This is a genomic window from Streptomyces sp. NPDC007983 (genome assembly GCF_042958345.1).
Classification (GTDB): Bacteria; Actinomycetota; Actinomycetes; order Streptomycetales; family Streptomycetaceae; genus Streptomyces.
This window is the reverse complement of the sequence record NZ_JBIBJI010000003.1, coordinates 110823-168493: the sequence shown is the minus strand read 5'-3', so window position 1 is coordinate 168493 and position 57671 is coordinate 110823. Positions and strand designations below refer to the sequence as shown.

Annotated in this window: 47 protein-coding genes, 2 tRNA genes and 1 pseudogene (3 of these 50 running past the window's edge); 32 read left to right on the top strand and 18 right to left on the bottom strand. The window is 72.9% G+C overall.

Annotated elements, in window-relative coordinates:
• Positions 1-1720: part of a DEAD/DEAH box helicase coding region (locus ACFZCY_RS09700; protein WP_391170726.1), annotated on the bottom strand (this coding region is incomplete at its 3' end). The annotated region extends 8 nt beyond the left edge of the window; the window shows 1720 of its 1728 annotated nt.
• Between the two features lie 458 nt (positions 1721-2178).
• On the opposite strand from ACFZCY_RS09700, the gene ACFZCY_RS09695 reads away from it, so the two are divergent.
• Positions 2179-2913, top strand: coding sequence for a ferritin-like fold-containing protein (locus ACFZCY_RS09695; RefSeq protein WP_391170724.1), 735 nt, complete (start codon positions 2179-2181; stop codon positions 2911-2913).
• Between the two features lie 90 nt (positions 2914-3003).
• Here the strand turns inward: ACFZCY_RS09695 and ACFZCY_RS09690 are convergent, their stop codons facing one another.
• The 4 genes from ACFZCY_RS09690 to ACFZCY_RS09675 form a co-directional block, all read right to left on the bottom strand.
• A complete protein-coding gene (locus ACFZCY_RS09690) occupies positions 3004-3273 on the bottom strand; it encodes a hypothetical protein (RefSeq protein ID WP_361477582.1) in 270 nt (89 codons plus the stop codon).
• Positions 3274-3470: 197 nt separating this feature from the next.
• Entirely contained in the window at positions 3471-3698 is a 228-nt protein-coding gene (locus tag ACFZCY_RS09685) for a DUF3107 domain-containing protein (protein ID WP_361477579.1), read from the bottom strand.
• Positions 3699-3812: 114 nt separating this feature from the next.
• Entirely contained in the window at positions 3813-4454 is a 642-nt protein-coding gene (locus tag ACFZCY_RS09680) for a TetR/AcrR family transcriptional regulator (protein WP_361477576.1), read from the bottom strand.
• A gap of 135 nt (positions 4455-4589) precedes the next feature.
• Positions 4590-4820, bottom strand: a complete 231-nt coding sequence (locus ACFZCY_RS09675; protein WP_391170721.1) for a hypothetical protein — start codon at positions 4818-4820, stop codon at positions 4590-4592.
• A 132-nt stretch (positions 4821-4952) separates the two neighbouring features.
• Here ACFZCY_RS09675 and ACFZCY_RS09670 point away from each other — a divergent pair, with 132 nt between their 5' ends.
• The 7 genes from ACFZCY_RS09670 to moeZ all read left to right on the top strand — a co-directional run bounded on the left by ACFZCY_RS09670 (position 4953) and on the right by moeZ (position 13830).
• A complete protein-coding gene (locus tag ACFZCY_RS09670; RefSeq protein ID WP_391170719.1) occupies positions 4953-6032 on the top strand; it encodes an alpha/beta fold hydrolase in 1080 nt (359 codons plus the stop codon).
• A complete protein-coding gene (locus ACFZCY_RS09665) occupies positions 6025-7485 on the top strand; it encodes a DUF3152 domain-containing protein (protein WP_391170717.1) in 1461 nt (486 codons plus the stop codon). Before ACFZCY_RS09670 ends, ACFZCY_RS09665 begins: the two co-directional genes overlap by 8 nt.
• Before the next feature lie 204 nt (positions 7486-7689).
• Positions 7690-9495: a DUF3492 domain-containing protein gene (locus ACFZCY_RS09660; RefSeq protein WP_391170715.1), complete on the top strand. Its 1806-nt coding sequence runs from the start codon at positions 7690-7692 to the stop codon at positions 9493-9495.
• Entirely contained in the window at positions 9492-10784 is a 1293-nt protein-coding gene (locus ACFZCY_RS09655) for a hypothetical protein (protein WP_391170713.1), read from the top strand. The genes ACFZCY_RS09660 and ACFZCY_RS09655 overlap by 4 nt, the downstream gene beginning before the upstream one ends.
• Positions 10781-11806: an NAD-dependent epimerase/dehydratase family protein gene (locus ACFZCY_RS09650; protein ID WP_391170711.1), complete on the top strand. Its 1026-nt coding sequence runs from the start codon at positions 10781-10783 to the stop codon at positions 11804-11806. Before ACFZCY_RS09655 ends, ACFZCY_RS09650 begins: the two co-directional genes overlap by 4 nt.
• A complete protein-coding gene (locus tag ACFZCY_RS09645) occupies positions 11803-12564 on the top strand; it encodes a spherulation-specific family 4 protein (protein WP_391172091.1) in 762 nt (253 codons plus the stop codon). The genes ACFZCY_RS09650 and ACFZCY_RS09645 overlap by 4 nt, the downstream gene beginning before the upstream one ends.
• Before the next feature lie 87 nt (positions 12565-12651).
• A complete protein-coding gene (gene moeZ, locus ACFZCY_RS09640; protein ID WP_391170709.1) occupies positions 12652-13830 on the top strand; it encodes an adenylyltransferase/sulfurtransferase MoeZ in 1179 nt (392 codons plus the stop codon).
• Between the two features lie 62 nt (positions 13831-13892).
• Here moeZ and ACFZCY_RS09635 read toward each other — a convergent pair whose 3' ends face one another.
• The 3 genes from ACFZCY_RS09635 to ACFZCY_RS09625 form a co-directional block, all read right to left on the bottom strand.
• Complete coding sequence (locus ACFZCY_RS09635; RefSeq protein WP_391170707.1) at positions 13893-15518, bottom strand: alpha/beta fold hydrolase; 1626 nt, start codon at positions 15516-15518, stop codon at positions 13893-13895.
• Between the two features lie 79 nt (positions 15519-15597).
• Positions 15598-17139 (bottom strand): alpha/beta fold hydrolase, encoded by a 1542-nt coding sequence (locus ACFZCY_RS09630; RefSeq protein ID WP_391170705.1) that lies wholly within the window; start codon positions 17137-17139, stop codon positions 15598-15600.
• A 72-nt stretch (positions 17140-17211) separates the two neighbouring features.
• Positions 17212-20025, bottom strand: a complete 2814-nt coding sequence (locus ACFZCY_RS09625) for a flippase-like domain-containing protein (RefSeq protein WP_391170703.1) — start codon at positions 20023-20025, stop codon at positions 17212-17214.
• A 197-nt stretch (positions 20026-20222) separates the two neighbouring features.
• Here ACFZCY_RS09625 and ACFZCY_RS09620 point away from each other — a divergent pair, with 197 nt between their 5' ends.
• From ACFZCY_RS09620 to nudC, 5 genes are all read left to right on the top strand, one after another.
• On the top strand, positions 20223-20618 hold the full coding sequence (locus tag ACFZCY_RS09620; RefSeq protein ID WP_391170701.1) for an MGMT family protein: 396 nt from the start codon (positions 20223-20225) through the stop codon (positions 20616-20618).
• Positions 20619-20705: 87 nt separating this feature from the next.
• Positions 20706-24008 carry a UvrD-helicase domain-containing protein gene (locus ACFZCY_RS09615; protein WP_391170699.1) on the top strand — a complete coding sequence of 1101 codons (3303 nt, stop codon included), beginning with the start codon at positions 20706-20708 and terminating at the stop codon, positions 24006-24008.
• A 145-nt stretch (positions 24009-24153) separates the two neighbouring features.
• The gene (locus ACFZCY_RS09610) at positions 24154-27699 is read left to right on the top strand and encodes a UvrD-helicase domain-containing protein (RefSeq protein ID WP_391170697.1); all 3546 of its coding nucleotides are present in this window, start codon (positions 24154-24156) and stop codon (positions 27697-27699) included.
• A gap of 74 nt (positions 27700-27773) precedes the next feature.
• Positions 27774-29177: a M20/M25/M40 family metallo-hydrolase gene (locus ACFZCY_RS09605; protein WP_391170695.1), complete on the top strand. Its 1404-nt coding sequence runs from the start codon at positions 27774-27776 to the stop codon at positions 29175-29177.
• 51 nt (positions 29178-29228) lie between these two features.
• Positions 29229-30164 (top strand): NAD(+) diphosphatase, encoded by a 936-nt coding sequence (gene nudC / locus ACFZCY_RS09600; RefSeq protein ID WP_391170693.1) that lies wholly within the window; start codon positions 29229-29231, stop codon positions 30162-30164.
• A gap of 41 nt (positions 30165-30205) precedes the next feature.
• On the opposite strand, the gene ACFZCY_RS09595 is transcribed toward nudC, so the two are convergent.
• Positions 30206-30448, bottom strand: a complete 243-nt coding sequence (locus tag ACFZCY_RS09595; protein WP_037952302.1) for a mycoredoxin — start codon at positions 30446-30448, stop codon at positions 30206-30208.
• 148 nt (positions 30449-30596) lie between these two features.
• On the opposite strand from ACFZCY_RS09595, the gene ACFZCY_RS09590 reads away from it, so the two are divergent.
• The 4 genes from ACFZCY_RS09590 (at position 30597) to ACFZCY_RS09575 (ending at position 34030) form a co-directional block, all read left to right on the top strand.
• Positions 30597-32882, top strand: coding sequence for a UvrD-helicase domain-containing protein (locus ACFZCY_RS09590; RefSeq protein ID WP_391170690.1), 2286 nt, complete (start codon positions 30597-30599; stop codon positions 32880-32882).
• A 142-nt stretch (positions 32883-33024) separates the two neighbouring features.
• Positions 33025-33300 (top strand): hypothetical protein, encoded by a 276-nt coding sequence (locus tag ACFZCY_RS09585; protein WP_391170688.1) that lies wholly within the window; start codon positions 33025-33027, stop codon positions 33298-33300.
• A gap of 116 nt (positions 33301-33416) precedes the next feature.
• On the top strand, positions 33417-33782 hold the full coding sequence (locus tag ACFZCY_RS09580; RefSeq protein ID WP_391170686.1) for a WhiB family transcriptional regulator: 366 nt from the start codon (positions 33417-33419) through the stop codon (positions 33780-33782).
• The gene (locus tag ACFZCY_RS09575) at positions 33779-34030 is read left to right on the top strand and encodes a hypothetical protein (RefSeq protein ID WP_391170684.1); all 252 of its coding nucleotides are present in this window, start codon (positions 33779-33781) and stop codon (positions 34028-34030) included. The genes ACFZCY_RS09580 and ACFZCY_RS09575 overlap by 4 nt, the downstream gene beginning before the upstream one ends.
• Positions 34031-34112: 82 nt before the next feature.
• On the opposite strand, the gene ACFZCY_RS09570 is transcribed toward ACFZCY_RS09575, so the two are convergent.
• Together ACFZCY_RS09570 and ACFZCY_RS09565 are read right to left on the bottom strand one after the other, a co-directional pair.
• Positions 34113-35567 (bottom strand): AarF/UbiB family protein, encoded by a 1455-nt coding sequence (locus ACFZCY_RS09570; protein WP_391170682.1) that lies wholly within the window; start codon positions 35565-35567, stop codon positions 34113-34115.
• Between the two features lie 75 nt (positions 35568-35642).
• A complete protein-coding gene (locus tag ACFZCY_RS09565; protein WP_391170680.1) occupies positions 35643-36788 on the bottom strand; it encodes a ThiF family adenylyltransferase in 1146 nt (381 codons plus the stop codon).
• A gap of 247 nt (positions 36789-37035) precedes the next feature.
• On the opposite strand from ACFZCY_RS09565, the pseudogene ACFZCY_RS09560 reads away from it, so the two are divergent.
• The 5 genes and pseudogenes from ACFZCY_RS09560 to ACFZCY_RS09540 form a co-directional block, all read left to right on the top strand.
• Positions 37036-37854: pseudogene (locus ACFZCY_RS09560) on the top strand (IS200/IS605 family accessory protein TnpB-related protein); the annotation flags it as partial.
• Positions 37855-37925: 71 nt separating this feature from the next.
• Positions 37926-38537: a YgjP-like metallopeptidase domain-containing protein gene (locus tag ACFZCY_RS09555; RefSeq protein ID WP_391170678.1), complete on the top strand. Its 612-nt coding sequence runs from the start codon at positions 37926-37928 to the stop codon at positions 38535-38537.
• A 102-nt stretch (positions 38538-38639) separates the two neighbouring features.
• Positions 38640-40379, top strand: a complete 1740-nt coding sequence (locus ACFZCY_RS09550) for a TerD family protein (RefSeq protein WP_391170676.1) — start codon at positions 38640-38642, stop codon at positions 40377-40379.
• An 11-nt stretch (positions 40380-40390) separates the two neighbouring features.
• Positions 40391-41074, top strand: coding sequence for an AIM24 family protein (locus ACFZCY_RS09545; RefSeq protein WP_358626116.1), 684 nt, complete (start codon positions 40391-40393; stop codon positions 41072-41074).
• Positions 41075-41089: 15 nt separating this feature from the next.
• Positions 41090-41848: an AIM24 family protein gene (locus tag ACFZCY_RS09540; protein ID WP_055547993.1), complete on the top strand. Its 759-nt coding sequence runs from the start codon at positions 41090-41092 to the stop codon at positions 41846-41848.
• Between the two features lie 48 nt (positions 41849-41896).
• Here the strand turns inward: ACFZCY_RS09540 and ACFZCY_RS09535 are convergent, their stop codons facing one another.
• Both ACFZCY_RS09535 and ACFZCY_RS09530 read right to left on the bottom strand, forming a co-directional pair.
• Positions 41897-42424, bottom strand: coding sequence for an NUDIX domain-containing protein (locus tag ACFZCY_RS09535; protein ID WP_391170673.1), 528 nt, complete (start codon positions 42422-42424; stop codon positions 41897-41899).
• Positions 42421-43899, bottom strand: a complete 1479-nt coding sequence (locus ACFZCY_RS09530) for a zinc-dependent metalloprotease (protein WP_391170671.1) — start codon at positions 43897-43899, stop codon at positions 42421-42423. The genes ACFZCY_RS09535 and ACFZCY_RS09530 overlap by 4 nt, the downstream gene beginning before the upstream one ends.
• A 191-nt stretch (positions 43900-44090) precedes the next feature.
• On the opposite strand from ACFZCY_RS09530, the gene ACFZCY_RS09525 reads away from it, so the two are divergent.
• The 4 genes from ACFZCY_RS09525 to ACFZCY_RS09510 all read left to right on the top strand — a co-directional run bounded on the left by ACFZCY_RS09525 (position 44091) and on the right by ACFZCY_RS09510 (position 47295).
• The gene (locus ACFZCY_RS09525; RefSeq protein WP_391170669.1) at positions 44091-45200 is read left to right on the top strand and encodes an NAD-dependent epimerase/dehydratase family protein; all 1110 of its coding nucleotides are present in this window, start codon (positions 44091-44093) and stop codon (positions 45198-45200) included.
• 93 nt (positions 45201-45293) lie between these two features.
• On the top strand, positions 45294-45752 hold the full coding sequence (locus ACFZCY_RS09520) for a molybdenum cofactor biosynthesis protein MoaE (RefSeq protein ID WP_055548751.1): 459 nt from the start codon (positions 45294-45296) through the stop codon (positions 45750-45752).
• 209 nt (positions 45753-45961) lie between these two features.
• Positions 45962-46141 carry a hypothetical protein gene (locus tag ACFZCY_RS09515; protein WP_391170667.1) on the top strand — a complete coding sequence of 60 codons (180 nt, stop codon included), beginning with the start codon at positions 45962-45964 and terminating at the stop codon, positions 46139-46141.
• 65 nt (positions 46142-46206) lie between these two features.
• Positions 46207-47295 (top strand): PDZ domain-containing protein, encoded by a 1089-nt coding sequence (locus tag ACFZCY_RS09510; RefSeq protein ID WP_391170665.1) that lies wholly within the window; start codon positions 46207-46209, stop codon positions 47293-47295.
• 132 nt (positions 47296-47427) lie between these two features.
• Here the strand turns inward: ACFZCY_RS09510 and ACFZCY_RS09505 are convergent, their stop codons facing one another.
• Entirely contained in the window at positions 47428-47994 is a 567-nt protein-coding gene (locus ACFZCY_RS09505; protein WP_391170663.1) for a PPA1309 family protein, read from the bottom strand.
• A 134-nt stretch (positions 47995-48128) separates the two neighbouring features.
• Here ACFZCY_RS09505 and ACFZCY_RS09500 point away from each other — a divergent pair, with 134 nt between their 5' ends.
• The 4 genes from ACFZCY_RS09500 (at position 48129) to ACFZCY_RS09485 (ending at position 53340) form a co-directional block, all read left to right on the top strand.
• Entirely contained in the window at positions 48129-51059 is a 2931-nt protein-coding gene (locus ACFZCY_RS09500) for a UPF0182 family protein (protein ID WP_391172089.1), read from the top strand.
• Positions 51060-51127: 68 nt separating this feature from the next.
• A tRNA-Met gene (locus ACFZCY_RS09495) sits at positions 51128-51201 on the top strand.
• Between the two features lie 170 nt (positions 51202-51371).
• Positions 51372-53195, top strand: a complete 1824-nt coding sequence (locus ACFZCY_RS09490; RefSeq protein WP_391170661.1) for a tetratricopeptide repeat protein — start codon at positions 51372-51374, stop codon at positions 53193-53195.
• A 71-nt stretch (positions 53196-53266) separates the two neighbouring features.
• Positions 53267-53340: transfer RNA gene (locus ACFZCY_RS09485), tRNA-Met, on the top strand.
• A gap of 133 nt (positions 53341-53473) precedes the next feature.
• Here ACFZCY_RS09485 and ACFZCY_RS09480 read toward each other — a convergent pair.
• The gene (locus ACFZCY_RS09480) at positions 53474-53887 is read right to left on the bottom strand and encodes a transcriptional repressor (protein WP_391170659.1); all 414 of its coding nucleotides are present in this window, start codon (positions 53885-53887) and stop codon (positions 53474-53476) included.
• A gap of 142 nt (positions 53888-54029) precedes the next feature.
• On the opposite strand from ACFZCY_RS09480, the gene ACFZCY_RS09475 reads away from it, so the two are divergent.
• Entirely contained in the window at positions 54030-55496 is a 1467-nt protein-coding gene (locus ACFZCY_RS09475) for a catalase (protein WP_391170657.1), read from the top strand.
• Between the two features lie 73 nt (positions 55497-55569).
• Here the strand turns inward: ACFZCY_RS09475 and ACFZCY_RS09470 are convergent, their stop codons facing one another.
• On the bottom strand, positions 55570-55962 hold the full coding sequence (locus ACFZCY_RS09470) for a CBS domain-containing protein (protein WP_391172087.1): 393 nt from the start codon (positions 55960-55962) through the stop codon (positions 55570-55572).
• Positions 55963-56149: 187 nt separating this feature from the next.
• Positions 56150-56941 carry a histidinol-phosphatase gene (gene hisN / locus ACFZCY_RS09465; RefSeq protein ID WP_055547973.1) on the bottom strand — a complete coding sequence of 264 codons (792 nt, stop codon included), beginning with the start codon at positions 56939-56941 and terminating at the stop codon, positions 56150-56152.
• A gap of 103 nt (positions 56942-57044) precedes the next feature.
• Here hisN and ACFZCY_RS09460 point away from each other — a divergent pair, with 103 nt between their 5' ends.
• On the top strand, positions 57045-57671 hold the 5' portion of the coding sequence (locus ACFZCY_RS09460; protein ID WP_391170654.1) for a TetR family transcriptional regulator. The gene runs 42 nt beyond the window's last position; only the first 627 of its 669 coding nucleotides appear in the window; its start codon is at positions 57045-57047; the stop codon falls past the right edge of the window.
• Positions 57670-57671, bottom strand: a 2-nt sliver of a protein-coding gene (locus tag ACFZCY_RS09455) for a multidrug efflux SMR transporter (RefSeq protein WP_361477476.1). Its footprint extends 322 nt past the window's final position; only 2 of the gene's 324 nt are visible here; its start codon lies beyond the right edge, outside the window; its stop codon straddles the right edge of the window (only 2 of its three bases are visible, at positions 57670-57671). The genes ACFZCY_RS09460 and ACFZCY_RS09455 overlap by 44 nt on opposite strands.

The window sequence follows — 57671 nt, the reverse complement described above, 5'->3', positions numbered from 1 at the left end:
GGGTGCGTCGGCGGGGCTTGGCCGGGGCTTCGTCCTCGGCTGTCTCCGTCGTGCCTTCGGCCGTGGCGACGGCGGTCTCGGCGGTGTCGGCCTTCGCCCGGGTGCGTCGGCGGGGCTTGGCCGGGGCTTCGTCCTCGGCTGTCTCCGTCGTGCCTTCGGCCGTGGCGACCGCGGTCTCGGCGGTGTCCGCCTTGGCGCGGGTACGGCGGCGCCGGGGCTTGGCGGGGGTCTCCTCCGGCGCGGCATCCGCCGGGGCCTCCGCTGCCGGAGCCTCCGCCGCCGGGGCCTCCGCCGTGTCGACGGCGGTGACGGCCGCCGCGTCCGCGTCGACCGCCGCACCGGACCGGGTGCGGCGACGGCGGCGCGGGCGGCGCGGCTCCGTCGCGGACTCGGCGCCCTCGGCCTCGGGGGTGGCCGGGGCCGAGACGTCCACCGACTGGCCACCGCGGGTACGGCGGCGGACCCGCGGGGTACGGGTGCGGCGCGCGGGGCGCTCCTCCGTGGCGGGGGAGCGGCGGCCGCGGCCGCCGGTCTCGCCGAGGTCCTCGACCTCCTCGGCGCCCAGCCCGGCCCGCGTGCGCTCGGCGCGCGGCAGGACACCGGTGGTGCCCTGCGGGATGCTCAGCAGCTCGTACAGGTGGGCGGAGGTCGAGTAGGTCTCCTCCGGGTCGTTGAACGGCAGGTCCAGCGCCTTGTTGATCATCTGCCAGCGCGGGATGTCGTCCCAGTCGACGAGCGTGATGGCAATACCCGAGGCGCCCGCGCGGCCGGTGCGGCCGATGCGGTGCAGATAGGTCTTCTCGTCCTCGGGGGACTGGTAGTTGATCACATGGGTGACGCCCTCGACGTCGATGCCGCGCGCGGCGACATCGGTGCAGACCAGGACGTCGACCTTGCCGTTGCGGAAGGCGCGCAGCGCCTGCTCGCGGGCGCCCTGGCCGAGGTCGCCGTGGACCGCGCCGGAGGCGAACCCGCGGCGGGCGAGCTGATCGGCGATGTCGGCGGCGGTCCGCTTCGTACGGCAGAAGATCATCGCGAGGCCGCGGCCCTCCGCCTGCAGCACGCGCGCCACGACCTCCGGCTTGTCCATGGAGTGGGCGCGGAAGACGTGCTGGGTCGTGTTGGCGACCGTCTGGCCCTCGTCGTCCGGCGCGGTGGCGCGGATGTGCGTGGGCTGAGACATGTAGCGGCGGGCGAGACCGATGACGGCGCCCGGCATGGTCGCCGAGAACAGCATGGTCTGGCGCTTGGCCGGGAGCATGTTGATGATCTTCTCGACGTCGGGCAGGAAGCCCAGGTCGAGCATCTCGTCGGCCTCGTCGAGGACGAGCGCCTTGACGGACGAGAGCCGCAGCTTCTTCTGGCCCGCGAGGTCGAGCAGCCGGCCGGGGGTGCCGACGACCACGTCGACGCCCTTCTTCAGGGCCTCGACCTGCGGTTCGTACGCGCGGCCGCCGTAGATCGACAGCACCTGGACGGCGCGGACCTTGCCGGCGGTCAGCAGGTCGTTGGTGACCTGCTGGCACAGCTCGCGGGTGGGGACGACCACGAGCGCCTGCGGGGCGTCGGTCAGCTGGTCGGGCTTGGCCCGGCCCGCCTCGACGTCCGCGGGGACGACGACGCGCTCCAGCAGCGGGAGGCCGAAGCCCAGCGTCTTGCCGGTGCCGGTCTTGGCCTGGCCGATGACGTCGGAGCCGGAAAGGGCGACCGGGAGCGTCATCTCCTGGATGGGGAACGGGGACGTGATGCCGACGGCCTCGAGGGCCTCGGCTGTCTCGGGGAGGATCCCGAGGTCTCGGAAAGTGGTCAGGATGCTTGCCTCTTCTGTGAGACGCGGCGGGAGGCGGCGAAGGGGGTCGCACTGCGCCCGGGTACACCGGCCTTGGCCGGTTCGGCGCGGGACCACTGCCCTCGCTCGAGCGCTCACGCCGCGAGCGGGTCCCTCCTGCCGTGCACATGGAAGATGCGCGCCGCGCGGAGAGCGGTCGGGTGTTGGAGCCGATCGGGCCACCGACCGGGCATCCGCATTCGTGGAACGACCCGCCGATACTCGACGGGTGCAAATACCACTGTACCCCGGAAGTGCGCATCTGTGACCGGGCAACCCGAACCGGGGCGTGGGGGGACTTGGCTGACCAGGGCCTTCCTCGCCCCATCCGGCGGACTATTGTGCGCTCCATGGAGACGTCTGATACGCCTGAGACCGAGAAGACTCCGACCGGGATCGCCGCCCAGGACTGGGACACGGCCGCCGCGGAGCCGCAGTACCGGGCCGCGGTGGTGGATCTGCTCGGGGCGCTCGCCTATGGCGAGCTGGCCGCCTTCGAGCGGCTCGCGGAGGACGCCAAGCTGGCGCCCTCGCTGGAGGACAAGGCGGAGCTGGCGAAGATGGCGTCGGCCGAGTTCCACCACTTCGAGCGGCTGCGGGACCGGCTGGCGGCGGTCGGCGAGGAGCCGACCGCGGCGATGGAGCCGTTCGCGGCGGCGCTGGACGGGTTCCACCGCCAGACCGCGCCGTCCGACTGGCTGGAGGGCCTGGTCAAGGCGTACGTGGGCGACTCGATCGCCAGTGACTTCTACCGCGAGGTGGCGGCCCGGCTCGACTCGGACACCCGCGACCTGGTGCTCCAGGTGCTGGACGACACCGGCCACGCGAGCTTCGCGGTGGAGAAGGTGCGGGCCGCGATCGAGGCCGACCCGCGGGTCGGCGGTCGGCTGGCGCTCTGGGCCCGGCGGCTGATGGGCGAGGCGCTGTCACAGGCGCAGCGGGTGGTCGCGGACCGCGACGCGCTGTCCACGATGCTGGTGGGCGGGCTGGCCGACGGCTTCGACCTGGCCGAGGTCGGCCGGATGTTCTCGCGGATCACCGAGGCGCACACCAAGCGGATGTCGGCGCTGGGCCTGGCCGCGTAGTCCTTCCTGAACGGGGCGTGAGAAAGGGCTCCGGGTCCCGGAGCCCTCGCGCACCGCGCCTCGGCGAGCCGTGGCTCAGCCGGCCGTGGCTCAGGCCGGGACCGACCGGCGGCGTCCGGCCCGGGGCCGGACGAGCAGCGACAGCAGGGCGGCGGCGAAGCCGAGCGCGACCATCAGCACGACTGCCGAGTGGCCCGAGCCCAGCACGGTATGGGCGATCATCGCGCCGAAGAACGCGGCGGCGGGGCCGGTGGACAGGACGAGGGGCGTGGCGGGCAGTCGACGGGGCAGCCGGTGACTCGCCCCATACGCGATGGCGAGACCGATCAGTACCGAGCCGAGCGCTTCCCAGAAGATCATGGCGCGTCCTTCCCGTGAGCGGATCGGGACCGAAGCGTGATCACGCGTCGGTCCTGCCGGTCCTACCCGGGGCCAGGCGGGGGCAACCCTGATCGAGGGGGATCGGGAGAGCGGGGCGCGGCGCAACGGCGCACAACGGCGGCGGGGCCCGGTGAGACAAATCCCACCGGGCCCCGCCGCCGTTGCGCGTGATCCGCTCAGAGAGCGCTGAAGCCGACCTTACGGGCGCTCGGCTCACCGATCTCGACGTAGGCGAGACGGTCGGCCGGAACCAGGACCTTGCGGCCGTGTTCGTCCGACAGGCTCAGCACCTGCGCCTTGCCAGCGAGCGCGTCGGCCACCGCACGCTCGACATCCTCGGCAGACTGCCCGCTCTCCAAGGTGATCTCGCGGGGCGCGTGCTGCACGCCGATCTTGACCTCCACGGCCTTGTCCCTCCGACGGTCAGTTGGTGCGCGGCGTCCGCGCTGTACGCAGCACACATTAGCCCGGGAAAAGGGCCCGCTGGGCGGCGCGGGCCAAGCCCGCAGCGAACAGACTCAAGTCCCGCTCTCCGCTCCGTGCAGCGGGAAGCCCGCGATGCCCCGCCAGGCGAGCGAGGTGAGCAACTGCACAGCGGTGTCCCGGGGGACGGTGCTGCCGCTGGAGAGCCAGTAGCGGGCGACGACCTGGGAGACGCCGCCGAGGCCGACGGCAAGCAGCATGGACTCGTCCTTGGACAGCCCGGTGTCCTCCGCGATGACCTCGCTGATCGCCTCGGCGCACTGGAGCGAGACCCGGTCCACGCGCTCGCGCACCGCGGGCTCGTTGGTGAGGTCGGACTCGAAGACGAGCCGGAAGGCGCCGCCCTCCTCCTCGACGTACGCGAAGTAGGCGTCCATGGTGGCGGCCACCCGCTGCTTGTTCTCGGTGGTCGAGGCGAGCGCGGTGCGGACCGCCTGCAGGAGGGCGTCGCAGTGCTGGTCGAGCAGGGCGAGGTACAGCTCCAGCTTGCCCGGGAAGTGCTGGTAGAGCACGGGCTTGCTGACTCCCGCGCGCTCGGCGATGTCGTCCATCGCGGCCGCGTGGTAGCCCTGTGCGACAAAGACCTCCTGGGCGGCCCCCAGGAGCTGATTGCGTCGGGCTCGGCGCGGCAGGCGCGTACCCCGCGGGCGCGCCTCGGTCTGCTCGATGGCTGTCACGCCGCCTCCCATTGAATGTTCCGAGCACGGTGTCCACCGCGCCCGCCATCGTACTTTTGGGTAACAGGGCCGCGCGCCGTCCGTGCGGAGATTTTCACGGACTGGACACTATGAAAAGCCCACAAAGGGTGCTGGTCATCGGTAGTCCTCCTCGTTCTCCTCGACGACCCGGGCCTGCTCCGCGCGGTCGGCCTCGTCGGCCTCCAGCGGTTCGTCGGCGGTCCGCAGGTCGTCGCGGTGGGGGACGAGGTCATGGTGCTGTTCAGCGGCGTCCGCCTCGGGGGCCTCGACGCTGTGGAGGGCGGGGCCGTCGTTGTTCTCGAGGGCGTTCGCGAAGGTCTCGGGGTCGCTCGGATCGACGGACATGTACTCCCCTTCCCAGAGGCAGGTGATCGCCTCTGTGTATGTACGAGCCTAGGAGAGGTCACTTTCGGACGCTACGTGGTCTGTGAGGGTGAACACACGGTCAGCCATGTGATCGTCTCGTAACATTGCGGCATGTCTTCGACCGAGCCGCCGGAAGCCCGCATCGTTGCCGCGGTGCCCCCAGCGCGGCCCGTGCGGGTCGGGGCGGGTGAAAAGCTCCGTACCACCAGCCTGCCCGGTCTCACGCTGAACGTGCGTACCCGTCCTCCCGTGGTTTCAGGCCTGCCGCCCGCGGTGTTTCTCCACGGGCTGGGCGGTTGTTCGCAGAACTGGTCGCCGCTGATGGAACGGCTTGCCGACCGGCTGGACATCGAGGCCCCCGACCTGCCCGGATTCGGCGACTCCCCGCCGCCCGACGACGGCGACTACTCCATATCCGGCCACGCCCGGGCCGTCATCCGCCACCTCGACGCGAGCGGCCGCACACCCGTGCATCTGGCCGGGAACTCCATGGGCGGCACGATCGCCATCCGCGTCGCGGCCGTGCGGCCGGACCTGGTGCGCAGCCTCACCCTCGTCTCGCCCGCGCTGCCCGAGCGGCGCCCGCAGCGCACCGCGGTGCCCACGGGGCTGCTCGCGATCCCCGGGGCGACCCGCCTCTTCAGCCGCGCGACCCGCGACTGGGACGCGGAGCGGCGTACCCGGGAGCTGCTGGCGCTCACCTACGGCGACCCCGGGCAGGTCACTCAGGAGGACTTCGCGCTGGCGGTCGAGGAGTACGAGCGGCGGCTCGCGCTCCCGTACTTCTGGGACGCGCTCGCGCGTTCGGCGCGCGGCCTGGTCGACTCCTACGCCCTCGGCGGCCAGCACTCGCTGTGGCGGCAGGCCGAGCGGGTCCTCGCGCCCACGCTCCTCGTCTACGGGATGCGCGACCAGCTGGTGTCCTTCCGCATGGCCCGGAGGGCGAGCGCAACCTTCCGCGACTCGCGTCTGTTGACGCTGTTGGACGCCGGACATGTGGCGATGATGGAGTACCCCGGAGCGGTGGCGCGCGGCATGCGCGAACTGCTCGACGACGTCGAGGGACGAGACGCCGACGGGCGGGCCGTCGGCCTGAGACACGAACAAGAAGCGACAGACGGACGGGACAGCCGGAAGATACGGGGCGTACCGGTGCCCGGAGCGGACGGGAGCGGTGCGGCGCGTGGGTAAGCACAGCGCACGGGGCAGCCAGGAGGACCGGGATCCCGGGTCCACCGAGGCGGATTCCGGCCCCGGTGCGGGGCGTCGGCGGCGCTCGGCCGCGCCCGGCGCCCAGGACCCGGGCGTGACGCCGCCGCAGGGCATCCCGCGGACCGCCCACGGACCGGCCTCGCCGCCGGCGCGCTCCAGGGGCGGCCACCCCGGGCCCTCCGGCCACCCCGGGCCCTCCGGCCACCCCGGGCCCTCCGGGCCGCCCGGACGCCCCGCGCAGCGCGAGACGGGCGGTGGCTGGAGCGCCTTCGGCACCGCCACCATGAACGCGCCGCAGCGCCCCGGCGGCGGTGGCGCGTCCGGTGGTGCGCCCGGGGGCGGCGCGGGCGGGCTGATGCCCGGTCCGCGCAAGGAGTACCTGGAGGCGTTCGACACCACCGGAACCCCGGAAACCGACGGCGAGGACGCCTTCGCCGCCGGTGCGCCCGGCACGGTGCCGCCGCCGCGCCGTACCCGCCCCGGCGCGGGCACCGATGACGACCGCGGGAACGCCGGCGGGGGGCCCGGCAGCCCCGGCAGACCGGGCACCGCCTCGCCGTCCGACGGGCTCCCCGGGGCCGATGGCCCCGAGCCTGCGGGCAAGGGTGCGCGAGGGGTCGGCAAGGGCGGCAAGGGGCGTACGTTCACCGGTGTCGCCGCGGCGGCCGTGACCACCGTGCTGGCCGTCGTGGTGGCCGGGCAGGTGGCGAACGGCCCGCAGAGCGACAGCAAGGCGCAGTCCAAGGGCGGCCCGGAGCGCGGCGACGGGGGAGCGTCGTCCCGTACGGACGGCCGGGGCACCCCGTCCGCTTCCGCGAGCCCGGAACTCGCCACGTACCAACAGAAGATGGCCGCCCTGTATCCGCTCGATCCGAAGTTCAAGGGCTCGGGCGCCTTCACGGCCGTCCCCGGGCAGGACAAGGCGCCGGGCAAGGGCCAGATCCTGCGCTACCGGGTGGACATCGAGAAGGGGCTGCCGCTCGACGGCGCGCTGTTCGCCGAGGCGGTGCACAAGACGCTCAACGACGAACGCAGCTGGGGTCACGGCGGCACCCGCACCTTCGAGCGGGTCTCCTCCGGACGCCCCGACTTCGTCATCACCCTGGCGAGCCCCGGCACCACCGCGGTGTGGTGCCAGAAGTCCGGTCTCGACACGACCCAGGACAACGTCTCGTGCGACTCGGCGTCCACCGAGCGCGTCATGATCAACGCCTATCGGTGGGCGCAGGGCGCCCGCACGTTCGGTGACGACAAGATGTACGAATACCGCCAGATGCTCATCAACCACGAGGTCGGGCACCGGCTCGGGCACAACCACGAGACGTGCACCAAGCAGGGCGCGCTCGCCCCGGTGATGATGCAGCAGACCAAGTTCCTGGCGACGGACGGTGTGACGTGCCGCCCCAACGCCTGGCCGTTCCCCAAGGGCTGATTCCCGATCCTCAGGGGCTCGCGCTCGTCATAGCGCCCGACAACGCCTGAAATCCAGGAAGGTCACGGGCGTTCACCCCTTCCGGTGGTGCGATGGACAACCGTCCGTCGCGCCACGGCCATGCGCGCATAACGTGCTCCCGCTGCCCGACGTGCCGAACCGCGGCATGACGGCTTGCCCACATGGGAGATCGGGGGTGCGCTCATGCGCGTGGGACTGCTTACGGAGGGTGGGTACCCGTACGCGACCGGTGAGGCGCTGGTGTGGTGCGACCGGCTGGTGCGCGGGCTGGACCAGCACGACTTCGAGGTATACGCGCTGAGCCGCGACGCCCGTCAGGAGGCCGGGGGGCGGGCGGAGCTGCCCGGACAGGTGCGACGGGTGCGCACCGCGCCGCTGTGGGGCGAACCGGCCGGGCGGCGGCGGTCGTACGGGCGGCGGCAGCGGCGGCGGTTCGCCGAGCACTTCGGGGACCTGGCGGTGGCGATCAGCGTGCCGGGCGGCCCGGACAGCGCCCAGGCGGACCGTTTCGCCAGCGGTCTCCACGGCCTCGCCGACCTCGCCTGCGACACCGGCGGGCTGACCGCCGCGCTCCGCTCCGAGGACGCCGTCCGCACCCTGGAGCGCGCCTGCCACACCCCCGGCGCGCCGCGCGCCGCCCACCGGGCGCGGGTCACCGATCTGCTGGCCGTGACCGAGGCGCTGGAGCGGGCGCTGCGCCCGCTGTCCCTCGACTGGTACGGCGGCGGCCGCGACCCGGGGCTGTCCGGTGTGGACCTGTGCCACGCGACGTCGGGCGGCGTGGCCGCGCTCCCGGGGCTGCTGGCCAAGCGCCGTTTCGGTACGCCGCTGCTGGTCACCGAGTACGGCGTACGGCTGCGCGAGCACTATCTGCGGCGCCCGCCCGGCCGCGACGAGCGCTCCGGGCCGGTCCGCGCCCTGCTGGCCGCCTTCCAGGGCAGGCTGGCCGCCGAGGCGTACGCGCAGGCCGCGCTCATCACCCCCGGCAATACGCACGCCCGTCGCTGGCAGGAGCGGTGCGGAGCCGACCCGGAGCGGTTGCGCACCGTCTATCCCGGGATGGACGCCGCCCGCTTCGCGGAGGTGGGCGAGGGCGGCGCGGCGGCCGGGGGAGGGGACGACCGGACGCTGGTGTGGGTGGGGAGGCTCGAACCCGCCAAGGACGTCGTCGCGCTGCTGCACGCCTTCGCCGAGGTGCGGCGGTGGCAGCCGGACGCGCGGCTGCGCGTCATCGAGACCCGGCCCGGCGACGGCCCGTCCGGCGGTGACAGGCCCGGCGACGGCAGATCCGGCGACGGCAGATCCGGTGGTGACAGATCCGGCGGTGACTGGTCCGGTGCCGACATGTCCGGCGGCGGCTACCCGGCCCACTGCCGCGGGCTGGCCGCCCACCTCTTCCCCGACGAGGCCGCGAACGCCCATACGCCCGGCGACAATCCGGTCTCCTTCGAGCGCGTCGGCGACCCCGAGGTGCCGACCCTGGCGGACGCGTACGCGGCGGGTTCGGTCGTCGTGCTGTCCAGCGTCGTCGAGGGGTTCCCGGTGGGGCTGGTCGAGGCGATGTTCTGCGGCCGGGCCACGGTCTCGACCGACGCGGGCGCCGTCTGCGAGGCCATCGGCGGCACCGGCCTGGTGGTGCCGCCGCGCAACCCCCGGGCGCTCGCCGACGCGTGCCTCGCGCTGTTGCGCGACCCCGAGCGCCGCGCCCGCCTGGGCGCCGCCGCGCGCGCCCGGGCGCTGGAACTCTTCACCGCCGAGCAGAACGTGATCGCCTTCCGGGGCATCTACCTGGAGCTGATGTCGCACTGCCCGGTGCGCCACGAGGAGGCCGGCGCGGACGGCGCGCCCCTGCCGTTCGCCCGCCCGGCCGAGGCCCGCGTCCCGGGCCGCTGGACCGCGGGCCGGCGCCTCGCGCACACCCCCCGCTGGGCCGAGCCCGGACCGGCACCGCGCCGGCCCCTGGCCGCCCTGTCCGAGGAGGGCGCGTGACCGGGCCCACGGGCGCGTCCGGGGCGCGCCGCGAACAGTCCAGCGCCCCGGCGTCCGCCCATGAGCGGGGCGCGAAGGCGCGGCGCGGCTCGGTGGATCCGGTGCGGGCGCTGATGCACCGTCACCGCGAGCTGTGCGCCCGGGCCGTCGACCCGCTGGAGATCGCCGCCGGTCTCGAGGCCCACGGGGTGACCGACCGCACCGCCGCCCGCTTCCGGCACCGCGACGTCTTCTCGCTCGCCGAGGAGCTGTACGCCCGGGTCCCGCGCGACGGCGACACCGGGGACGACGCGCGTCCCGGGGAGACCGGGCCGACCCGGCCCCGGGGCGTGCGGGCGGCGCTCGGACTGCTCTGGCTGCTGCCCGGTGCGCTGGCCGCGGCGAGCGTCGCCGGTGCGTACCGGACCGGGGCCGTCGCGGTCGGCGCGGCCGGTGCCGTCCTGACGGCGGGCGCCCTGTGGTCCTGCCTGCGCCGGGGCCCGCTCGGCACCGCCGGGCGAGGCGGCCGGACGGGGCGATGCGCGAGCCGGTCAGCGGGCCTGCCGGGAGCGCTGCGCACGGGGTGGCTGCTCGCCTACGCCGCCTGCGGCGACTGGCTGCTGACCGGGCTCACCGGCCGTACGAGCCCGTACGACCCGGCGGCGGCCTGCGAGGCCGCCGTCGTCCTCGGCCTCGCCGTCGCCCCCGCCGCGTGGCTGGCCCGCTGGTTCGCCGTACGGGCGCGCCGCAGGCTGGCCGCGAGCAGCGGGCTGGACGAGTTCGCTGCGGGGGTCCGGCCGCTGTGCGCGGCCACCGCCCTGGCCTTCCTGCTCACCCTGCCGCCGCTGGTGCTCACCGCCCGGCTCACGGTGCCCGGCGCCACACCTGACCCCGTCGCCGAGGCGGGCGCCGGCGCGCTGGCCGCTCTGCTGTTCGCCGCCCGGCTGCTCACCGTGCACGGCTTCCGCGCCGCCGCGGCCCTCGGCACCGCCGTGGCCTGCGCTGCCGAGGCCGCCGGGCCGGCCGCCGCCGGGGCCGCCCGGCTGCCGGGCTGCGCGGCGCTCGGCGAGCCGGTGCGGCGGCTGGCCGCCGCCCATGGCACGGCCGCCGTCCCCGCCGTGGCCTGCGGGACCGCCGCGCTCGCGCTGCTGGTGTACGCGTGCGCCGCGCTGTCCCGCGCCTCGGCCCACACCGCCCCCACCACGCCCCCCACACCGATCATCCCTCTCCTTCCCATCCCTACGAGGAGCACAGCCATGAGCGACGAGACGACCGCCCCACACGCCACCCCCGGGGAGGCGCGACGATGAGAGTCCTGCTGCTCGGCTCCGGCGGCTACCTGGGCCGCTACGTCGCCGAACACCTGCTGGCCGACCCCGCCGTCCAGCTCACCGCGCTCGGCCGCGGCGATGACGCCGACGTGCGGTTCGACCTGTCCAACGGCAGCCCCGGCGCGCTCACCCGCTTCCTGAACGCGGTCCACCCCGGTGTGGTGATCAACTGCGCGGGCGCGACCCGCGGCGGCGCCCGCGAGCTGACCCGGCACAACACCGTGGCCGTCGCGACCGTCTGCGAATCGCTGCGCCGCAGCGGCTGCGGCGCCCGGCTCGTCCAGATCGGCTGCTCCTCCGAGTACGGGCCCTCGCAGCCCGGCTCGTCCACAGCCGAGGACGCCGTGCCGCGCCCCGGCGGTCCGTACGGCGTGAGCAAGCTGGCCGCGACCGAGCTGGTGCTCGGCTCCGGTCTGGACGCGGTGGTGCTGCGGGTCTTCTCGCCGGTCGGGCCCGGCACCCCGGCCGGTTCCCCGCTCGGACGGCTCGCCGAGGCGATGCGGCGCGCGATGCAGTCCGGGGACAGCGAGCTGAAGCTGAGCGGTCTCGGGGTGCAGCGGGACTTCGTGGACGTACGGGACGTGGCGCGGGCGGTGCACGCGGCCTCGCTGTCGGCCGCCCAGGGCGCGGTCAACATCGGCACCGGGCGCGCCGTCCGGCTGCGCGAGGCGGCCTCCGTGCTGGCCCGGGTGGCGGGTTTCGGCGGCACCCTGCACGAGGTCGACGTCCCGCCCGGGCGGAACCCGCTGCACCCGTCCGCCCATATCCCGGCCCCCGCGCACGCTCCCGGCCACGCTCCGGCGCCCACCCCGCACGCCCCCGGTCACGCCCCCGGACCGGCGGAGCACGGCGGCGCCACCGCGTACCCGTATCCGGACGGCTGCGGCAGCTGGCAGCAGGCCGATGTGCGCACCGCGCGCGACCGGCTCGGCTGGCGCTCCCGCATCCCGCTGGAGGAGTCGCTGGCCGACATCTGGATGGAGGCCGCGTGTCGCATCTGACCTCCCCTGGGCCCCGGCCCGGCCCGGCGCCGCCGCCCGCCGCCGGGCTGGGCCTGGGGGTGCCGGGCTGGGCGCATCCCCTGGTCGCACCGGCCGAATGGGGTGAGCTGACCCGCCCCGGCACCCCGGTGCACTGGGCCGTCCTGGACGTCGCGCGCGGCCCCGGCTCGTGCCCGGACCCGTACTGCGCCGCCGCGGTGGCCCGGCTGCGCGCCGCGGGCGTACGGGTGCTGGGGCGGCTGGACGTGAGGTTCGGCACCCGCCCCTTCGGCGAGCTGGTCGCGGACGCGGGCCGCTACCTGGACTGGTACCGGCCCGACGGCTTCTATCTGGACCGCTGCCCCTCGGAGCGCCCGGGCCTGGCGGAGGTCCGCCGGATCGTCACCACGCTGCGGGCGCTGCGCGGCCGGGCGTACACGGTGCTGGGCCAGGACACCCATCCGTACCAGGAGTACGCGGAGATCGCCGACCAGCTGGTGACCTTCCGCGGCCGCTGGGCCGACTACCGTTGGTCCCAGGTAGCGGAGTGGACGGCGGGCTATCCGCCCGAACGCTTCTGCCATCTGGTGCACGGGGTGCCCCGGCCGCATCTGGACGAGGCGCTGCGCATCGCCCGCTGGCAGGGGGCGGGCACGGTCTTCTTCACGGACCGCACGACCCGACCGGGCCAGCGCGCGGGCTCCGCCGCCCTGTGGGAGACGCTGCCCGGACACTGGGACGACGTCGTCTCGCGCATCGGACCATGTGTCATGGAATGAGATGGGGCGTGGCAGTGTTACGAGAAGACAACCTCCCCGCTCACGCGGGGGTGAACCGCTCCCGCTCCTACTTACTACGGAGTCCCCGTGTCGCTGCCACCCCTGGTCGAGCCGGCTGCCGAGCTCACCGTCGACGAGGTCCGCAGGTACTCACGCCATCTGATCATCCCGGATGTCGGTATGGAGGGCCAGAAGCGGCTGAAGAACGCCAAGGTGCTCTGTGTGGGCGCGGGCGGTCTCGGCTCGCCCGCCCTGATGTACCTCGCCGCCGCCGGTGTGGGCACCCTCGGCATCGTCGAGTTCGACGAGGTCGACGAGTCCAACCTGCAGCGCCAGATCATCCACAGCCAGGCGGACATCGGCCGCTCCAAGGCGGAGTCCGCGCGCGACACCGTCCTCGGCATCAACCCCTACACGAACGTCGTGCTGCACGAGGGCCGCCTCGAGGCCGACAACGTGATGGAGATCTTCTCCGAGTACGACCTGATCATCGACGGTACGGACAACTTCGCCACCCGCTACCTGGTCAACGACGCGTGCGTGCTGCTGAACAAGCCGTACGTATGGGGTTCGATCTACCGGTTCGACGGCCAGGCGTCCGTCTTCTGGTCCGAGCACGGCCCGTGCTACCGCTGCCTGTACCCGGAGCCCCCGCCGCCCGGCATGGTCCCCTCCTGCGCCGAGGGCGGGGTCCTGGGCGTGCTGTGCGCGTCCATCGGCTCCATCCAGGTCACCGAGGCCATCAAGGTGCTCACCGGCGCGGGCGACCCGCTGGTCGGCCGCCTGATGATCTACGACGCCCTGGAGATGACCTACCGGCAGGTCAAGGTCCGCAAGGACCCGGACTGCGCGGTCTGCGGCCCGAACGCCACCGTCAAGGAACTCATCGACTACGAGGCCTTCTGCGGTGTCGTCTCGGACGAGGCCCAGGAGGCGGCGGCCGGTTCGACGATCACTCCCAAGCAGCTCAAGGAGTGGATCGACGACGGCGAGGCCATCGACATCATCGATGTCCGTGAGCAGAACGAGTACGAGATCGTCTCGATCCCGGGCGCCCGGCTGATCCCGAAGAACGAGTTCCTGATGGGCACCGCCCTCCAGGACATGCCGCAGGACAAGAAGATCGTCTTGCATTGCAAGACGGGTGTCCGATCCGCGGAAGTACTGGCCGTTCTGAAGAACGCGGGCTTCTCCGACGCCGTCCACGTGGGCGGCGGCGTGATCGGCTGGGTCAACCAGATCGAGCCCGACAAGCCGGTCTACTGACGCCGGTTCGCCGTATGAGAGGGCCCGGACCGCTGTACGAGCGGTCCGGGCCCTCTCGTCGTTCATCCGCAGGTCTTGCCGCCCGCGGGCACCTTCCCGTCGAGCAGATAGGCGTTGACGGTCTTCGTCATGCAGGCGTTGCCGCTGTTGTACGCGCCATGGCCCTGCCCCCGGTACGTGACCTCGACGCCCACGCCCCGGCCGAGTTCGCGGGCCATCGTGCGGGCCCCCGCGTACGGGGTGGCCGGGTCGCCGGTGTTGCCGACGACGAGGACCGGCGCGGAGCCCTCGGCGCTCACGTCCGGGGTGTCCGTCCTGCCGTCGACCGGCCAGCCGGTGCAGGCGAGCAGGGACCAGGCGAGATAGTCGCCGAAGACCTTCGAGGCCTCGCGGAACCGCGGCAGCCGCTCCTTCACATCGCTCACCGTGTAGCGCTTCTTCTCGTCGGCGCAGTTGATCGCCGTATTGGCCGCGTTGATATTGCTGTAGCGGCCCTTGTCGTCGCGGCCGGACATCGAATCCGACATCGCGAGCAGCAGATTGCCCTTGCCGAGCGTCAGCGCTTCCTGAAGGCCCAGCGTCAGGTATTTCCAGCTGTCCTCGGAGTACAGCGCGGCGGCGATACCGCCGAGCGCCCCGCCTTCGGTGAGCTTGCGGCCGCTGTCGGTCTCCAGCGGCTTCTTGTCGAGTCTCTTCAGCAGCGTGACGATCTTCTCGGCGCCCGCCTTGGGATCGTCCCCGACCGGGCAGGCGAGCCCCTTCCGGGCGCAGTCCCGGAGGTAGTTGTCCAGCGCCAGCTGGAACCCCCTGGCCTGGGCGAGGGAGCCGTCTTCGGTGTCCGCGGACGGGTCGACCACGGCGTCGAGGACCGCGCGCGCCACATGCCGCGGGTACAGATGGGCGTAGACGCCGCCGAGTTCGGTGCCGTAGGAGATGCCGAAATACGACAGTTTCCGGTCCCCGAGCACCTGCCGCATGAGGTCCATGTCCCGGGCGGCGCTGACGGTATCCACATGGGGGAGCACCTTCCCGGAGCGCTTTTCGCATCCGGCCATGTATTTCCGCGCGTCCGCGGTCGCCGCCTTGATTTCGGCGGCGTCGTCCGGAGTGCCGTCCACCGCCTCCGCGGCGTCGATCTCCTTGTCGCTCCGGCAGGTCACGCCCTCGCTTTCGCCGACCCCGCGCGGATCGAAGCTCACCAGGTCATAGCCTGCGCGCAGTTTCTCGTAATCCCCGCTGAAACCGGGCAGGGAGGAAACCCCGGAGCCGCCGGGTCCGCCGAAATTGAACACCAGGGAGCCGATCCGCTTCCCCGGGCCGGTGGCCTTCGCGCGGATCATGGCGAGGTCGATGGTCTCTCCGTCCGGCTTCGCCCAGTCCAGTGGCACGGTGAGGTCGGCGCACTCCCAGTCGCCGCCCGGCGCCTTGCCGGTGCCCTGCCGCGCGGTGGGCGCCGCGCACTCCTTCCAGCGCGGCTTCTGGCCCGTGAGCGAGCGGGGCAGGCCGGAGGAGCCCGGGGGCGCGGCCGCGGCGGACGAGGCGCTGGAGGAGGAACCGGACGTCGGGGTGGCCGACGCCTTCCCCTGGTCCTTCCCCTGGCCGTCGCAGCCCGCGACGGCGAGGAGGGCGGCCACGGCGGTCGCGGAGACCAGCGCCCTGGTCCGTATGGTGCGGAGGGAACTCGACATGGTCGGTGATCCTATGAGGATGGTATGAGCGGGAGGGTGCGCGCTTGTTCTCCATACCGTCATAGCGGCGGCGGCACGGCTAGGTGCAGACCTTGCCGTTTTCCGGGACCCGGCCGTTCAGCAGGTAGGCGTTCACGGTCGTGCGCACGCAGCGGCTGCCGCTGTCGTACGCCCCGTGTCCCTCGCCCTTGTAGGTGAGCTGGACGCCGACCCCGGGCCCGAGTTCGTCGGCCATCTTCCGCGCGCCGGCGTACGGGGTGGCCGGGTCGCCGGTGTTGCCGACGATCAGGATGGGGGCGGCGCCGCGGGCATGCACGTCGGGGGTGGTCCAGGCGCCGCGGACGGGCCAGTCGGTGCACTGGGTGAGGCTCCAGGCCATGAAGTCACCGAACACCGGGGACGCCTCGCGGAAGGCGGGCAGCTTCCGCCGGATGTCGGCCAGGGTGTAGCGCTGTTTGAAGTCGGCGCAGGTGACGGCGTTGAGCGAGGACTGCAGGGTGCTGTAGTCGCCGTTCTGGCCGCGCCCGTTCATGGCGTCGCCCAGGGCCAGCAGGATCCCGCCGTCGCCCTGCTGGGCGGCCGCGATCCCCTGGGTGAGGTACGGCCAGAAGTCCCGTGAGTACAGGGACTGCGCGATGCCTCCGTCGGCCAGCGACTGGGTGAGCTTCCGGTTGCCGCTGCCCGCCACCGGATGCCGGTCCAGGCGCTTCAGCAGGGCCTGGATCCGCGCCTGGGTCGGACAGCCGGCCCCGGCGGTGGGGCGGCACCCCTTCAGGTAGTCGCCCAGCGCCAGCTGGAACCCCTTCGCCTGGCCGAGGGCGCCCTGCTCGGGGTCCTGGGCGGGGTCCACGACCCCGTCGAACAGCGCCCGGCCCACCTTCTTCGGGTACAGATGGGCGTAGACGCCGCCCAGTTCGGTGCCGTAGGAGACGCCGAAGTAGTACAGCTCGCGGTCGCCGAGGACGCGGCGCATCACCTCCATGTCGCGGGCGGCGTTGGTGGTGCCGACGTAGGGGAGCACCGCGCCGGACCGCTTCTCGCACCCGGTGGTGTAGCCCTTGACCCGGTGCAGCAGGGAGGTCACCTCGGCGGAGTCGTCCGGGGTGGCGTCGGCCGCGTAGAAGGCGTCGAGCTGCCGGTTGCCGAGACAGCGCACCCCCTTGCTGCGGCCGACCCCCCGCGGATCGAAGCTGACCAGGTCATAGCGGGTGCGCAGCTGCTTGTAGGTGCCCGCGAGGGCGGGGAGCGTGGCGACGCCGGAGCCGCCGGGTCCGCCGAAGTTGAAGATCAGGGAGCCGATCCGCTTGCCCGGGCCGGTGGCCTTGGCGCGGATCATCGCGATGCCGATGGTGGCGCCGCGCGGCTTGGTGTAGTCGAGCGGGACGTGCAGGGTGGCGCACTGCCACTCCCGGCCCGGGGCCTTGGAGGGCGCCCCGTCCTCGCTGCCGGAGGGGACGGGGCAGGCGGCCCAGTGGAGCTTCTGGTCCGCGGTGGTGTCCGGCCGGCCGGAGTCGCCGCCGCATCCGGCGGTGGCGGCGAGCAGCAGGGCGGCGGCGGACAGCGCACCGGTGCGCAGGGGTCGGGACACGGCGGCTCTCCCTGGGTGGCGGCGTACCGCCATCCTGCGGGCCTCGGCGGGGGCGCGCGCGCACAGCGCGGGCGTACGGGTGAGGCCGTATGACGACCGGCGGGTCTACAGGGACTCCCGGCGGGTGAGGTGGGTGAACGCCACCCAGCCGGGCAGCACCGGCAGCCAGAAGACCATCAGCCGGAACAGCAGCACCGCGGGCGCGGCCGTCTCGTACGGCAGCCCGGCGAAGGTGAGCCCGGCGATCAGGGCGGCCTCGACGGCGCCGACGCCGCCCGGGGTGGGCGCGGCCGACCCCAGGGCGTTGCCCGCGAGGAAGACGACCGCGATGCTCGCGTAGCTCAGCTCGCCGCCGAACGCCCGGATCGACGCGTCGAGACACATCACGTTGGCCGCGGTCAGCAGCAGCATGCCGCCGATGCCGGCGAGCAGCTTCCTGGGCCGCTGGAGCACGTCCAGCATGCGCGGTACGACGCCCGCGAACAGCGACCGCACCCGGGTGGAGACGAACTTGCGCAGGGCGGGCACCGCGGTGACCACGAGGGTCAGCACGGCGCCCGTCAGCAGCCCGGCGATCACGGTCCGGGACGGCGAGAGCGTCGGGGTGCGCTCGGTGCCGGTGATGTAGCCGAAGATGGCCAGCAGCACGATGTGGCTGGCCAGCCCGAACAGCTGCGAGGCGCCGACGCTGGCCACCGCGAGCCCCGACCGCACCCCCGCGCGCTGCAGGAAGCGGGCGTTCAGGGCGACGCCGCCGACCGCCGCGGGGGCCACCAGCTTCACGAACGAGGCGGCGACCTGCGCCAGCACCGTACGCCCGAAGGGCACCTTCTCGGGGACGAAGCCGAGCAGGCTCAGGGCGGCTGCCACATAGGTGAGCGCGGAGAAGGCGAGCGCGAACACCACCCAGATCCAGTTGGCCTCGCCGACCAGGGCGCCCAGCTTGAGGTGGGTGAACTGGGACAGCAGGAAGTACGCGGCGAAGGCGCCCGCGCAGAAGCTGACCAGGGTGCGCGGCTTGATGCGCTCCAGCCGCACCGGCTCGATCGGCGCCTGCGGCCGTACCAGCAGCACCTGGCGGCGGATCTGGGCGAGCAGATCCTCCTCGCGGGCCTCTTCCAGGGCCTCGTCGAGCGCCCGCTTCTCGGCCTGCTTCTCGGCCTTGGCCGTCTTGCGGTCGCTGACGGCCGGTTCGGCCCTGCGCCCGTCGTCGGTCTCGCCCCGGGCCGCCTCCTGGGCCTCCTCGGCCTCCCGCGCCCTGGCCTCCTTGGCGGCCCGGGACGCCTCCAGCACCGCTTCCCGCTGCCGCTGGGCGCGCTCCCGGGCGAGCTGGCGCAGCGTCGCCCGGGTGGCCCGGCCCAGGGCGAGGGGCTGCAGCAGGGGGAGGCTGTCGGCGACCGCGTCCGGGCCGATGACGCCGACCGCGGCGGCCACGGAGCGCTCGGCGCCCACCCGCAGCCCCAGGGTGGTCAGCAGCTGCGCGATGTCCATCCGCAGCACCACGTCGCCCGCCGCGATCTCACCGCCGCGCAGATCCGTCAGGATGACCGCGCCGGAGCGGTCGATCAGCAGGGCGTCGCTGTCCAGCCGCCGGTGGGCGATGCGCCGCGACTGGAGCGCCTGCACCTGGTGCCAGGCCCCGGCCAGCAGCTCGTCGGTGATCGCCTCGTCCGGCAGGGCGTGCAGGGGGCGGCCGCCGATGTGCTCGTAGACCAGCATCACGGCGTCCGGGCCCAGCTCGGAGTGAGCGATCAGCTTGGGCGCGTTGGCGCCCGCCGCGATCGCCGCGTACGCGAGCAGCGCCTCCTGCTCCAGCGCCTGGCGCAGCGACTGGAGGCTGCGCGGCGGGGTGATCGTGCGCAGCGTCAGCCGCTGCCAGACGCTGTAGAAGAAGCCCTGGGCCTGCTGTTCGCGGTCGACCACGGTGACGTCCAGCGGCGGCCCGTCCTCCAGGGTGACCAGATAGCGGCGGCCCCGGTCGCTGTGGTTGCCGTGCTCGTCGACGGCCTCCTCGGCGCGCGCGGCGCTGACCGGGTTGAAGCCGACCCGGCGCAGCCCGGCGAGCAGGTGCTGGCCGGTGGGCCGGACGTTGGGGGAGCCGACGGCGTAGAGCGTGCCGTAGGCGACGGTCCAGCCGATGAGCACCGTGACGATGATCGAGAACGGGGTGGTGTAGCCGCCGACGAGCACCGCGAACGCGTCGAGCAGCAGCACGCCCCACATGGCCACCCGCCAGCGGGGGCGGCGCGCCATGCCGACGGCCGTCATATAGGCGATGACGGGGGCGAGATAGCCGTGCACGGGATCGCTCAGGGCGCCGCCGGGCGCGGGCTGGGTGAGGGCCTCGCGGATCGAGCCGGGCGCGGCTCTGGCGACCCACAGATCGGTGGCGAGGGAGATGCCGTGGGCGAGGACCGCGGCCAGGACGCCGTCCGCGATCCGCAGCCCGTCCCGTTTGATCAGCCGCTCGATCGCGAACGCCACCGGCAGGACGAGCACGGCGATGCTGGCCGTCAGCCCCGCGAAGTCGATCATCAGCGGGGGCGCCTGGTTGGCGCCGTGGCCGATGTCCTTCTCCAGTCCCGCGGTGGTGCCGTGCGCGAAGGCCGCGACGGCCAGGACGATGCCGATGCCCAGCGCGCCGAGCAGCAGCCGCATCAGGTCCGAGGGGCGGTGGACCCGGGCGGGCAGCAGCGGTTCGTCGCCCGAGACCCGCTCGTTGTGCCCCTGCGGCCCGTCGGAGCCGTCGGGGTCCTCCGGCTCTTCCCAGCCGTCGGCGCCGCCGTGGTCCTGGGGGCCGTGCGGACCGTCGGCGCCATCGGAGCCGTCCGAGCGCGGCATCGCCTCAGGGGCGCGGGCCTCCTCCTCAGGAGGCTGCGCACCCTGCTGCTTCGCCGTCTCTTCTTGATCTCGTATCACCAGTCACCGCCCGGAAGATGGTGGCATGCCCGGGCTGCGGAGGAGGGCATCAGGGTGCATTTCGGGGATGTGAGCCTCGGATCGTACGCCCTGTAGTGAGTTCCCGCACAATGTGTGATCGAACCCCCGTCGTCGTCCGCAGAACCTTCGACGGTACCGCGCGGGCGGTGTCGGTGGCGTGGGGCAGGATGGGCGGGATGAGCCGGGAGAGCGAGGAGCAGCGGGCCGCCGACGAGCTGCCCGCGTACGCGGAGCGGGTGCTGGACGTCGCCGAGCTGATCCCGCCGGGCCGGGTGATGACCTACGGGGACATCGCCGAGTGGCTGGAGGAGGGCGGCCCGCGCCAGGTGGGGCGGGTGATGGCCCTGTACGGGGGCGCCGTGCCGTGGTGGCGCGTGGTGCGCGCGGACGGCGCGCTGCTGCCCGGCAGCGAGCTGCGGGCGCTGGACCACTACCGCGCGGAGGGCACTCCGCTGCGCGAGGCGCCCCACTCGGCCGAGGGCCATCTGCCGAGGATCGACATGCGCCGGGCCCGCTGGGACGGCGTGGAGGGCGCTGGGGGCACGGAGGGTGCTGACGCCGCGGCGGGATAGAGGTCGTCCACAGCCATTCGGGTGACGTACCACGGCACATGAGAGGCTGTGCGGCACCCAGCCAACCCACCAGGACCGGCGATCCACGTGAGTTCCTCCTCCTCGTCCCTGCCGCGACAGCGGCGCGGGCGGCAGCCGCATCCGCGGCAGCCGTCCCCGGGCACGTACCGCCTGGTCCGCCGTCGGCCGGATCCGGTGGTTTCTCCTGTCCTGGACGCACGGCAGCGCTCCGTGGTTGAGCACGAGGGCGGTCCGCTGCTGGTGCTCGCCGGACCGGGCACCGGAAAGACCACGACGCTCGTTGAGGCCGTCGCCCGGCGGGTGCGCGACGGCGCGGACCCCGAGCGCATCCTGGTGCTCACCTTCAGCCGCAAGGCCGCCGTCGAGCTGCGCGACCGGATGGCGGCGCGGCTGGGCGGCGCGACCGGGCCGCGGGCCACCACCTTCCACTCCTTCTGCTACGCGCTGGTCCGCGCCCATCAGGACGTCGATCTGTTCGCCGATCCGCTGCGGCTGCTGTCCGGCCCGGAACAGGACGTCGTCGTACGGGAACTCCTCGCCGGGCAGGCCGAACTGGAGCGCGCGGGGCGCGCATCGGTCCGCTGGCCCGACGACCTGCGTGCCTGCCTGACCACCCGCGGCTTCGCCGACGAGGTGCGCGCGGTGCTCGCCCGCAGCCGGGAGCTGGGGCTCGGCCCGCGGTCCCTGGGGGAGTTCGCGGCCCGCACCGGGCGCCCGGACTGGGGCGCGGCGGCGGCCTTCCTGGCCGAGTATCTGGACGTCCTGGACGCCCAGGGGGTGCTGGACTACGCGGAGCTGGTGCACCGCGCGGTGCTGCTCGCCGAGCGGCCGGACGTCGCGGCGGAGCTGGCCGCCCGCTATGACGCGGTGTTCGTGGACGAGTACCAGGACACGGACGTGGCCCAGGCACGGCTGCTGCACGCGCTGGCGGGCGGCGGAAGAACACTGGTGGCGTTCGGCGATCCCGATCAGTCGATCTACGCCTTCCGGGGCGCCGATGTGAACGGCATCCTCGGCTTCCGGGACGCCTTCCCGCGCGCGGACGGCCGCCCGGCGCCCGTGGAGGTCCTCACCACCTCGCGCCGCTCGGGCGCCCGGCTGCTCGCCGCGACCCGGCTCGTCACCGGCCGGATGCCGCTCACCCGCCTCCCGGCGCACGCCGTGCGCGCCCACCGGGAGCTGAGGGCGGCCCGCGACGGGGGCCGCGTCGAGGTGTTCACGTACCCCACCGCGGGCGCCGAGCTGGACAACGTCGCCGACATCCTGCGCCGCGCCCATCTGGAGGACGGGGTGCCTTGGAGCGAGATGGCCGTCCTGGTGCGCGCCGGGGGGCGCTCGCTCCCGGGCCTGCGCCGGGCGCTCACCTCCGCCGGGGTGCCCATCGAGGTGGACGGCGACGACATCCCGCTGCGCCACGAACCCGCCGTGGCCCCCCTGCTGACGGCGCTGCGGGCCGCCGCCACGGCCGCGCTGCCCGACTCCGGCGGACTGTCCGCCGCCCTCGGCGTCGAGACCGCCCTCACCCTGCTCACCTCGCCGCTGGGCGGCATGGACGCCGCCGATCTGCGCCGCCTCGGCCGCGCCCTGCGCGAGGAGGAGCGGGCCGCGGGCCAGGCCGTACCGCGCCCCTCCGACGTCCTGCTCGCCGAGGCGCTGGCCGCGCCCGAGCGGCTGGCCGTCCACGACCCGGCGTACGCGCGCGGCGCCCAGCGGCTCGGCCTGCTGCTGCGCAAGGCGCTGGAGGCGCTGGCCGGCGGCGGCACCGCCGAGCAGGCGCTGTGGGAGCTGTGGGACGGCACCCCCTGGCCCGGGCGGCTGGAGGGCGCCGCGCAGCGCGGCGGGAGCGCCGGGCGCAACGCCGACCGCGACCTGGACGCGGTGTGCGCGCTGTTCGAGACCGCCGCGCGCGCGGAGGAGCGCACCGGCGGCCGCGGCGCGCTCAACTTCCTCGACCAGCTCGACGCTCAGGACATCGCCGCCGACACCCTCTCGCGCCGCGTCGCCCGGCCCGACGCCGTGCGGCTGATGACCGCCCACCGCGCCAAGGGGCTGGAATGGCGCCTGGTGGTGGTCGCGGGCGTCCAGGAGGGGCTGTGGCCGGACCTGCGGCGCCGCGGCTCGCTCCTGGAGGCCGACCGGATCGGCCGGGACGGGCTCGCCGAGCCCCTGACGCCGGGCGCGCTGCTGGCCGAGGAGCGGCGGCTGTTCTACGTGGCGGCGACCCGCGCCAGGGACCGGCTGGTGGTCACCGCCGTCAAGGCGGCCTCCGAGGACGGCGACCAGCCCTCGCGGTTCCTGACCGAACTGGGCGTCACCCCGGTCGATGTCACCCAGCGGCCGCGCCGCCCGCTGTCGGTCGCCGCGCTCGTCGCCGAGCTGCGCGCCACCACCGTCGACCCGGACGCCTCGGACGCCCTGCGGGAGGCCGCCGCGCAGCGGCTGGCACGCCTCGCGGCGCTGCGCGACGAGGACGGCCGGCCGCTGGTCCCCGCGGCCCACCCCGCCGGCTGGTGGGGCCTGTACGAGCCGACGCACAGCGAGGTGCCGCTGCGCGACCGCGACCGGCCCGTGGCGCTCTCCGGCAGCGCGCTCGACCAGCTCGTCAACACCTGCTCGCTGCAGTGGTTCCTGGGGCGCGAGGTCAAGGCGGACGCCCCGTCGACCGCCGCCCAGGGCTTCGGCAACGTCGTCCACGTCCTCGCCGACGAGGTGGCCTCCGGGCGCACCCCGGCCGACCTCGCGGTCCTCATGGAGCGCCTGGACTCCGTATGGGACGCGCTCGCGTTCGACGCCCCCTGGAAGTCGCGGCAGGAGAAGGAGCACGCCCGGGCGGCCCTGGAGCGCTTCCTGCGCTGGCACGTGATGGAGCGCGGCGGCCGCACGGCGGTCGCCTCCGAGCACGGCTTCGACGTCATCCTCGAGGCCGACGCGTACCAGGTGCGCATCCGCGGCAGCATGGACCGCGTCGAGGCGGACGCCGAGGGGCGTGCGTACGTCGTCGACTTCAAGACCGGCAAGCAGTCCGTGACCCGCGGCGAGGTCGCCCACCACCCCCAGCTGGCGGTCTATCAGCTCGCCGTGCGGGAGGGCGCCGTCGACGGCCTCTTCGGCGGCGACCGCCCCGAACCCGGCGGCGCCGAGCTGGTCCAGCTGCGGCAGGGCGCCCCCAAGAAGGACGGGGGCGAGACCGTCCCCAAGGTCCAGGCCCAGGACCCGCCCGACGGGGAATGGGTCGGCGAACTGCTCGCCACCGCGGCCGGACGCGTCCTCGACGAGCGCTTCGCGCCGAGCACCGGGGCGCACTGCGAGCGCTGCGCGTTCCGCGCCTCGTGCAGCGCCCGCGCGGAGGGCCGCCACGTGGTGGAGTGACGGAGTATGAGCGTGCTTGTGGCGTCATGTCCCTTCTTGCCAGCAGTCTCGTCGGCGGTCTCGTCGGCGGTCTTGTCGGCGGGGGATGTGGGGAGTTGTCCCCCATGTCCGTGGCCTGTCGGTGGCGACCGATAGCCTCACTGGAGTGTCAGCCCGCATCACCGATCCCGAGGAGCTCAAGGAGCTGCTCGGGATCCCGTTCACCCCGGAGCAGACGGCGTGCATCACCGCGCCGCCCGCCCCGCAGGTGATCGTCGCCGGAGCGGGCTCCGGCAAGACCACGGTGATGGCCGCGCGCGTCGTCTGGCTGGTGGGCACCGGCCAGGTCGCACCCGACCAGGTGCTGGGCCTCACGTTCACCAACAAGGCCGCGGGCGAACTGGCCGAGCGGGTACGGAAGGCGCTGGTCAAGGCGGGCGTCGTGGACCCCGATCCGGATCCGGGCGCCGCCGAGGAGGCCGCGGGCGAGCCCGGCATCTCCACGTACCACGCCTTCGCCGGACAGCTCCTCAAGGAACACGGGCTGCGCATCGGCCTGGAGCCCAGCGCCCGGCTGCTCGCCGACGCGACCCGCTTCCAGCTCGCCGCGCGCGTGCTGCGCACCGCCCCCGGCCCCTACCCGGCGCTCACCCGTCCCTTCGCCGACCTGGTGACGGACCTGCTCGCGCTCGACGCCGAACTGGCCGAGCACCTGGTCCCCGCGAAGCGGCTCCACATGTACGACACCGAGCTGCTGGACACCCTCGACGGGGTGAAGCTGACCAACGACGCGCTGCGCAAGGTGCCCGAGGCCGCCCGCGCGCGCCGTGAACTCCTCGGGCTGGTCGAGGAGTACCGCGACGAGAAGCGCCGCCGCGATCTGCTCGACTTCGGCGACCAGATCGCGCTCTCCGCCACTCTGGCCGGCACCGGCCCGGAGGTCGGCCGGATCCTGCGCGAGCAGTACGCGGTCGTCCTGCTGGACGAGTACCAGGACACCTCCGTCGCCCAGCGGATGCTGCTGTCCGGTCTGTTCGGCGGCGGCACCGGACACCCCGTCACCGCCGTCGGCGACCCGTGCCAGGCCATCTACGGCTGGCGCGGCGCCTCGGTGGCCAACCTCGACGACTTCCCGGCGCACTTCCCGCACCGGGACGGCAGCCCCGCCCGCCGCTACGCGCTCAGCGAGAACCGGCGCAGCGGCGGCCGCCTGCTCGACCTCGCCAATGGGCTGGCCGCCCCGCTGCGCGCGATGCACCAGGGCGTCGAGGCGCTGCGCCCCGCGCCCGGCGCCGAGCGGGACGGCCTGGTGCGCTGCGCGCTGCTGCCCACCCACGCCGAGGAGCTGGCCTGGCTCGCCGACTCGATCGCCCATCTGGTGCGCACCGGCACCCCGCCCGGCGAGATCGCGGTCCTGTGCCGTACGGCCGGTGACTTCGCCGAGATTCAGGGCGCACTGGTGGCGCGTGACGTTCCGGTGGAGGTCGTGGGCCTGTCGGGGCTGCTGCACCTGCCCGAGATCGCCGACCTGGTGGCGGTCTGCGAGGTGCTGCAGGACCCGGGGGCCAACGCGGCGCTGGTCCGGCTGCTCACCGGCCCGCGCTGGCGCATCGGCCCCCGCGACCTGGCGCTGCTCGGCCGCCGCGCCCGCGCGCTCGTCTCCCACGGCGGCCCCGGCGACGCGGAGGACGACCCGGACCGGCGGCTCGCCGAGGCCGTCGAGGGCGTCGACCCGTCGGAGATCATCTCGCTCGCCGACGCCCTCGACACCTTCCTGGACTCCGGCGGCGGCCGGGACGACGGGCTGCCGTTCTCGGCCGAGGCCCGGGTGCGCTTCGCCCGCCTCGCCGCCGAACTGCGCGAGCTGCGGCGCTCGCTGGCCGACCCGCTCATGGACGTCCTCCACCGGGTGCTGGCCACCACCGGGCTGGAGGTGGAGCTGTCCGCCTCGCCGCACGCCCTGGCCGCCCGCCGCCGCGAGACGCTGGGCAACTTCCTGGACGTCGCCGCGTCCTTCGCCGCGCAGGCGGGCACGGCCGTGGACGGGGAGGCCACCCTGCAGTCGTTCCTGGGCTTCCTGCGGACCGCCGCACAGTACGAGAAGGGGCTCGACAACGCGCTCCCCGGCGGCGAGAACACGGTCAAGGTGCTCACCGCGCACAAGTCCAAGGGGCTGGAGTGGGACGTGGTGGCGGTGCCCGGACTGGTCGCGGGGCGGTTCCCCAGTGAGCAGAGCCGCGAGTCCTGGACGGCGAACGCCCGCGTCCTGCCGCACGCCCTGCGCGGCGACGCCGACACCCTCCCGGAGGTCACCGCCTGGGACGCCAAGGGGCTCACCGCCTTCAAGGACGCCATAAAGGAGCACCAGCGGACGGAGGAACTCCGCCTCGGCTATGTCACCTTCACCCGGCCCCGCTCGCTGCTGCTCGGCTCCGGGCACTGGTGGGGTCCGTCCCAGAAGCGCCGCCGCGGTCCGTCCTCCTTCCTGGAGGCGCTGCGCGCGCACTGTGAGGCCGGTTACGGCGAGGTCGAGGCGTGGGCGGACGAACCGGAGAAGGACGCGGAGAACCCGGCCCTGCGCGAGACGGCCGCCGACCGCGCCTGGCCGCTCCCGCTCGACCCCGGCGCCCTGGCCCGCCGCCGCCGGGCCGCGGACACGGTCCTGGCCCATCTGGCCCGCCTGGAGGCGGTGGACGGCCCGTATGCCGACGACCCGCATGAGCCGGTTCCGGACGAGGACCCGGCGTGGCCGGAGCCCCCGGACGACGTGTACCCGTACGAGGAGGAGGCGTACCCGTACGACGAGGCGTACGACGACCCGTATCCGTACGAGGAAGACCACCCGTACCCGAGCGGCGATCCGTACGACGACCCGTACAGCGCCCCGCACGACGCCGAGCCCGCGTACCCCGGCGCGCGTCCCGGGCCGGACGCCGGCCTGGCCCCCGAGGAGGCGCGGCTGGCCGACTCCTGGGACCGCGATCTCGACGCGCTCGCCGGGGAGCTGCGGCGCGCCCGCGCGACCGTGCACGAGGTGCCCGTACCGCAGACCCTGACCGCCACCCAGCTGATGCGGCTCGCCGCCGACCCGGACGGCTTCGCGCGGGAGCTGGCCCGCCCCATGCCGCGCCCGCCGAGGCCCGCCGCGGCCCGTCGCGGCACCCGCTTCCACGCCTGGGTCGAGTCCCGCTTCGAGGCGCTGCCGCTGCCGTTCCTCGGCCCGGACGAGCTGCCGGGCGGCGAGGACGACGAGCCGGAGATCGCGGACGAACGGGAGCTGGCGGCGCTCAAGGAGGCGTTCGCGCGCACGCCGTACGCCCGGCGCACTCCGTACCGCGTCGAGGTGCCGATCCAGCTCACCCTGGCGGGCCGGACCGTGCGCGGCCGGATCGACGCCGTGTACCGGGAGCCCGCGGCAGGCGCCGGGGGCGGCCACGGCTACGAGATCATCGACTGGAAGACCGGCCGGTCCAGGGACGCCGACCCGCTCCAGCTGGCCATCTACCGCCTCGCCTGGGCCGAACAGCACGATCTGCCGCTGTCGGCGGTCTCGGCGGCCTTCCTCCACGTACGCAGCGGGGAGATCGTGCGCCCGGCGGAGCTGCCCGGCCGGGCGGAGCTGGAACGCATCCTGACCGGCGAACCGGAGGCCGAGGCAGCCGGCGGCGAGGCCGAAGATGTCCGTAAGGCTTTCACCGACGTCGAACCATGACCGAAGGCGACCGCGGATGAGCGGCCCGGAGACCGGGGCTCTCATCCTTTCGCGCGCCGGATAGGCTCACATCCATGAGCACCACCCCGGACACGGACAATGCCGTCCGCGCCTTCGTCGACGGCGAGTACGCCGCCTTCCTCGACGAGCTCGGCGCGTGGCTGCGCATACCCTCCGTATCCGCCGACCCCGCGTGCGCCGGTGACGTCCGCCGCAGCGCCCAGTGGCTCGCGTCGCACCTCACCGCGACCGGCTTCCCGGAGGTCGAGATCTGGGAGACGCCCGGTGCCCCGGCGGTGTTCGCCGCGTGGCCGTCCGGCGACCCGGAGGCCTCCACCGTGCTCGTCTACGGGCACCACGACGTCCAGCCCGCCGCCCGCGAGGACGGCTGGCACACCGACCCGTTCGACCCGGTCGTCAAGGACGGCAGGCTGTACGCGCGCGGCGCCGCCGACGACAAGGGGCAGGTCCTCTTCCACACCCTGGGGGTGCGCGCCCACCTGGCCGCGACCGGCCGCTCCGCGCCCGCCGTCAACCTCAAGCTGCTGATCGAGGGCGAGGAGGAGTCGGGCTCCCCGCACTTCCCCGAGCTGATCCGGGCGCACGCCGGCCGGCTCGCCTGCGACACCGTGATCGTCTCCGACACCGGCATGTGGTCCGAGGACACCCCGACCGTCTGCACCGGCATGCGGGGCCTCACCGACTGCCAGATCGACCTGTACGGGCCGGACCAGGACATCCACTCCGGCTCGTTCGGCGGCGCGGTGCCCAACCCGGCCACCGAGGCCGCCCGGCTGGCCGCCGCGCTGCACCACGACGACCGCACGGTGGCCGTCCCCGGCTTCTACGACGGTGTGCTGGAGCTGACCGACCGCGAGCGCGAGCTGTTCGCCGAGCTGCCCTTCGACGAGGCGGGGTGGCTGCGCACCGCGCATTCGCACGGCCTGCTCGGAGAGGCCGGGTTCACCACCCTGGAGCGGATCTGGGCCCGCCCGACCGCGGAGGTCAACGGCATCGGCGGGGGCTACCAGGGACCGGGCGGGAAGACCATCGTGCCGTCCACCGCCCAGCTCAAGCTGTCCTTCCGGCTGGTGGCCGGTCAGGACACGGAGAAGATCCAGCAGTCCGTACGGGAGTGGGTCGCCGCGTTCCTCCCGGCCGGGATCCGGCACGAGATCACCTTCTGGGGCGCGACCCGCCCCTGCCTGACCCCCTTGGACCACCCCGCCCTCCAGTCCCTGGTACGGGCCATGGGGCGGGCGTTCGACCAGAAGATCCGCTTCACCCGCGAGGGCGGATCGGGACCGGCGGCCGACCTGCGGGACGTCCTGGGCGCCCCGGTGCTCTTCCTGGGCATCTCGGTGCCGTCCGACGGCTGGCACGCGCCCAACGAGAAGGTCGAGCTGGACCTGCTCGTGAAGGGCGCCGAGACGGCCGCCCACCTCTGGGCCGATCTCGCGGAGAATGGACCCGTATAGCACTCATATGTCCGTAAACCACCCGTTTCGCAGGGGAAGTTGGAAGCAGCCGTGACCACCTGGACCGAGCGCGCCGCCACCCGGCCGATCACGCTCAGCGCCCCGAGCGGCGTCGACCGCGCGGCGCACCACCGATTGGACGAGGCATGGCTGGCCGCGGCGTGGAGCCACCCGACGACGCGGGTCTTCGTGGTCTCCGGAGGCCAGGCCCTGGTCGACGACACCCCGGACGGCCGTACCGAGCTGGTCATGACGCCGGCCTTCGAGGCCCCGCCCACCGAGACCCACCGCTACTTCCTGGGCACCGACGAGGACGGGGTGCGCTACTTCGCGCTGCAGAAGGACACCCTGCCGGGCCGCATGGACCAGTCCGCGCGCCCCGCGGGGCTGCGTGAGGCGGGCTCGCTGCTGTCCGAGCGCGACGCGGGGCTGCTGGTGCACGCGGTGGCGCTGGAGAACTGGCAGCGGCTGCACCGCTTCTGCTCCCGCTGCGGCGAGCGCACGGTGATCGCGGCGGCGGGCCACATCCGCCGCTGCCCGGCCTGTGGCGCCGAGCACTACCCGCGCACCGACCCGGCCGTGATCATGCTGGTGACGGACGAGCTGGACCGGGCGCTGCTGGGCCGTCAGGTGCACTGGCCGGAGGGGCGCTTCTCGACGCTCGCGGGCTTCGTGGAGCCGGGGGAGTCGATCGAGCAGGCGGTGGTCCGCGAGGTGGCCGAGGAGGCGGGCGTCCGGGTCGGGGAGGTCGAGTACGTCGCCAGCCAGCCCTGGCCGTTCCCGTCCAGCCTGATGCTCGGATTCATGGCCCGGGCCACGTCCTCCCTGATCCAGGTGGACGGTGAGGAGATCCACGAGGCGCGCTGGTTCTCCCGGGACGATCTGCGCACCGCGATCGAGTCCGGCGAGGTCCTGCCCCCGTCCGGCATCTCGATCGCGGCCCGCCTGATCGAGCTGTGGTACGGCGAGCCGCTGCCGCGCGGCTGACCGCCGTTTCGGGCCCGGTTTCGGGCCCGGTTTCGGACCTGTCAGGCCCCGACCTTGGCCTTCACCTGGGCGAGGGAGGGGTTCGTCAGGGTCGAACCATCGGGGAAGAGAACGGTGGGGACCGTCTGGTTGCCGCCGTTCGCCTTCTCGACGAAGGCCGCGGACTCCGGGTCCTGCTCGATGTTGATCTCGGTGTACGCGATCCCCTCGCGGTCCATCTGGCCCTTGAGCCGGCGGCAGTAGCCGCACCAGGTGGTGCTGTACATCGTCACAGTGCCGGACATCGGTCTTCGCTCTCCTCGGGGTCGTGTCGTGGTGGGCACAGGGTGAACGTTCAACCTGTGCCGCTCATTCCCGGCGTTCATATGACCGCATGGTCACGGCTGTGGACAACCGGCGCGGTGGTCCCGGGGGACCTGGCAGCATGGCGGGGTGACACCAGCAACGCACTCCACTCTCTTCCCGCAGGTCTCCACGCCCGGCGCGTACGAGGCCACGCCGCGTGACGCCGACGCGGTGCTCGAGGGGCTCGACCCCGAGCAGCGCGAGGTGGCGACGGCCCTGCACGGGGCGGTGTGTGTGCTGGCCGGGGCGGGCACCGGCAAGACCCGGGCGATCACCCACCGGATCGCCTACGGGGTCCGGGCGGGCATCCTCCAGCCCGCCAGTGTGCTGGCCGTCACCTTCACCAATCGCGCGGCGGGCGAGATGCGCGGCCGGCTGCGGCAGCTCGGCGCGGGCGGAGTGCAGGCGCGCACCTTCCATTCGGCCGCGCTGCGCCAGCTCCAGTATTTCTGGCCCAAGGCGGTCGGCGGCGAGGTGCCGCGGCTGGCCGAGCGCAAGGTGCAGCTGGTGGCCGAGGCCGCCGCGCGCTGCCGGGTCCGGCTGGACCGCAATGAGCTGCGGGATGTGACCGGCGAGATCGAATGGTCGAAGGTCACCCAGACCGTGCCCGAGGACTATCCGGCGGCGGCCGCCAAGTCCGGCCGGGAAGCCCCCCGCGACCCGGTCGAGATCGGCCGGATCTACGCTGGGTACGAGCAGCTGAAGCGCGACCGCGGCGTGATCGACTTCGAGGATGTGCTGTTGCTCACGGTCGGCGTGCTGGAGGAGCGGCCCGACATCGCGGATCAGGTGCGCCGCCAGTACCAGCACTTCGTCGTCGACGAGTACCAGGACGTCAGCCCGCTCCAGCAGCGGCTGCTGGAGCTGTGGCTCGGTGAGCGGCAGAACCTGTGCGTGGTCGGCGACGCCAGCCAGACCATCTACTCCTTCACCGGCGCCACCCCCGACCATCTGCTGGACTTCCGCACCCGGCACCCCGGCGCCACGGTGGTCAAGCTCATCCGGGACTACCGCTCCACCCCCCAGGTCGTGCACCTGGCCAACGGGCTGCTGTCCCAGGCCCGCGGCCGGGCCGCGGAGCACCGGCTGGAGCTGGTCTCGCAGCGCGACCCGGGCCCCGAGCCGGTCTACACCGCCTACGCCGACGAGCCCGCCGAGGCCGAGGCCACCGCCCGCCGGATCCGCGAGCTGATCACCCCGGCCGGGCAGGGCGGCGCCGGCGTCCCGCCCAGCCAGGTCGCGGTCCTCTACCGGGTCAACGCCCAGTCCGAGCTGTACGAGCAGGCGCTGGCGGACGCCCAGGTGCCCTATCAGCTGCGCGGCGCCGAGCGGTTCTTCGAGCGGCCCGAGGTCCGCGAGGCGGGGATGCTGCTGCGCGGCGCGGCGCGCGCCGGAAGCGCCGACCCGGTGCTGTCGGACGACGACGTGCCGTCCCAGGTGCGGGCCGTGCTCGGCACCCGCGGCTGGACGCCCGAGCCCCCCGCGGGTTCCGGAGCGGTCCGCGACCGCTGGGAGTCGCTGGCCGCCCTGGTGCGGCTCGCCGAGGACTTCGTCCGGGGCCGGCCCGGGGCCACCCTCTCCGATCTGGTGGCGGAGCTGGACGAGCGGGCGGCCGCCCAGCACGCCCCGACCGTGGAGGGTGTGACGCTCGCCTCACTCCACGCCGCCAAGGGCCTGGAGTGGGACGCGGTGTTCCTGGTGGGGCTGACCGAGGGCATGATGCCGATCACCTACGCCAAGACCGATCAGCAGATCGAGGAGGAGCGGCGGCTCCTCTATGTGGGCGTCACCCGGGCCCGCCGCCATCTGAGCCTGTCGTGGGCGCTCTCGCGGGCGCCGGGCGGCCGCGCCTCCCGCAGGCCCACCCGCTTTCTCAACGGGCTGCGGCCCGGCTCCGCGGCGCCCGCCGCCCGGATGCCCGGCGGGGGCGGCGGAATCGAGCGCGGCACCGGACCGGGCGCCCCGGTGCGCAAGCGGCGCGCCCCGGTGCACTGCCGGGTCTGCGGCAGGACGCTGACCGACGCGGGCGAGATGAAGCTGATGCGCTGCGAGGACTGCCCCTCGGAGCTGGACGAGGCGCTGTACGAGCGGCTGCGTGACTGGCGGGCCGAGCAGGCCGGACTGCTGGGCCAGCCGGCCTTTTGCGTCTTCACCGACAAGACCCTGCTCGCCATTGCCGAGGCCGTGCCGGGAACCGAATCGGAGCTGTCCGGCATCTCCGGTGTCGGAAGACGGAAACTCGGCAGGTTCGGCGCCGACGTTCTCGCGCTGTGCGCGGGCCGGGAACTGCCCTCGGCGCACGACGGTGACGAGGGCGTCGAGGGCGAGGGAACCCAACCGGGTGACCCCGCGGAAAACTCGACGAAAAAATAGTTTGCGCGCGCGGACGGCATACCCATAGCCTTCCGAGCACGGAGACAGCGGCCCTTCCGGGAACCGATGAATCCGTGTTGTACTACGTAAGTCCGGACCGGTTCCCACTGGTCCCTGAGACGCCGAGAGGAGGCGAAGACCAATGATCAGCTTCATGGAGACCATCAAAATGACCGATCGATCGGTCATCGCTGCCTGCCCGCTCGGCTCCCCGCTTCCCGGCACCGGTATGCCCGGCGCCAATGAAGCGCGTCTCAGCGAGCGCAGTGAGCGACCGATCCAGGCACCTGCGGTAGCGGCAGCGGCACGGGCATTCGCCTATGCCCTGGCGGCCAATGGTGCCGGATCCCGGACGACGCAGCAGCGCCATGACAAGTGGGCCTTCCGCAGGCTCGAACCCTGGAGTTATCCAGCCTGATTCAGGATCAGGTCGGCACCTTCCAGGGCCGCGGAACCCACACCGGGATCCGCGGTCCTTTTGATTTGCCAGCGCCCGGCCACGAGCCGGACCGAACAGACGAGGAACACACCACCGTGCAACTCAACGCACACGCCCCGTCCGCTGGGCCCGACCTGAACCGACCGCCTGACTCCTCGGAGGACCCCTTGACCACCCCGCTCACCGCCCTCACCGAACTCGATGACGCCATCGAGAGCCTGGGCGTAGCCGTCCCGTGCCGCTCCTACGACCCGGAGGTCTTCTTCGCGGAGTCGCCGGCCGACGTCGAGTACGCCAAGTCGCTGTGCCAGACCTGTCCGCTGCGCGAGGCCTGCCTCGCCGGCGCCAAAGACCGCCGCGAGCCGTGGGGCGTCTGGGGCGGCGAGCTGTTCGTCCAGGGCGTCGTCGTGGCCCGCAAGCGGCCGCGTGGCCGCCCGCGCAAGAACCCGGTCGCGGCATGAGCACCCCCGGCACCATCGATCGCCCAGCGACGCACGACCCCATGAAGCAGGTCCCGACGATGACCCCACCGGTCTCCGACACACCCACACGCCGTCACTCCGGTGCGCCCGAGTCGCGCCAGAACAGGACCCGAGAAATGCAACTCATCCCAGAAGCCCTGGCGCGTGCGCATATGCGCCTGCAGCGCCGTGCGGAGCGGGCGTCGCTCCGTGCCCGGCGGGCGCTGGCCACCGCGGTCATGTCCTGACGCGGCCACGCGCCGAGACCAAGGGCACCAAGGGATACGAGGGGCCGGTCCGATGCGGACCGGCCCTCGGCCGTTCCCGGTATCAGGCCGAGGTCTCCGCGTCCTCGACCTTCTGGCCGCCCTCGGTCTCCTCCGTCTCGCCGGTCTCGCCGGTCTCGCCGGTCTCGCCGGTCTCCTCGGTCTCGTCCGTCTCGTCCGGCTCGGCGGCGAAGCCGGTCACCCAGGCTTCGAGTTCATCCCGCAGCCGCACCGTGGCGCCCAGCTGGCACAGCACGCCGATCGTGCTCAGCGTCACCCGGTGGATCAGCAGATAGGCGGGCGGCAGATTGAGCTGGTTGCCCAGCTCGTGGACAGGTGAACTGCGATCGGCCATCCGGGCCGCCTGGCTCCGTATCCACTGCCTCTCGAAGTGGAACGCGTCGACCTGGGCCGGTTCGAGCATCGGCAGCAGGAACTCCAGCAGCGCGTCCGGATCCAGCTCGATCGTCGGCTTGACGAAGCCCTCACCCCGCATCAGGTCGTAGACCCCCGCGGCGTCACCCTCCAGCGCCATCCGCAGCGCGATGCCGATGGGCCCGGGCAGCCCGCCGGGGAGCCGGTCCACCGAGCCGAAGTCCAGGACGCCCAGCTTCCACTTCTCCGGCGGCCCGTCCGGGGCGTCCCCGGTGAGCAGCCGGAAGTTACCGGGGTGCGGATCGGCGTGCAGCAGGCCGGTGCGGGACGCCCCCGAGAACAGAAAGCGGGCCAGCAGCTGACCGGCCCGGTCACGCTGCTCGGGCCTGCCCTCGGCGATCACCTCGGAGAGCGGTATGCCCTCCAGCCATTCGGTGATCAGCACCTGATCGCTCTGGTGCACCACCTCGGGCACCACGATCTCCGTGTCCTCGGCGTACTCCGTCACATGGGCGCGCTGGGACTCGGCCTCCAGCTCGTAGTCCAGCTCCTCGGCCACCCGGTCGCGCAGCTCCGCGATCAGCGGCTTGATGTCCATGCCCGGCACCAGCGGCCCCAGCACCCGGGCGAACCGGCTCAGCTGGGCGAGGTCGGACAGCAGCGCCTCGCCCGCCCCCGGGTACTGCACCTTGACCGCGACCTCGCGCCCGTCGTGCCAGACCGCCCGGTGCACCTGCCCGATCGAGGCGGCCGCCGCCGGTTTGTCCTCGAACTCCAGGAACAGCTCCTGCCAGTCCGGGCCGAGCCGCTCCTCCAGCGCCGCGTGGACCGTACTGGTGGGCATGGGCGGCGCGGCCTCCTGGAGCTTGGTGAGGGCCGCCCGGTAGGGCTTCGCGATCTCCTCGGGCAGCGCCGATTCGAAGACCGACATCGCCTGCCCGAGCTTCATCGCCCCGCCCTTGAGCTCGCCGAGGACCTTGAACATCTGCTCGGCGGTGCGCTGCTGCATCTCGCGAGCGACGATCTCCGCCGGTCGCCCTCCTATCCGCTTCCCCAGCCCCCAGGTGGCGCGCCCCGCGAATCCCAAGGGCAGCGCCGCCAGTTTGGCGGTGCGGGTGATCGCCTTGCGCGGCAGATCGGACATGCGCCCTCCAAGTACAGCTGAGCCATCCCGGGAGGCAGCCTCCCGGACCCCCGTCGCCCACTCCGCGGACGTCGGTCACCCGCACATTGTGGCGTGCGGTCTCTCCGCGGCCGAGGCGTATACCGCATCATCCCGCCCGGCCGCTCCGCACTCGCATCCGGGATGCGCCTCGACGCGCTCGGCCTGCCAGGAGAGGGCCGGCAGCGCCAGCTCCCAGCGGGCCGCCGGGGCACCCCCGGACGGTCCGCCGTCGAGGAAGGCCAGCGCCCGGGAGGCGGTGAGCCCGGCCACCACCGTGGCCAGCGCCGTGTCACAGGCGGGTGCGGATCCACGGCGGCCGGAGCGCCACTGGGCCAGCATCCGCGGCCACACCGGCTCCCGCTCGGCGCGGACCGCCGCGGCGCAGCCCGCGCAGGGTGTGAGGCCCGGCAGGACAAGAGGCCCTACCACCCCCGTGGCCTCGATCACGCCCGCGTACAGATGAGGGGTGCCGGAGGCGAGCAGCGGCCCGGCCGCCGAGGGGTCCGGTGCGTACGCCGCGAGCCCGTCGCGCGGGGCGATCACCACCAGGGCCAGCCCCGGCTCCCCGCCGGCCGGGGGCTCCCCGGCCCGCGGGCGCGGCCGCGGGCCCGGCGCCGTCCGGCGCACCAGCCGACGGGCGGCCACCTCCCGCCGCTCCCCGATCTGCTCGGCGGACAGCCCGCCGGGCGCCACGTCCCACGGCTCGACACAGCCTCCGTCCACCACATCGACCTGCCCGACCCCCGAGGCGGACAGCGCCGCGGCGACCGCCGACCCGACCCGCCCCGCACCGCGCACCTGCACCCGCGTCGCCCGCCGCGCGGCGAGCAGCCGCGCCGCCGCCCCCGGCTCCGGATGCAGCACCGACAGCCCCGCCGAGTCCGGCCGCAGCCGGTCGAGGGCCGGGCCGGGGCCGCTCGCCGCGGCGGCAAGGGGGCCGCCGGGTCTCGTATCGTCCAGCAGCCCGGCCGCCGTCAGCCGGTCCAGCAGCTCATCGGCCCGCCCCTCCGGCAGCCCGAGGGCCTGGGCCTCCTGCCGCAGCAGGGGCAGCCCGCGGGTGCCGTCGAGCAGCTCCAGGAAGCTGCCCGTCGCCGTGTCCAGTGGGCCCACCACCACCGCATGCGCCCGGGCCACCCCGAACTGCACCGTGTCCCGGCTCCGCCAGCCGCGCCGCAGCGCGGGCTTGAGCATGGGATGCATCGCCGCCCCCTTCGTCGATGTGCCGCATCGCCTCGTCGAACGATTCACAGCATGCGCCCCGCCGCCCACCCGCCGCCGAAAGTTATCCACAGGCTGTGTTGATAGTCGTACAAGCCATGCACGCCGAGGGGGCGGGGAGCTGCTGTCGGTTGAAAGCGCTTGAGTGCGCTTGGGCGTGCGCGAGTGAGCATCGGCGACCGCTCGGCGAGCCTTGGGGCGATGGGAAGGCCACCCATGATCAGTGGGCGCTGGCCGCATCCACTACGACGTGGCCCGGGACCGCTGGTACCTGACCGCCTCCTGGCAGCCCCCACCGGTCAGGACGGTGCCTTTGGAGGCTGTCCGGTCCGGCGGGCTGATCGGAGTGGACACCAACGCCGGCCACCTTGCCGCCTGGCGTCTGGACACCCACGGCAACCCGGTCGGTGAACCGCGCAGGTTCGACTACGACCTGTCCGGCAGTGCACCGCACCGGGATGCGCAGGTGCGTCACGCCCTCATCCGCCTTCTGCACTGGGCCAAACGCCACAGGCCGGCAATCGCAATCGAGGACCTGGACTTCGCAGCGGAGAAGACACGCGAGAAGCACGGCCGCAGGAAGCGCTTCCGCAAGCTGATCTCCGGCTTACCCACCGCCAAGCTGCGGGCCCGGCTGGTGTCGATGGCCGCCGAGCTTGGCATCACCGTCGTCGCCGTGGACCCGGCCTATACCAGCCGCTGGGGCGCCCAGCACTGGCAAAAGCCCCTCACCAGCAAGACCAGGAAGACCACTCGCCATCACGCGGCAGCGGTGGCGATCGGCAGGCGCGCCCTGGGGCACCCGATCCGGCGACGGACGGCACCGCCCCCGCACGGCCAGAGCGATCGTGCGGGGCATCGGACCGTCCAGGCCACATCGGGCACCCCGGGGCGTGAGGAAACCCGCCCCCGCATTCCCGGACCACGGACACGATCCGTCGGCGCCGGACGTGAAGCGAAAGCGGGCGACCAGGGTGCTCACAACCGTTCGGAGCACCCGGCCGAGCACGAGTCCTGGCACCAGGGCTCCCTCCCGCTCAGTCACTAAGAACGGTGGTTCGCCCCGCAACCGCGTGCGAGGGCAGGACTTCCCCGGCTGCCAGCGGGTAACGTCGGGGCGTGCCCGCCGATCCTTCCCCGCGCACCGCCCCGATCCCGACGAGCCCGCCGAGTACGCCAAGCCCGCAGAACCGAGGCTCGGGCACGAGCGCGGTCGAGGTCCGCCGGAGTTCGCGCCGGCGCAGGACCGTCTCCGCGTACCGCGAGGGCGACCGCACCATCGTCCTCATCCCCGCCCGGATGTCGGAGGCGGAGGAACAGCGCTGGGTCGGGGTCATGCTGGAGAAGCTCGCCGCGCAGGAGAGCAAGCGGATGCTGGGCGATACGGAGCTGGCGGCGCGCGCGGAGTGGCTGTCGGAGCAGTATCTGGGCGGCCGGGCCCGGCCCGCCTCGGTCCGCTGGGTCACCAACCAGAACACCCGCTGGGGGTCCTGCACCCCGGCCGAGGGCAGCATCCGGCTCTCCCACCGGCTCAAGGGCATGCCGGAGTACGTGGTGGACTACGTCCTCGTCCATGAGCTGGCCCATCTGCTGGTGCCCGGTCACGGCCGCCGCTTCTGGGAGCTTTTGGAGGCGTATCCGCGCACCGAGCGCGCCCGGGGCTATCTGGAGGGTGTGGTGGCCGCCGGGCGGCTGCCGCATCTGACGGGTGCCGAAACGGAATCCGGCTGAGGAACCGCACCGCGCTCCCCGGCGTCGTTCAGAGTCGGCGGCAGCGGCTAGCCTGGCGCGCAATGCACTCACCGGTTTCGGGATGGGGGACGGTCGTTACGTATGGCCAGGGAATTCCAGCGCGGCCACAAGGCCAAGATCAGCGATCTGACCGCCGGGAGGGATCTGTACGTCGGTGTGCAGATCGCCGGGCCGGGGCTGTCCTTCGACATCAGCTGCTTCGGCCTCGACGCGGACGAACGGCTGTCGGACGACCGCTACTTCATCTTCTTCAATCAGCCCAAATCACCTGAAGAAGCGATACAGCAGCTCGGCGCGCAGGCCGGTGACACCGAGTCGTTCCGGGTCACGCTCGACAGCATTCCGCCGACCATCCAGAAGCTCTCCTTCACCGCGACCCTCGACGGCGCGGGCCAGATGTCGCAGATCGGACCCGGCTACATCCGGATCGTCGCGGGCGGCGAGGAGGTGGCCCGGTACTCCTTCAACGGAACGGAGTTCAGCACCGAGCGCGCGGTGATGCTGGGCGACTTCTACCTCAAGGACGTCTGGCGCTTCGCCGCCGTCGGCCAGGGCTTCGACGGCGGACTCGAGGCACTGCTCAAGAACTTCGGCGGCGAGGTCGCCGAGGAGGAGCCCGCGCCCGTGCCCGCGCCGGCGCCCGCGCAGGGTGGTGCGCCCGGTTTCGCGCCCCCCGGCCAGGCGGCCCCCGCCCCGGGCTTCGCGGCCCCGCCCGCACCGCAGCCGCAGCAGCCCGCCCCGGCCCCCGGCTTCGGCGCGCCCCAGGGCACGCCGCCCCAGGGCACGCCGCCCCAGGGCACCCCGCCGCAGGGCACGCCGCCCCAGGGCACGCCGCCCCAGGGCACCCCTCAGCAGCCCCCGGCCCCGCAGCCCGCACCGGGCGCACCGCAGGTGCACGCGGCGCCCACGCTCGCCGCGCCGATCGTGCCGCCGGGTCAGGCGCCGCCGCCCGGCCCGGTGCCGCCTCCGGGCCCGCCCGGCCAGCCGTACCCCGGCCAGCAGCCGCAGTTCGGCCAGCCGCCGGGGCAGGCGCCGCCCGCCCCGTACGGCCAGCAGCCTCCCGGCCAGGGCCAGCCGTACCCCGGCCAGCCCGCCCCGTACGGCCGGCCCCAGGGCGCGACCGCCCCCCAGGGCGTGGCCGCCGCTCCCCAGGGCGGGGCCCCCGGGGTGCAGGCCGCGCTCGCCGAGTACCGCGAGTCGGCCACCGGTCAGCGCTGGACGCCGCAGAACCCGCGGATGACGCGGGTCGACCTCGGCGTCGACGGTCAGCCGGTGCTCGCCCGCCAGGGCAGCATGGTGCTCTACCAGGGGAAGGTCGACTTCAGCTACAAGGGCGCGGGTGCCCGCGGCCGGATCGTCGGCAACGCGACCGGCCAGGAGATGCAGCTGATGCGCTGCACCGGCCAGGGCCAGGTCTTCCTCGCGGAGAACGCCGCCGAGCTGCACCCGATCGAGCTGCAGGGCGACGCGATCTGCGTCTCCGCCGAGAACGTGCTCGCCTTCGACGAATCGCTGCAGCACGAGGTGCGCCGGATCGAGGGCCACGGCATCCCCGGGGGCGCGCTGTTCACGATGCAGTTCCAGGGCAACGGCACGGTCGTCGTGAAGACCCAGGGCACCCCGGTGGTGCTCCCCGTCACCCCGACGACCTTCGCCGACAGCAACGCCATCGTGGCCTGGTCCGCCGGTTCCCAGGTGATCATCTCCAGCCAGGTGCGGCTGCGCCGCAGCGCCTACCCCGGCCACAGCGGGGAGACCGTGAACCTCCAGTTCCGCGGTGCGCCCGGCAACTTCATCGTCGTCCAGCCCTACGAGGTCTGAGGGAGCCCGTCATGGACCAGCAAATGATCTCGGGCTTCGCAGCCACCCCGGTCGCGGCCCGCATGGAGAACCACGGCAGCAGCATGCTCAAGGTCGCCATGCAGAGCGGCCAGGACCTCTTCGCCCGCACCGGTTCGATGGTGGCGTACGAGGGCTTCGTGCAGTACGAGCCGAACCCGCCCGCGGTGCGCCAGATGGCCTCCCAGTGGCTGACCGGCGAGGGCGCGCCGCTCATGCGGTGCAGCGGCGACGGGCTGCTCTATCTCGCCGACTACGGGGCGAACGTCGTCTGCATCAATCTCAACGGCGACGCGCTGTCCGTGAACGGCACCAATCTGCTCGCCTTCGACGCCCACCTCCAGTGGGGTGTCGAACGGGTCAAGGGCATCGCCAAGTTCGCCGGGCAGGGCCTGTTCAACGTGGGCGTCTCCGGCACCGGATGGGTCGCCCTGACCTCCCGCGGCACCCCCATCGTCGTCGACTGCGGCCGCGGCGAGGACGAGACCTATGTGGACCCGGACGCGCTCGTCGCCTGGTCCAGCGGTCTGAAGGTCAAGGGCAAGCGCAGCTTCAAGGCGTCGTCCCTGATCGGCCGGGGCAGCGGCGAGGCCTACCAGCTCGGCTTCTCCGGGCAGGGCTTCGTCGTCGTACAGCCCAGCGAGGACAGCACCGACCGGCTCCGGGCCCGGGGCTGAGGGGGAGAAGGACACATGCAGAGCCCGCTTTTCGGCTTCACCGAGACCCAGAGCGAGGACCGTTACGCGCTGCAGAACCGCAAGATGCTGCGGGTCGCGCTCAACGGCCATGAGGACGTTCTCGCCCGCAAGGGCAGCATGGTCGCCTATCAGGGGCTGATCGAGTTCGACGGCGAGTACCAGAGCGCCGGGCAGCGGCGCGCCCGTGCCCGCACCGGCGAGGGCCTGGATCTGATGCGCTGCTCCGGGCAGGGCACGGTCTACCTCGCCAACCTCGCCCAGCACGTCCATGTGATGGACGTGGACCACGACGGTCTGACGGTCGACAGCGCGTACGTGCTGGCACTGGACTCCACGCTGCACTGGGAGTCGATCGCGGTGGACAGCCAGTTCGGCATCACCGGCTCCGGCAAGTACAACCTCAACATCTCCGGCCGGGGCAAGGTCGCGCTCATGACCTCCGGTCAGCCGCTGATGCTGCAGGTGACGCCGGACAAGTACGTCAACGCCGACGCGGACGCGATCGTCGCGTGGTCCAGCTCGCTGCGCGTCCAGATGCAGGCGCAGACGCATTCCTCGGGGGTGTGGCGCCGCCGCGGCAGCACCGGGGAGGGCTGGGAGCTGAGCTTCCTGGGCCAGGGTTACGCCCTCGTCCAGCCGAGCGAGCTGCTGCCGCCGCAGAACGCGGTGATCGGCGGCGGCGCGGCCGCCCAGTTCGGCATGGGCCAGCAGGGGGCCCGCGGGCAGAACCAGGGCAACATCTTCAGCAACTGACGGCCGCCGGACGCCCCCTGGGGCAACCGGTCCGTGCCCGCGCGCTCCTCAGACCAGCGCGCGGGTACGGGCCACCAGGTGGCGCACCGACGCGTCGGCCACGTCCGCCACCTCGTCGTATCCGAACCAGCGCAGGTCCAGCGACTCGTCGCTGATCGCCGCCACCGCGTCCGGCGGGGCCACCGCCGCGTACTGCACGTCCAGATGCCAGGCGCACGGCGTGTGATGCCGGTCGAGCCGCACCGGCCCGCCCGGCAGCAGGGTCAGCCCCGCGATGCCCGACTCCTCGGTGGCCTCCCGCAGCGCCGCGTCCGCCAGCGTGGCGTCCCCCGGCTCACAGTGGCCGCCCATCTGGAGCCACATCCGCAGCTTGCGGTGCAGCGTGAGCAGGACGCGCTCCCGCGGCGGGTCGATCACCAGCGCGCTCGCCGTGAGATGCCCGTCGCCGCACGCCTTCCACATGCCGTCGGGATACGCGGCCAGATGGTCGCCGTACGCCTGCCGCAGCCGCTCCTGGTCGGCGTCGGGCGCGGGCCACCGCTCGAGGACCCGCGCCGCGTCCTTATGAAGGCTCACTTCTCGCCGTCGCCCCGCTCGTCCTTACGGTCGTCGGAGGCACGGTCGTCGGAAGCCCGGTCGTCGGAAGCACTGCCGCCGGAGCCCTCCGTACGGTCCTCACCGCCCGCGGCCTCGCCGAGCATCTTGTCCAGCTCGGAGAAGTCCAGCTGCTCGCGGTGGACGAAGCCGTCCGGGTCGTCGAGGTCCTCGGCCGTCGGCAGCATGTCCGGGTGCTCCCACAGCGCGTCGCGGCCGTCCACGCCGCGCGCGTCGGTGAGCGACGCCCACAGCCGCGAGGCGTCCCGCAGCCGGCGCGGCCGCAGCTCCAGGCCGATCAGCGTGGCGAAGGTCTGCTCGGCGGGCCCGCCGCTCGCGCGGCGGCGCCGCAGCGTCTCGCGCAGGGCGTCCGCGGACGGCAGATGGGGCTTGGCGGCGGCGTGCACCACCGCGTCCACCCAGCCCTCGACCAGCGCGAGCGCGGTCTCCAGCCGGGCCAGCGCGGCCTTCTGCTCCGGGGTGTCCTCCGGCTGGAACATGCCCTGCTGGAGCGCTTCCTGCAGCTGCTCGGGGTGGGTCGGGTCGAGCTGGCCGACCGCGTCCTCCAGCTTCGCCGTGTCCACCTTGATGCCCCGGGCGTACCCCTCGACGGCACCGAACAGATGCGAGCGCAGCCACGGCACGTGCGAGAACAGCCGCTGGTGGGCCGCCTCGCGCAGCGCCAGATACAGCCGCACCTCGTCCTTGGGGACGCCGAGGCCGGAGCCCAGCGCCGCGATGTTGACCGGCAGCAGCGCCGCCTTGCCCGCCGGGCCCAGCGGGAGCCCGATGTCGGTCGAGCCGACCACCTCACCGGCCAGCACGCCCAGCGCCTGCCCGATCTGGGTGCCGAACATCGCGCCACCCATCGAACGCATCATCCCGAGCAGCGGGCCGGCCATGGCCTGCATCTCCTCGGGCAGGACGTCGCCCATGGCGGCGCCGACCCGCTCGGCGACCGGGTCGACCAGGTCCTTCCACACCGGCAGCGTCGCCTCGACCCACTCGGCGCGGCTCCACGCGACGGCGGTCCCCGAGCCCGAGGGCAGCGACGTGACCCCGTCCAGCCACAGGTCCGCCAGCCGCACGGCCTCCTGGACCGCGGCGCGGTCGGCGGGGCCGACGCTCTCGTCCTTGGTGCCGTCGGCGGTGCCGCGCGCGACGGTCTGCCGCGCGATGTCCTTGGCCATGTCCCAGTTCACCGGGCCGCCCTCGTACGAGAGCATCTGCCCGAGCTGCTGGAAGGCGGCGCCCAGGTCGCCCGGGTTGAGCGAACCGAACATCGCCGCGAACGGATTGTCCGCGCCGCCTGCTCCGGCCGGACCGCCCGCCCCGCTGCCGAACCCGAAGGGATTCGCGGGGCCCTGCTCGTCGCCCTGGCCGCCCTTCTTCTTACCGTCGTCGCCGTCCTCCGGCTCCTCCGGCGGAAGGCCGAATCCGAATGGGGTGTCACTCACGGGGTTCCTCGGCTCGTTGGGCCACCGGCCACTGGCCGGCGGCGGATGCCCGACATCACCACCCAGCCTAGACACCTCGCCGGTTTCCGGGCTCAGTGCTTCGCTGATCGCCGCGCTGCGGCAGGATGGGCGTTACCTGGTACGTACGTGTGCACGCGCTGCGTACTGAAGACAACCGCTGGAGACGCCCGGTGAGTTCCCCAGACCGAGAAGTTCGCGCTGCGCGAAACGATACGGCCCGTACCGCACGACGACGCGTCGTGGCGGTCACCGGTGCCGCCTCGGGCCCCGGCGCCCTGCTCACGCAGCGGCTCGCGGAGTCCGAAGAGATCAAACAGGTGCTGGCCCTCGACGAGCGGCGCGGCGAGGTGACCGAGGCGCAGTGGCACGTGCTGGACGTGCGCGATCCGGCCATCGCCGAGAAGCTGCGCGGCGCCGATGTCGTCGTGCATCTCGCCGTCGACCTGGACCTGGGCACCGACCCCGCCGCGCGCACCGCCTACAACGTGCGCGGCACCCAGACCGTTCTTACCGCGGCCGCGGCCGCCGGAGTGCGCCGGGTGGTGCTGTGCACCTCCGCGATGGTCTACGGCGCGCTCGCCGACAACGACGTTCCGCTCGCCGAGGACGCGGAGCTGCGGGCGACCGCCGAGGCCACCGGCGTCGGCGACCTGCTGGAGATCGAACGGCTGGGGGAGCGCGCGCCCCGGGCGCATCCGGGGCTGAATGTGACCGTCGTGCGCCCCGCGGTCCTGGTCGGCGGCACGGACACCGCGCTCACCCGCTACTTCGAGTCGCCCCGGCTGCTGGTGGTCGCCGGATCCCGTCCCACCTGGCAGTTCTGCCATATGGAAGACCTGGTCAGCGCGCTGGAGTACGCCGCGCTGGAGAAGGTCGAGGGGGAGCTGGCGGTCGGCTGTGACGGCTGGCTGGAGCAGGAGGAGGTCGAGGAGCTGTCCGGAATCCGGCGCATGGAGCTGCCGTCGGCGGTCGCCCTCGGCGCCGCCTCCCGGCTGCACCGGCTGGGCCTGACGCCGTCCCCGGCCGGGGACCTCGCGTACACCATGCACCCCTGGGCGGTCAGCGGCAGCCGGCTGCACGCGGCGGGCTGGCGGCCCCGGTGGACCAACGAGGAGGTGCTGGCCGAGCTGCTGGAGGAGGTCTCCGGGCGGCATACGGTCGCCGGGCGGCGGCTGGGCCGCAAGGACGCCACCACGCTGGGCGCCGCGGGCGCGACCGTCGCCCTGGTGGGCACCGCCGCGATCGTGCGCCGCGCCCGCAAGGCGCGCCGCCGCGCCTAGGCGCCCGGGTCGCTACGCCGGTCACGACGGCTTTCACGGCAGCCCGTCACGGCAGTCCCTCACCACGGGACGGCATACGGCACGATGGACCACATGGCACATACGCACGATCATCCCGGCGAGGGCGCGGCAGCCGACCCCATCCGCCTGCTCGCGGTCCGCGAGACCCCGCTGTCGGTGGACGAGGTGTTCGGGGCGGTCGGCGATGCCGCGGCGGGCGGTACGGCGCTCTTCGTGGGCACCGTGCGCAACCACGACGGGGGCGCGGACGTGGGCGCCCTCGGATACTCCGCCCATCCGAGCGCCGAGGCCGAGCTGCGGCGGGTGGCCGAGAAGGTCGCGGCCGACTTCCCGGTGCGCGCGCTGGCCGCCGTGCACCGGGTCGGCGATCTGGTGATCGGCGACCTGGCCGTCGTCGTGGCGGTCTCCTGTCCGCACCGCGCGGAGGCGTTCGCCGCCTGCCGCCGGCTGATCGACGACCTCAAGAGCGAGGTCCCGATCTGGAAGCACCAGACCTTCGCCGATGGCACCGAAGAATGGGTGGGCGCGTAGCGCCTCGTTGAGCGGTGGCGGTCGGGCGACGGGAGGGCGCGCGAAACAGACAGCGCTCGGCGGGCCGGTATAACAGTTACGCCATGGAGTCCACTCGGAATGGTGTACTCCACTTGCGTAACCCCCACCCTGCCGTGAGCGTTGACCTCGCGGAGGATTAGTCTGCTCATCTGTCAGTCGCGGTGCTTATCAGGGGTCGGGAGGCCGCTATGGGAGCGCTTCTCTGGTTGCTCATTCCCGTTCTCGCGGCGATAGCCGCCACGCTCTATGCAGGTTGGGCCGCGCGCAACAACCGCAAGACCGTGGGGGACGTCGAGGAACTGGCCGGATATACGCGGTTCCGAGAGGCGATGGAACGCACGCGCACGGATACGGACGCGGCCGCCTGAGGTCCGGCCCCTCGGACGGACGGCCCCGGGAGTGGGCTGCCATACGCGTCCCGTACTGTCGTTCCATGCCACGCCGCACCGCGACGATGCTCGCCTCCCTACTGATGCTGATCGCGCTGCTGTGCGCCGGTGTGCTGATCCCGGTGCCGTACGCGGAGATGTCACCGGGGCCGACGTACAACACGCTGGGCGAACACAACGGCGAGTGCGTGCTGCAGATCTCCGGTCACAAGGGCTGCGAGACCACCGGGGGCCACCTCAATATGACGACGGTCCGGGTCACCGGATCCGAGTACCGGATGAATCTCGTGGAGGCCGTCTACGGCTGGCTCTCCCACGACAATGTGGTGGTGCCGCACGACACCCTCTACCCGGACGACAAAACTCCGGACGAGGTGAACCAGCAGAACGCGGAGGAATTCAGCCAGTCCCAGGAGAGCGCCAAGGTCGCGGCGCTCAAGGCGCTGCACAAGAAGGTCTCCTCCCAGGTGATCGTGGGTGCCGTGGTGAAGGGCAGCCCGTCCCAGGGCACGCTGCACGCGGGCGATGTGATCAAGTCGGTGGACGGCACCGCGGTGCGCGAGCCCGACAACGTCGCCAAGCTGGTGACCAAGCACAAGCCCGGCGAGAAGGTGACCTTCTCGATCGTCCCGGCCAAGGTGGCCGCGGCCGCGGAGAAGAGCGGTAAGCGGCCGACCGACGAGAAGCGGATCGCGATCACCACCAAGAAGGCCGGCGGCCGGGCCATCGTCGGCATCCAGGCCGGGATCGACTACACCTTCCCGTTCAAGATCGACATCAAGCTGGCCGACGTCGGCGGGCCGAGCGCCGGTCTGATGTTCGCCCTCGGCATCGTGGACCGGGTGTCCAAGGAGGGCGACCTGACCGGCGGGAAGTTCATCGCGGGCACCGGCACCATCGACGACAAGGGCGTCGTGGGGCCGATCGGCGGGATCGAGATGAAGACGATCGGCGCCCGCGAGGCCGGTGCCCGGTTCTTCCTCACCCCCAAGGAGAACTGCGCGGCGGCGGCCAAGGACGTGCCGGACGGCCTGCGGCTGGTGAAGGTGCACACCATCGACGACGCGCTGAAGGCCCTCAAGAAGATCCGCTCGGGAGACACCGCCGGTCTGCCCCGCTGCGCCGCGAGCTGAGCGGCCCGCACGGCACCAAGAAGCACGGCGTAAGAGGCACGCCGTAAGAAGCACGGCACAGGGCGGTACGACGCGAGGCGGCCGCCGGACATCTGGTCCGGCGGCCGCCTCGCGTCCGGGATGGTCCCGGCGTCAGTCGGTGGCGAAGGTGGCGGCCAGCGCGTCGGCGAGACCCGGCACCAGGCCGGCCCCGGTCAGCACCTCCGTCGTGGCGTCCTTCTCGCGCAGCCGCACCGCCGACTCGCGCTCCCCGCCCCGCAGCACGGCGACCGTCATCCGGACCTCCTGGCGCTCCGGGTGCTCCGCGACCCAGGCCGCCAGCTGGGTGTCGTCCAGGTCCTTCGGCACGGAGGACTCGGCGGACGGCGGCAGCATCAGCCGCTCCACGGTCATGGCGCAGCCGATCACGGCGTCGGGCCAGGCGATGGTGGCAAGGAATTCGTCGAGCGGGGCCTGGGAGGGCAGCTCGTCCTGCTCGATGGGGGTGAGGGACGCCGCGGGCTCGTCACCGTCCTCGTCGAGCCCGAGCTGGCCGGCCAGCTCGGGCTCCTGGGTACGCAGCTGCGCGGTGTCGACGAGGGCGAAGAGCCGGGCGGGCTGGTCCCAGCCGAGCCCGGAGGCGTACTCGTCGATTTCCAGGACGGCGCGGGTGAGCGGATTCGCGGCAAGAGGGCCGGTACCGGGGGTTGCATTGGACATGGTTCATATCGTGCCCTGATCGGACCCGGAATCGGGAACTGAGTAAAGCCTGAGTAAGTTGCATCAGGTGGGTCCTTCTGTCCGGGCCCGTATCGACAACAGCGAACTTCGAGGTGCGCACCTTGGCTTTCCAGATGCCGGACCGCGGCGGAGGCCCGACGGGACCGCGGATCAGAGTCGGCCGGCCGTCCCGGCGAGTCCGGACCCTGTTCATGACCCTGGGTGTGCTGGCTGTGCTGGCCATGCTCTTCGTCATGTTTGCGGGGTTTTGGACGGATTGGCTCTGGTATCGCTCGCTTCATTACTCGTCGGTCTTCAGCACCACCCTGCGGACGAAGATCGGGCTGTTCTTCGTCTTCGGCCTGCTGATGTCCACGGCCGTCGGGGTCAACATCTGGCTGGCGCACCGGCTGCGGCCGCCGCTGAGCGCGATGTCGATGGAGCAGCAGAGCCTCGACCGGTACCGGATGGGCATCGCCCCGTTCAAGAAGTGGGTGCTGCTCGCGGTCACCGCGCTGGTCGGGCTGATCGCCGGGGCCTCCGCGGCCGGTCAGTGGCGGCTGTGGCTGCTGTGGATCAACAGCGTGCCCTTCGGCCAGAAGGACGCGGAGTTCCACAAGGACGTGGCCTTCTTCGCCTTCGACCTGCCCTGGTACCGCTTCCTGCTGAGCTTCGGCTTCGCGGCCACGGTGCTCTCCCTGATCGCCGCGGCCCTGGTGCACTACCTCTACGGGGGCCTGCGCGTCACCAGCCCGGGAGCCCGGGCGACCGGCGCGGCCACCGGCCATCTGTCGGTGCTGGTGGGTGTCTTCGTGGCGCTGAAGGCGGTGGCGTACTGGCTGGACCGGTACGGCCTGGCGGTGAAGTCGAGCGACTTCAAGGCGACGGACAACTGGACCGGTCTGCGCTACGTCGACGCCAACGCCTATCTGCCCGCCAAGACGATCCTCTTCTGCATCGCGGTCATCTGCGCGCTGCTGTTCTTCGCGACGCTGTGGCGGCGCACCTGGCAGCTTCCGGTGATCGGCTTCGGGCTGATGGTGCTGTCGGCGATCCTGATCGGCGGGCTCTACCCGGCGATCGTGCAGAAGTTCCAGGTCCAGCCGAACGAGCAGGCCAAGGAGTCGCCGTACATCAAGAAGAACATCGAGGCCACGCGCAAGGCGTACGGCATCGATGAATCCAAGGTGGCGGACTACACCGGCAAGACCGACGACAAGGGCGGCGCCGCGCTGCGGCAGACCGCCGATTCGACGGCCAGCTACCGGCTGATCGACCCGAGCGTGGTCTCGCCGACCTTCCAGCAGCTCCAGCAGAAGCGTAAGTACTACCAGTTCCCGTCGACCCTGGACGTCGACCGCTACAAGGACGCCGACGGCAAGGATCAGGACACCGTCGTCGGTGTGCGCGAGCTGAACCTCGCCGGTGTGCCGAAGCGGAACTGGATCAACGACCACTTCACCTACACCCACGGCTACGGCATGATCGCGGCCAAGGGCACCACCCCGGACCCCGAGGCGGACCAGCAGGGCGCCCCGGACTTCACCGAGGCCGGGCTGCCCACCAGCGGTGGAGGGGTGGGCTCCGGGCGCTATCGCCAGCAGGTCTACTACGGCGAGAAGACCAACCAGTACTCGATAGTGGGCGGCCCGCAGAAGGAGCTGGACTACGAGGACAACGGCGAGAAGACCACCAGCTACAAGGGCAACAGCGGGGTCAGCCTCTCCAACCCGGTCAACCGCGCCGCCTACGCGGTGGCGTTCGCCGAGCCGCAGATCCTCTACTCCGGCGCCATCGGCGAGGGTTCGCGCATCCTGTACAACCGCACGCCCAAGGAGCGCGTCGAGAAGGTCGCCCCGTGGCTGACCATCGACGGGGACGCCTACCCGGCGGTGGTCGACGGCCGCATCAAGTGGGTCGTGGACGCCTACACCACCACCAACGGCTATCCGTACGCGTCGCGCACCACCCTCGGCGACAGCACGGCCGACTCGCTGAGCGGCCAGGACCGTTCGGTGGTCGCCCAGCAGAACAAGGTCAACTACATCCGGAACTCGGTGAAGGCGACCGTCGACGCGTACGACGGATCCGTCGATCTCTACGAGTGGGACACCAAGGACCCGGTGCTCAAGACCTGGGAGAAGGCGTTCCCGGGCACGGTCAAGCCGAAGGGCGCCATCAGCGACCAGCTGAAGGAGCATCTGCGGTATCCGCAGGACCTGTTCAAGGTCCAGCGCGAGCTGCTGACCCGCTACCACGTCACCGACCCGCAGCAGTTCTACAGCGGCAGTGACGCCTGGCAGGTGCCGGACGACCCGACCCGCAAGGACGGCAGCGCGGTCCCGCCGTACTACCTGAGCATGAAGATGCCGGACCAGCAGAAGCAGGCCTTCTCGCTGACGACGACCTTCACCCCCAACGGGCGGCCCACGCTCGGGGCGTTCATGTCCGTCGACGCAGACGCCAAGAGCAAGGACTACGGCACGATAAGGATGCTGAAGGTCACCAATGACGTGCCCGGTCCACAGCAGGTGCAGAGCAAGCTGAACGGCACCCCCGAAGTGGCCGAGTTCGTACGGAACCTCCGCGGCACCGACTCGGACATCGAGTACGGCAACCTGCTGACGGTGCCGTTCAACGGAGGCTTCCTCTATATCGAGCCGGTGTACGCGCGCGGTGGCAACTCCAACTACCCGCTGCTGAAGAAGGTGGGCGTCTCCTACAACGGCAACGAGCCCGCCTTCAAGAACACCTTGCCCGAGGCGCTGGACGCGGTCTTCGGGGAGGAGGCCTCCGACGGGCAGCAGCCGCCGGACGACAGCACCGGGAAGCCGAGCGCCGACCCCACGGTGCAGGAGGCGCTGAAGGACGCCCAGACGGCCTGGGAGGACAGCCAGAAGGCGCTGGAGCAGAAGCCGCAGGACTGGGACGCGTACGGCAGGGCCCAGGAGGACCTCAAGGACGCGCTGGACAAGGCGGCCAAGGCGGAGCAGAAGGCCGCCGACAAGCAGGCGGACAAGCAGAACCAGCCGCGGAGCCAGAGCGGCGGCAACAAGGGCGGCTGACGCTCCCGACCAGGGGAAACGACCGAGAAGAGGGCGCCCCGCGCCGTGGTACGGTAGTGACACGACGGCGCGGGGTGGAGCAGCTCGGTAGCTCGCTGGGCTCATAACCCAGAGGTCGCAGGTTCAAATCCTGTCCCCGCTACTGACAGACGAGGCCCGGATCCGCAAGGATCCGGGCCTTGTTGTGTGTCTACTCAACGATTCGGGATACAAGCGTTTGGGTTGTCTCTCTGTGGGCAAGTCGACAAAACGCTGAAGTGACCTCACTGGCTGCGGTATACCAGGTGTACGCCGGATGCGGGTGATGCCACGATGGAATTTATGGGGGACAGGGTCAGTCTGTTGGAGACAGGGCGTTTTGCGCACACGCATGACGATGCCGAGGACGAGACACGGCACCGCCGTGCGGCCGAGTCCGGCGATACGGCGTCCATGAGCGCGCTCGGCGCGCTCCTGCTGCGGCGCGGCGACCTCGACGGCGCCGAGCCGTATCTGCGCGGGGCCACCGGCGCCGGCGACCGCGCCGCCGCCAACAACCTCGGTGTCCTTCTCCACCAGCGCGGGTACGCCGACGAGGCGGCCGGCTGGTGGCGCATCGCCGCCGTCGCCGGCTCCGCCGCGGCCGCCCACGCCCTCGGCCGCCACCACCGTGAGCGCGGCGACGAACCGGCCGCCGAGTACTGGCTGCGCCAGTCCGCCGAATCCGGCCACACCCTGGGCGCGTACGCCCTCGCCGACCTGCTCGAACACCGCAGCGACATCGGCGCCGAGCGGTGGTTCCGCGCGGCCGCCGAGCGCGGCCACCGCGAGGCCGCCTACCGCCTCGCCCGGATCCTCGACCACACCGACGACGAGAGCGGCGAGGAGCGCGGCCGGGCCGCCGCCGACGCGGAGCCGGAGGAGGCCGAGCAGTGGTACCGGCAGGCCGCCGCGCGCGGCCACCGGCGCGCCGCGCTGCGCCTCGGCACGCTGCTGGAGAAGCGCGGCGAGACCCAGGAGGCGGGCCGCTGGTACCTGACGTCCGCCAAGGACGGCGAGCCGCGCGCCGCCTGCGCGCTCGCCTTCCTGCTGCGCGACGCGGGCGACACCGACAGCGCCGCCGTCTGGTGGCACCGCGCCGCCCAGGACGGCGACGGCAACGCGGCCAACGCCCTGGGCGCGCTGCACGCCGACCGCGGCGAGACCCAGACCGCCGAGCGCTGGTACCGGGCCGCCCTGGACGCCGGGGACATCAACGGCGCGTACAACCTCGGCCTGCTCTGCGCCGAGCAGGGCCGTACCGCCCAGGCCGAGCAGTGGTACCGCCGCGCCGCCTACGCCGGGCACCGCGAGGCCGCCAACGCGGTCGCCGTCATGCTGCTCCAGCGCGGCGACGCGGCGGGCGCCGAGCCGTGGTTCTCCAAGGCGGCCGAGGCGGGCAGCGTGGACGCCGCGTTCAACCTGGGCATCCTGTACGCGGGCCGGGACGAGGAGCGGGCCGCCCGGCAGTGGTACGAGCGGGCCGCGGCCGCCGGGCACACCGAGGCCGCCCTCCAGGTCGGCATCGCCCTGCTGCGGGAGGGTGACCACCAGGCGGCCGAGCGCCATCTGCGCTGCGCCGCGGGCGGCGGCAGCGCCGAGGCCGCCTTCCGGCTGGCGGCGCTGCTGGACCGCTCGTCGGTCGGCGGCGACCCCGCGGCGACCGGCACCGGCTTCGGCTCCGGGACGCGGTTCCCGGTCGCGCCGGACGACGGCTCCGTGCCCGAGTACGAGGAGTGGTACGAGCGGGCCGCCCGCCAGGGCCACCGGCGTGCCCAGGTGCGCGTCGGCATGCTCGCGGCCGCCCGGGGCGAGGTGGTCGAGGCCGCCCGCTGGTACCGGATGGCCGCCGAGGCGGGCAGCAGCAACGGCGCGTTCAACCTGGGGCTGCTGCTGGCCCGCGAGGGCAGCGAGCCGGAGGCCGCCCTGTGGTGGACGCGCGCGGCCGGGGCCGGGCACGGCCGCGCCGCGCTGCGCCTGGCGCTGCTCGCGGCCCGCCGCGGCGCGCTGGCCGAGGGGCAGCGGTGGTGCGCCCGGGCGGTCGAGCTGGGCCCGGCGGAGGTCGCCGAGCGGGCGGCCCGGCTGCGGGACGCGCTGCAGCAGGAGCTGACGGCGTAACTCCTCGGCAGGCCTCCGGGTAACCGGTTTGCTCCTGGCGTTGGCCTCGGGTTAAGGTTGCTTCACACCGACGCGGGGTGGAGCAGCTCGGTAGCTCGCTGGGCTCATAACCCAGAGGTCGCAGGTTCAAATCCTGTCCCCGCTACGAGAACGAAGGGCCCGGATCCTCAAGGATCCGGGCCCTTCGTCATGCGTTGACGATCATGTGCGGTCATACGCCTTCATGCGCTGTCATGCGCGGGGCGAAGGGCGCCACGCCGGGTGGCGCCCTTCCGTGGTCAGGCCGCGCAGTCGGGGCAGACCCCGCGGTAGGTCACCTCGACCGCGGAGACCGCGAAGCCGAAGCGCTCCCGCGCGGGCAGGCCGGCCAGCAGGTCGCCGACGGGGTGGACGTCGCGGATCGTGCCGCAGCGCGCGCACACCAGGTGCTGGTGCGCGTGGTGCGCGTTCGGGTCGTAACGCTTCGCCCTGCCGTCCGTGCTGACCTCGATCACCTCGCCGAGCGAGACCAGCTCGCCGAGGGTGTTGTACACCGTCGCGCGGGAGATCTCGGGCAGACGGTCGGCCGCCAGCGCGTGTACCTCGTCGGCGGTGTAGTGCACGTGGTCCCCGTCGAGGACCTCGGCGACGACACGCCGTTGCGCGGTCAGCCGCCAGCCGCGTCCCCGGAGTCGTTTCAGCAGGTCACTCATGCCATTCACCTATCAGTCAGATAAGGACAAGGGTAGCAGTGGCCGGATCCATGACCGGAACGGGTATCAGTCTTCAGGTCTTCTTGACTTAGACAAAGTCCAATGTAGGATCGAATCCGATCGATTCACCGAGGAGGCGCACGTGACGGTCCAGGACAACATCACGGGTCCGCTGACCACGGAGTCCGGGGCTCCGGTGGCGGACAACCAGAACAGCCAGACGGCGGGCGCCGCCGGTCCGGTCCTGATCCAGGACCAGCACCTGATCGAGAAGCTCGCCCACTTCAACCGCGAGCGGATCCCGGAGCGGGTGGTGCACGCGCGCGGCGCCGGTGCGTACGGCACCTTCACGCTGACCCGGGACGTCTCCCGGTGGACGCGCGCGGCGTTCCTCTCCGAGGTGGGCAAGCAGACCGAGACGTTCCTGCGCTTCTCGACGGTCGCGGGCAACCTCGGCTCGGCGGACGCGGTGCGCGACCCGCGCGGCTTCGCGCTGAAGTTCTACACCGAGGACGGCAACTACGACCTGGTCGGGAACAACACCCCGGTGTTCTTCATCAAGGACGCCATCAAGTTCCCCGACTTCATCCACACCCAGAAGCGCGACCCGTACACGGGCTCGCAGGAGGCGGACAGCGTCTGGGACTTCTGGAGCCTGTCGCCCGAGTCCACCCATCAGGTGACCTGGCTGTTCGGCGACCGCGGCATCCCCGCCTCGTACCGCCACATGGACGGCTTCGGTTCGCACACCTACCAGTGGAACAACGCCGCGGGCGAGGTCTTCTGGGTCAAGTACCACTTCAAGACCGACCAGGGCATCAAGAACCTGACCTCGGAAGAGGCCGAACTCCTCGCGGGCAAGGACCCGGACAGCCACCAGCGCGACCTGCGCGAGTCCATCGAGCGCGGTGACTTCCCGACCTGGACCGTGCAGGCGCAGATCATGCCCGAGCGGGACGCGGCGCACTACCGCTTCAACCCGTTCGACCTGACCAAGGTCTGGCCGCACGAGGACTATCCGCCGATCGAGATCGGCACGCTGGAGCTGAACCGCAACCCGCGGAACGTCTTCGCCGAGGTCGAGCAGTCGATCTTCTCCCCGGCTCATCTGGTGCCCGGCATCGGCCCGTCCCCGGACAAGATGCTGCAGGGCCGTCTCTTCGCGTACGGCGACGCCCACCGCTACCGCGTCGGCATCAACGCCGACCAGCTGCCGGTGAACCGCCCGCACGCCACCGAGGCGCGCACCCACGGCCGCGACGGCTTCCTGTACGACGGCCGGCACGCGGGCGCCAGGAACTACGAGCCGAACAGCTTCGGCGGCCCGGCGCAGACCGGCCGGCCGCTGTGGCAGCCGTCCCCGGTCAGCGGTGTCACCGGTGATCACGAGGCGCCCTCGCACGCCGAGGACGATGACTTCGGCCAGGCGGGCGCCCTCTACCGGCTGATGTCGGAGGAGGAGAAGGAGCGTTTGATCGCCAACCTCGCGGGCTTCATCGCGCGGGTCTCGCGCGAGGACATCGCGCAGCGGGCGATCGAGAACTTCCGCAAGGCGGACGAGGACTACGGCAAGCGACTGGAGGTCGCGGTTCAGGCCCTGCGCGGCTGAGGGCCGCTTGCCGTACGAACCGGAGAGGCCGGACGCCATGGGGCTCCGGCCTCTCCGTGTCGCCCCCGTGGAGTCAGGCCGGCGCGGGCTGCGGGGCCGGGGTCCAGCAGCGGATGATGTCGCGCACCGACACCACCCCGACCGGGTCGCCCGCCTCCAGCACGATGAGGTGGCGGAAGCCGCCCCGGCTCATCGTGCGGGCCGCCTCCTCCAGGGTCCACCCGGGGGTGGCGAAGACGGCGTCGGCGGTGGTGTGGGCGTGCGCGGTCTCATGGTCCGGGTTCTGGCCCGCGCCGAGGGAGTTGAGGATGTCCCGTTCGGTGAGGATGCCGAGGCCGCTGGTGTCGGGGTCGAGCACGATGGCCGACCCGACCCGGCGCGCGGACATCAGCCGGGCGGCCTGGCGGAGCGTATGCGCGGGGCCGATGGTGAGGATCACCGAGCTCATGGCGTCTCGCACGTGCATGGGCATGGATGGGGCCACCTCCTTGAGGGGAATCCGCGCGTCGCGTTCGAGAACGGATTCACAAGTTCACAAGGCTCTGGATTCTCATGTTCACATGCTCCGGTGGGCCCAACAAGGGCGCGCGGAAGCCGATCTACCGCTTAGCGCGCCCATACGCTCCGGTTGACAGCCGTACGGCTCCCGGTTACTACCGCAGGTAATCCAGCATGGCGCCGTGCAGCAGCCCGTTGGACGCCGCCGCGTCGCCGCTGTTCGGGCCCGGTACGCCGTCGAGCCCGGTGAAGCGGCCGCCCGCCTCCTGGACGATCACCGCGTTCGCCGCCATGTCCCACAGCGACAGTTCCGGCTCGGCACACAGGTCCACCGACCCCTCGGCGACCATCATGTACGGCCAGAAGTCGCCATAGCCCCGGGTGCGCCAGCAGGCGCGGGTCAGATCGAGGAAGCCGTTCAGCTTGCCGCGCTCCTCCCAGCCGCTGAGCGAGGAGTACGCGAACGACGCGTCCCTCAGCTCGGCCACCTTCGAGACGTGCAGCCGGTGCGCCGACGTCAGGCTCCGGCCGCTGTACGCCCCGAGCCCCTCGGCGGCCCACCAGCGGCGGCCCAGCGCCGGTGCGGAGACCACGCCGACCACCGGCCGGTCGCCGCCCGCGCCGCGCTCCATGAGCGCGATCAGGGTGGCCCAGACCGGAACCCCGCGCACATAGTTCTTCGTGCCGTCGATCGGGTCGACCACCCAGCGGCGCGGGCCGGTGCCCTCGCTGCCGAATTCCTCGCCGAGGACCGCGTCCCGCGGGCGGGCGCGCTGGAGCTGCGAGCGGATCAGCTCCTCGGCCGCCTTGTCGGCCTCGCTCACCGGCGTCATGTCGGGTTTCGTCTCGACCTTGAGGTCGAGCGCCTTGAAGCGCTCCATGGTCGCGGCGTCGGCGGCGTCGGCCAGTACATGGGCGAAACGCAGGTCATCGTGGTAATCGGCCATGGCCGAACAGTATCGATCCGCACCAGGGCGATCCACCGGAGGCTCTTGACAGTGTCTGGCGGGCCGTCAATTCTGTGCACGCGGAAAGGCCTGGGAGGCGACGATGTCCGCAGCGCGTGAATCCTTGCTCGACGCGGCCTTCGCGGCCCTCGCGCGCCGCCCGTGGGCCAGGATCCGGATGACCGACGTCGCCGCGTCGGCCGGAGTGTCGCGGCAGACCCTCTACAACGAATTCGGCGGCAAGGACGGCCTCGCGCGCGCCCTGGTGCGGCGCGAGGCCGAGGCGTATCTCAGCGGCGTCGAGCGGGCCCTGGCCGGGGTACCGGGCGCCGCCGGGCCCGGTGAGCGGCTGGCGGCGGCGGCCGTGTGGACCGTCCGGGCCGGGACGGAGAACCCGCTGGTGCGGGCGGTGCTCACCGGATGCTGGAACGAACGGCTGCCGTCGCCGGCGCGCCCGGCCCCGCTCGGCGGCCCGCCGCGCTCGCGCCGCTCCGCCGCCGTCGACCCGCTGCCCTCGCCGGTCGATCTGCTGGGCCAGGCGCGGGACCGGGCGGTGCGGCTGCTGGCGGCGGAGTGGCCGCCGGGCGGGCCGGTGGAGCTGGCCAGGGCCTGCGACACGGCCGCGCGGCTGGCGCTGTCGTACGTCATCGCGCCGGCGCCCGCCGTGGAGGTGGCGAGCGCGGTACGCGGCGCGCTCGGCACCCGGGACGGTCAAGCCCTGACAGGACCT

Excerpts from the sequence above, each read along its gene's own strand:
- ACFZCY_RS09695 (WP_391170724.1), top strand. The coding sequence starts at position 2,179 with ATGGAGACGTCTGATACGCCTGAGACCGAGAAGACTCCGACCGGGATC.
- ACFZCY_RS09690 (WP_361477582.1), bottom strand. The coding sequence starts at position 3,273 with ATGATCTTCTGGGAAGCGCTCGGCTCGGTACTGATCGGTCTCGCCATC.
- ACFZCY_RS09675 (WP_391170721.1), bottom strand. The coding sequence starts at position 4,820 with ATGTCCGTCGATCCGAGCGACCCCGAGACCTTCGCGAACGCCCTCGAG.
- ACFZCY_RS09670 (WP_391170719.1), top strand. The coding sequence starts at position 4,953 with ATGTCTTCGACCGAGCCGCCGGAAGCCCGCATCGTTGCCGCGGTGCCC.
- ACFZCY_RS09660 (WP_391170715.1), top strand. The coding sequence starts at position 7,690 with ATGCGCGTGGGACTGCTTACGGAGGGTGGGTACCCGTACGCGACCGGT.
- ACFZCY_RS09650 (WP_391170711.1), top strand. The coding sequence starts at position 10,781 with ATGAGAGTCCTGCTGCTCGGCTCCGGCGGCTACCTGGGCCGCTACGTC.
- ACFZCY_RS09635 (WP_391170707.1), bottom strand. The coding sequence starts at position 15,518 with ATGTCGAGTTCCCTCCGCACCATACGGACCAGGGCGCTGGTCTCCGCG.
- ACFZCY_RS09630 (WP_391170705.1), bottom strand. The coding sequence starts at position 17,139 with ATGGCGGTACGCCGCCACCCAGGGAGAGCCGCCGTGTCCCGACCCCTG.
- ACFZCY_RS09620 (WP_391170701.1), top strand. The coding sequence starts at position 20,223 with ATGAGCCGGGAGAGCGAGGAGCAGCGGGCCGCCGACGAGCTGCCCGCG.
- ACFZCY_RS09605 (WP_391170695.1), top strand. The coding sequence starts at position 27,774 with ATGAGCACCACCCCGGACACGGACAATGCCGTCCGCGCCTTCGTCGAC.
- ACFZCY_RS09595 (WP_037952302.1), bottom strand. The coding sequence starts at position 30,448 with ATGTCCGGCACTGTGACGATGTACAGCACCACCTGGTGCGGCTACTGC.
- ACFZCY_RS09585 (WP_391170688.1), top strand. The coding sequence starts at position 33,025 with ATGATCAGCTTCATGGAGACCATCAAAATGACCGATCGATCGGTCATC.
- ACFZCY_RS09575 (WP_391170684.1), top strand. The coding sequence starts at position 33,779 with ATGAGCACCCCCGGCACCATCGATCGCCCAGCGACGCACGACCCCATG.
- ACFZCY_RS09570 (WP_391170682.1), bottom strand. The coding sequence starts at position 35,567 with ATGTCCGATCTGCCGCGCAAGGCGATCACCCGCACCGCCAAACTGGCG.
- ACFZCY_RS09565 (WP_391170680.1), bottom strand. The coding sequence starts at position 36,788 with ATGCATCCCATGCTCAAGCCCGCGCTGCGGCGCGGCTGGCGGAGCCGG.
- ACFZCY_RS09550 (WP_391170676.1), top strand. The coding sequence starts at position 38,640 with ATGGCCAGGGAATTCCAGCGCGGCCACAAGGCCAAGATCAGCGATCTG.
- ACFZCY_RS09545 (WP_358626116.1), top strand. The coding sequence starts at position 40,391 with ATGGACCAGCAAATGATCTCGGGCTTCGCAGCCACCCCGGTCGCGGCC.
- ACFZCY_RS09540 (WP_055547993.1), top strand. The coding sequence starts at position 41,090 with ATGCAGAGCCCGCTTTTCGGCTTCACCGAGACCCAGAGCGAGGACCGT.
- ACFZCY_RS09520 (WP_055548751.1), top strand. The coding sequence starts at position 45,294 with ATGGCACATACGCACGATCATCCCGGCGAGGGCGCGGCAGCCGACCCC.
- ACFZCY_RS09515 (WP_391170667.1), top strand. The coding sequence starts at position 45,962 with ATGGGAGCGCTTCTCTGGTTGCTCATTCCCGTTCTCGCGGCGATAGCC.
- ACFZCY_RS09510 (WP_391170665.1), top strand. The coding sequence starts at position 46,207 with ATGCCACGCCGCACCGCGACGATGCTCGCCTCCCTACTGATGCTGATC.
- ACFZCY_RS09505 (WP_391170663.1), bottom strand. The coding sequence starts at position 47,994 with ATGTCCAATGCAACCCCCGGTACCGGCCCTCTTGCCGCGAATCCGCTC.
- ACFZCY_RS09500 (WP_391172089.1), top strand. The coding sequence starts at position 48,129 with ATGCCGGACCGCGGCGGAGGCCCGACGGGACCGCGGATCAGAGTCGGC.
- ACFZCY_RS09490 (WP_391170661.1), top strand. The coding sequence starts at position 51,372 with ATGGAATTTATGGGGGACAGGGTCAGTCTGTTGGAGACAGGGCGTTTT.
- ACFZCY_RS09480 (WP_391170659.1), bottom strand. The coding sequence starts at position 53,887 with ATGAGTGACCTGCTGAAACGACTCCGGGGACGCGGCTGGCGGCTGACC.
- ACFZCY_RS09470 (WP_391172087.1), bottom strand. The coding sequence starts at position 55,962 with ATGCACGTGCGAGACGCCATGAGCTCGGTGATCCTCACCATCGGCCCC.
- hisN (WP_055547973.1), bottom strand. The coding sequence starts at position 56,941 with ATGGCCGATTACCACGATGACCTGCGTTTCGCCCATGTACTGGCCGAC.